Source organism: Acinetobacter amyesii (assembly GCF_023499985.1).
In the GTDB taxonomy this organism is placed as follows: domain Bacteria; phylum Pseudomonadota; class Gammaproteobacteria; order Pseudomonadales; family Moraxellaceae; genus Acinetobacter; species Acinetobacter amyesii.
The window spans coordinates 115,344-169,841 of sequence record NZ_JAMCOU010000035.1 but is presented as its reverse complement, the minus strand read 5'-3'; the positions used below and the strand labels follow the sequence as shown (position 1 = coordinate 169,841).

General features: G+C 39.4%; 59 protein-coding genes and 2 pseudogenes (1 of these 61 cut by a window edge). 26 read left to right on the top strand and 35 right to left on the bottom strand.

From position 1 onward, the window contains the following. Positions 1-461: 461 nt before the first annotated feature. The 4 genes from M5F03_RS13515 to ftsY form a co-directional block, all read right to left on the bottom strand. Entirely contained in the window at positions 462-1,139 is a 678-nt protein-coding gene (locus M5F03_RS13515; RefSeq protein WP_249708599.1) for a DUF2057 domain-containing protein, read from the bottom strand. 182 nt (positions 1,140-1,321) lie between these two features. Further along, positions 1,322-1,915, bottom strand: coding sequence for a nitroreductase family protein (locus M5F03_RS13510; RefSeq protein WP_249708594.1), 594 nt, complete (start codon positions 1,913-1,915; stop codon positions 1,322-1,324). A 216-nt stretch (positions 1,916-2,131) separates the two neighbouring features. Then, entirely contained in the window at positions 2,132-2,818 is a 687-nt protein-coding gene (locus M5F03_RS13505; protein ID WP_249708592.1) for a nitroreductase family protein, read from the bottom strand. A gap of 174 nt (positions 2,819-2,992) precedes the next feature. After that, on the bottom strand, positions 2,993-4,099 hold the full coding sequence (ftsY, locus tag M5F03_RS13500) for a signal recognition particle-docking protein FtsY (RefSeq protein WP_180007272.1): 1,107 nt from the start codon (positions 4,097-4,099) through the stop codon (positions 2,993-2,995). Positions 4,100-4,340: 241 nt separating this feature from the next. Here ftsY and M5F03_RS13495 point away from each other — a divergent pair. Continuing rightward, positions 4,341-5,663, top strand: a pseudogene (locus M5F03_RS13495) (M16 family metallopeptidase); the annotation flags it as partial. 123 nt (positions 5,664-5,786) lie between these two features. Next, the gene (locus M5F03_RS13490) at positions 5,787-7,358 is read left to right on the top strand and encodes a M16 family metallopeptidase (RefSeq protein ID WP_372491146.1); all 1,572 of its coding nucleotides are present in this window, start codon (positions 5,787-5,789) and stop codon (positions 7,356-7,358) included. On the opposite strand, the gene M5F03_RS13485 is transcribed toward M5F03_RS13490, so the two are convergent. Further along, positions 7,282-7,605 carry a hypothetical protein gene (locus M5F03_RS13485; RefSeq protein ID WP_078193898.1) on the bottom strand — a complete coding sequence of 108 codons (324 nt, stop codon included), beginning with the start codon at positions 7,603-7,605 and terminating at the stop codon, positions 7,282-7,284. The two genes, M5F03_RS13490 and M5F03_RS13485, sit on opposite strands and share 77 nt — an antisense overlap. Positions 7,606-7,714: 109 nt before the next feature. Beyond that, a complete protein-coding gene (locus M5F03_RS13480; RefSeq protein WP_111884936.1) occupies positions 7,715-8,074 on the bottom strand; it encodes a hypothetical protein in 360 nt (119 codons plus the stop codon). Between the two features lie 222 nt (positions 8,075-8,296). Between M5F03_RS13480 and M5F03_RS13475 the strand changes: the two genes are divergently transcribed. From M5F03_RS13475 to M5F03_RS13460, 4 genes are all read left to right on the top strand, one after another. After that, positions 8,297-8,530 carry an SEL1-like repeat protein gene (locus M5F03_RS13475; protein ID WP_078188494.1) on the top strand — a complete coding sequence of 78 codons (234 nt, stop codon included), beginning with the start codon at positions 8,297-8,299 and terminating at the stop codon, positions 8,528-8,530. Between the two features lie 139 nt (positions 8,531-8,669). Then, a complete protein-coding gene (locus M5F03_RS13470; protein WP_078193900.1) occupies positions 8,670-9,047 on the top strand; it encodes a DUF2750 domain-containing protein in 378 nt (125 codons plus the stop codon). 106 nt (positions 9,048-9,153) lie between these two features. Beyond that, positions 9,154-9,585, top strand: coding sequence for a CBS domain-containing protein (locus M5F03_RS13465; RefSeq protein ID WP_078193901.1), 432 nt, complete (start codon positions 9,154-9,156; stop codon positions 9,583-9,585). Between the two features lie 121 nt (positions 9,586-9,706). Then, entirely contained in the window at positions 9,707-9,988 is a 282-nt protein-coding gene (locus tag M5F03_RS13460; RefSeq protein ID WP_249708590.1) for a hypothetical protein, read from the top strand. A gap of 77 nt (positions 9,989-10,065) precedes the next feature. On the opposite strand, the gene trpB is transcribed toward M5F03_RS13460, so the two are convergent. From trpB to M5F03_RS13410, 10 genes are all read right to left on the bottom strand, one after another. Next, positions 10,066-11,274 (bottom strand): tryptophan synthase subunit beta, encoded by a 1,209-nt coding sequence (gene trpB / locus M5F03_RS13455; protein ID WP_249708598.1) that lies wholly within the window; start codon positions 11,272-11,274, stop codon positions 10,066-10,068. 131 nt (positions 11,275-11,405) lie between these two features. After that, a complete protein-coding gene (locus tag M5F03_RS13450) occupies positions 11,406-12,593 on the bottom strand; it encodes a vWA domain-containing protein (RefSeq protein ID WP_249708588.1) in 1,188 nt (395 codons plus the stop codon). Between the two features lie 202 nt (positions 12,594-12,795). Further along, on the bottom strand, positions 12,796-13,248 hold the full coding sequence (locus tag M5F03_RS13445) for a hypothetical protein (protein WP_078193905.1): 453 nt from the start codon (positions 13,246-13,248) through the stop codon (positions 12,796-12,798). A 79-nt stretch (positions 13,249-13,327) separates the two neighbouring features. Then, entirely contained in the window at positions 13,328-14,179 is an 852-nt protein-coding gene (locus M5F03_RS13440; RefSeq protein ID WP_078193906.1) for an AAA family ATPase, read from the bottom strand. A 21-nt stretch (positions 14,180-14,200) separates the two neighbouring features. After that, entirely contained in the window at positions 14,201-14,584 is a 384-nt protein-coding gene (locus M5F03_RS13435; RefSeq protein ID WP_078193907.1) for a hypothetical protein, read from the bottom strand. Positions 14,585-14,605: 21 nt separating this feature from the next. Further along, positions 14,606-14,914: a YcgL domain-containing protein gene (locus M5F03_RS13430; protein WP_180011296.1), complete on the bottom strand. Its 309-nt coding sequence runs from the start codon at positions 14,912-14,914 to the stop codon at positions 14,606-14,608. A 124-nt stretch (positions 14,915-15,038) separates the two neighbouring features. Continuing rightward, a complete protein-coding gene (locus tag M5F03_RS13425) occupies positions 15,039-16,181 on the bottom strand; it encodes a ribonuclease D (protein WP_249708586.1) in 1,143 nt (380 codons plus the stop codon). Positions 16,182-16,382: 201 nt separating this feature from the next. Further along, positions 16,383-16,979 carry a recombination mediator RecR gene (gene recR / locus M5F03_RS13420; RefSeq protein ID WP_078188505.1) on the bottom strand — a complete coding sequence of 199 codons (597 nt, stop codon included), beginning with the start codon at positions 16,977-16,979 and terminating at the stop codon, positions 16,383-16,385. A 12-nt stretch (positions 16,980-16,991) separates the two neighbouring features. Continuing rightward, the gene (locus M5F03_RS13415) at positions 16,992-17,321 is read right to left on the bottom strand and encodes a YbaB/EbfC family nucleoid-associated protein (protein ID WP_180074039.1); all 330 of its coding nucleotides are present in this window, start codon (positions 17,319-17,321) and stop codon (positions 16,992-16,994) included. A gap of 32 nt (positions 17,322-17,353) precedes the next feature. Further along, positions 17,354-18,541, bottom strand: coding sequence for an O-succinylhomoserine sulfhydrylase (locus M5F03_RS13410; protein WP_249708584.1), 1,188 nt, complete (start codon positions 18,539-18,541; stop codon positions 17,354-17,356). A gap of 144 nt (positions 18,542-18,685) precedes the next feature. Here M5F03_RS13410 and M5F03_RS13405 point away from each other — a divergent pair, with 144 nt between their 5' ends. The 10 genes from M5F03_RS13405 to M5F03_RS13360 all read left to right on the top strand — a co-directional run bounded on the left by M5F03_RS13405 (position 18,686) and on the right by M5F03_RS13360 (position 26,738). After that, a complete protein-coding gene (locus M5F03_RS13405) occupies positions 18,686-19,780 on the top strand; it encodes an alpha/beta fold hydrolase (protein WP_249708582.1) in 1,095 nt (364 codons plus the stop codon). A 17-nt stretch (positions 19,781-19,797) separates the two neighbouring features. Further along, a complete protein-coding gene (locus tag M5F03_RS13400) occupies positions 19,798-20,670 on the top strand; it encodes an NAD(P)-dependent oxidoreductase (RefSeq protein ID WP_249708580.1) in 873 nt (290 codons plus the stop codon). An 88-nt stretch (positions 20,671-20,758) separates the two neighbouring features. Continuing rightward, positions 20,759-21,028 carry a YARHG domain-containing protein gene (locus tag M5F03_RS13395; protein ID WP_078188510.1) on the top strand — a complete coding sequence of 90 codons (270 nt, stop codon included), beginning with the start codon at positions 20,759-20,761 and terminating at the stop codon, positions 21,026-21,028. Positions 21,029-21,059: 31 nt separating this feature from the next. After that, positions 21,060-21,473 (top strand): HIT family protein, encoded by a 414-nt coding sequence (locus M5F03_RS13390; protein WP_078188511.1) that lies wholly within the window; start codon positions 21,060-21,062, stop codon positions 21,471-21,473. A 311-nt stretch (positions 21,474-21,784) separates the two neighbouring features. Then, a complete protein-coding gene (locus M5F03_RS13385; RefSeq protein WP_249708578.1) occupies positions 21,785-22,864 on the top strand; it encodes a porin in 1,080 nt (359 codons plus the stop codon). Positions 22,865-23,386: 522 nt separating this feature from the next. Further along, positions 23,387-23,578 carry a cytochrome oxidase putative small subunit CydP gene (gene cydP, locus M5F03_RS13380; protein WP_078188513.1) on the top strand — a complete coding sequence of 64 codons (192 nt, stop codon included), beginning with the start codon at positions 23,387-23,389 and terminating at the stop codon, positions 23,576-23,578. Then, positions 23,578-25,164, top strand: a complete 1,587-nt coding sequence (locus M5F03_RS13375; RefSeq protein ID WP_078188514.1) for a cytochrome ubiquinol oxidase subunit I — start codon at positions 23,578-23,580, stop codon at positions 25,162-25,164. Before cydP ends, M5F03_RS13375 begins: the two co-directional genes overlap by 1 nt. After that, entirely contained in the window at positions 25,161-26,306 is a 1,146-nt protein-coding gene (cydB, locus tag M5F03_RS13370; RefSeq protein ID WP_078188515.1) for a cytochrome d ubiquinol oxidase subunit II, read from the top strand. The genes M5F03_RS13375 and cydB overlap by 4 nt, the downstream gene beginning before the upstream one ends. A 24-nt stretch (positions 26,307-26,330) precedes the next feature. After that, positions 26,331-26,432: a cytochrome bd-I oxidase subunit CydX gene (cydX, locus tag M5F03_RS13365; RefSeq protein WP_002120988.1), complete on the top strand. Its 102-nt coding sequence runs from the start codon at positions 26,331-26,333 to the stop codon at positions 26,430-26,432. A 3-nt stretch (positions 26,433-26,435) separates the two neighbouring features. Continuing rightward, positions 26,436-26,738 (top strand): cyd operon YbgE family protein, encoded by a 303-nt coding sequence (locus M5F03_RS13360; protein ID WP_078188516.1) that lies wholly within the window; start codon positions 26,436-26,438, stop codon positions 26,736-26,738. Between the two features lie 20 nt (positions 26,739-26,758). Here M5F03_RS13360 and M5F03_RS13355 read toward each other — a convergent pair whose 3' ends face one another. The 7 genes from M5F03_RS13355 to pyrG form a co-directional block, all read right to left on the bottom strand. Continuing rightward, a complete protein-coding gene (locus tag M5F03_RS13355; RefSeq protein WP_249708576.1) occupies positions 26,759-27,430 on the bottom strand; it encodes a DUF6988 family protein in 672 nt (223 codons plus the stop codon). Positions 27,431-27,498: 68 nt separating this feature from the next. Beyond that, entirely contained in the window at positions 27,499-28,635 is a 1,137-nt protein-coding gene (gene rodA, locus M5F03_RS13350; RefSeq protein ID WP_078193916.1) for a rod shape-determining protein RodA, read from the bottom strand. Positions 28,636-28,720: 85 nt separating this feature from the next. After that, a complete protein-coding gene (gene ispD, locus M5F03_RS13345; RefSeq protein ID WP_249708575.1) occupies positions 28,721-29,446 on the bottom strand; it encodes a 2-C-methyl-D-erythritol 4-phosphate cytidylyltransferase in 726 nt (241 codons plus the stop codon). Next, positions 29,409-29,801, bottom strand: a complete 393-nt coding sequence (locus tag M5F03_RS13340; protein WP_078193918.1) for a septum formation initiator family protein — start codon at positions 29,799-29,801, stop codon at positions 29,409-29,411. Before M5F03_RS13340 ends, ispD begins: the two co-directional genes overlap by 38 nt. Positions 29,802-29,817: 16 nt before the next feature. Beyond that, positions 29,818-31,107, bottom strand: a complete 1,290-nt coding sequence (gene eno / locus M5F03_RS13335) for a phosphopyruvate hydratase (RefSeq protein WP_180172113.1) — start codon at positions 31,105-31,107, stop codon at positions 29,818-29,820. 64 nt (positions 31,108-31,171) lie between these two features. Beyond that, positions 31,172-32,029: a 3-deoxy-8-phosphooctulonate synthase gene (gene kdsA, locus M5F03_RS13330; RefSeq protein WP_249708574.1), complete on the bottom strand. Its 858-nt coding sequence runs from the start codon at positions 32,027-32,029 to the stop codon at positions 31,172-31,174. Between the two features lie 31 nt (positions 32,030-32,060). After that, a complete protein-coding gene (gene pyrG, locus M5F03_RS13325) occupies positions 32,061-33,701 on the bottom strand; it encodes a CTP synthase (protein WP_180077028.1) in 1,641 nt (546 codons plus the stop codon). 229 nt (positions 33,702-33,930) lie between these two features. On the opposite strand from pyrG, the gene M5F03_RS13320 reads away from it, so the two are divergent. Further along, entirely contained in the window at positions 33,931-34,344 is a 414-nt protein-coding gene (locus M5F03_RS13320) for an internalin (protein ID WP_249708573.1), read from the top strand. Between the two features lie 111 nt (positions 34,345-34,455). Here M5F03_RS13320 and M5F03_RS13315 read toward each other — a convergent pair whose 3' ends face one another. After that, positions 34,456-35,340 (bottom strand): LysR family transcriptional regulator, encoded by an 885-nt coding sequence (locus tag M5F03_RS13315; RefSeq protein WP_249708597.1) that lies wholly within the window; start codon positions 35,338-35,340, stop codon positions 34,456-34,458. 110 nt (positions 35,341-35,450) lie between these two features. Here M5F03_RS13315 and dkgB point away from each other — a divergent pair, with 110 nt between their 5' ends. Then, positions 35,451-36,257 carry a 2,5-didehydrogluconate reductase DkgB gene (gene dkgB / locus M5F03_RS13310; RefSeq protein ID WP_249708572.1) on the top strand — a complete coding sequence of 269 codons (807 nt, stop codon included), beginning with the start codon at positions 35,451-35,453 and terminating at the stop codon, positions 36,255-36,257. A gap of 1 nt (position 36,258) precedes the next feature. After that, complete coding sequence (locus tag M5F03_RS13305) at positions 36,259-37,434, top strand: MFS transporter (RefSeq protein ID WP_249708571.1); 1,176 nt, start codon at positions 36,259-36,261, stop codon at positions 37,432-37,434. A gap of 39 nt (positions 37,435-37,473) precedes the next feature. Here the strand turns inward: M5F03_RS13305 and M5F03_RS13300 are convergent, their stop codons facing one another. The 3 genes from M5F03_RS13300 to M5F03_RS13290 all read right to left on the bottom strand — a co-directional run bounded on the left by M5F03_RS13300 (position 37,474) and on the right by M5F03_RS13290 (position 41,321). After that, positions 37,474-38,565, bottom strand: a complete 1,092-nt coding sequence (locus M5F03_RS13300; protein WP_249708570.1) for a YheT family hydrolase — start codon at positions 38,563-38,565, stop codon at positions 37,474-37,476. A 204-nt stretch (positions 38,566-38,769) separates the two neighbouring features. Beyond that, positions 38,770-39,174, bottom strand: a complete 405-nt coding sequence (locus tag M5F03_RS13295; protein ID WP_078193923.1) for a nuclear transport factor 2 family protein — start codon at positions 39,172-39,174, stop codon at positions 38,770-38,772. A gap of 122 nt (positions 39,175-39,296) precedes the next feature. Next, positions 39,297-41,321: an NADPH-dependent 2,4-dienoyl-CoA reductase gene (locus M5F03_RS13290; RefSeq protein WP_180023536.1), complete on the bottom strand. Its 2,025-nt coding sequence runs from the start codon at positions 41,319-41,321 to the stop codon at positions 39,297-39,299. 181 nt (positions 41,322-41,502) lie between these two features. On the opposite strand from M5F03_RS13290, the gene M5F03_RS13285 reads away from it, so the two are divergent. Together M5F03_RS13285 and M5F03_RS13280 are read left to right on the top strand one after the other, a co-directional pair. Then, a complete protein-coding gene (locus M5F03_RS13285; RefSeq protein WP_180022122.1) occupies positions 41,503-42,042 on the top strand; it encodes a PadR family transcriptional regulator in 540 nt (179 codons plus the stop codon). Between the two features lie 24 nt (positions 42,043-42,066). After that, positions 42,067-42,975 (top strand): alpha/beta fold hydrolase, encoded by a 909-nt coding sequence (locus M5F03_RS13280; protein WP_249708569.1) that lies wholly within the window; start codon positions 42,067-42,069, stop codon positions 42,973-42,975. A gap of 132 nt (positions 42,976-43,107) precedes the next feature. Here the strand turns inward: M5F03_RS13280 and M5F03_RS13275 are convergent, their stop codons facing one another. Then, the gene (locus M5F03_RS13275; protein WP_078188530.1) at positions 43,108-44,019 is read right to left on the bottom strand and encodes a LysR family transcriptional regulator; all 912 of its coding nucleotides are present in this window, start codon (positions 44,017-44,019) and stop codon (positions 43,108-43,110) included. Between the two features lie 279 nt (positions 44,020-44,298). Here M5F03_RS13275 and M5F03_RS13270 point away from each other — a divergent pair, with 279 nt between their 5' ends. After that, positions 44,299-45,213: a LysR substrate-binding domain-containing protein gene (locus M5F03_RS13270; RefSeq protein WP_249708568.1), complete on the top strand. Its 915-nt coding sequence runs from the start codon at positions 44,299-44,301 to the stop codon at positions 45,211-45,213. A gap of 322 nt (positions 45,214-45,535) precedes the next feature. Here the strand turns inward: M5F03_RS13270 and map are convergent, their stop codons facing one another. Beyond that, positions 45,536-46,330 (bottom strand): type I methionyl aminopeptidase, encoded by a 795-nt coding sequence (map, locus tag M5F03_RS13265; RefSeq protein ID WP_078193926.1) that lies wholly within the window; start codon positions 46,328-46,330, stop codon positions 45,536-45,538. A gap of 348 nt (positions 46,331-46,678) precedes the next feature. Between map and brnQ the strand changes: the two genes are divergently transcribed. Next, positions 46,679-47,971 carry a branched-chain amino acid transport system II carrier protein gene (gene brnQ / locus M5F03_RS13260; RefSeq protein ID WP_249708567.1) on the top strand — a complete coding sequence of 431 codons (1,293 nt, stop codon included), beginning with the start codon at positions 46,679-46,681 and terminating at the stop codon, positions 47,969-47,971. 558 nt (positions 47,972-48,529) lie between these two features. Next, positions 48,530-48,766, top strand: coding sequence for a hypothetical protein (locus tag M5F03_RS13255; RefSeq protein ID WP_078188534.1), 237 nt, complete (start codon positions 48,530-48,532; stop codon positions 48,764-48,766). Positions 48,767-49,056: 290 nt separating this feature from the next. Here M5F03_RS13255 and M5F03_RS13250 read toward each other — a convergent pair whose 3' ends face one another. After that, complete coding sequence (locus M5F03_RS13250; RefSeq protein WP_180102484.1) at positions 49,057-49,518, bottom strand: hypothetical protein; 462 nt, start codon at positions 49,516-49,518, stop codon at positions 49,057-49,059. 174 nt (positions 49,519-49,692) lie between these two features. On the opposite strand from M5F03_RS13250, the gene M5F03_RS13245 reads away from it, so the two are divergent. After that, positions 49,693-50,553: an alpha/beta hydrolase family protein gene (locus tag M5F03_RS13245; protein WP_249708565.1), complete on the top strand. Its 861-nt coding sequence runs from the start codon at positions 49,693-49,695 to the stop codon at positions 50,551-50,553. 215 nt (positions 50,554-50,768) lie between these two features. Further along, entirely contained in the window at positions 50,769-51,254 is a 486-nt protein-coding gene (locus M5F03_RS13240; RefSeq protein WP_078188537.1) for an Lrp/AsnC family transcriptional regulator, read from the top strand. Between the two features lie 85 nt (positions 51,255-51,339). Here the strand turns inward: M5F03_RS13240 and M5F03_RS13235 are convergent, their stop codons facing one another. The 5 genes and pseudogenes from M5F03_RS13235 to M5F03_RS13215 all read right to left on the bottom strand — a co-directional run. Continuing rightward, on the bottom strand, positions 51,340-51,552 hold the full coding sequence (locus M5F03_RS13235) for a hypothetical protein (RefSeq protein WP_249708564.1): 213 nt from the start codon (positions 51,550-51,552) through the stop codon (positions 51,340-51,342). Then, the gene (locus M5F03_RS13230; RefSeq protein WP_249708563.1) at positions 51,549-51,725 is read right to left on the bottom strand and encodes a DUF4177 domain-containing protein; all 177 of its coding nucleotides are present in this window, start codon (positions 51,723-51,725) and stop codon (positions 51,549-51,551) included. Before M5F03_RS13230 ends, M5F03_RS13235 begins: the two co-directional genes overlap by 4 nt. Positions 51,726-51,963: 238 nt before the next feature. Further along, positions 51,964-52,821 (bottom strand): tetratricopeptide repeat protein, encoded by an 858-nt coding sequence (locus M5F03_RS13225; protein ID WP_249708562.1) that lies wholly within the window; start codon positions 52,819-52,821, stop codon positions 51,964-51,966. Positions 52,822-52,915: 94 nt separating this feature from the next. Then, a pseudogene (gltS, locus tag M5F03_RS13220) lies at positions 52,916-54,140 on the bottom strand (sodium/glutamate symporter). Positions 54,141-54,422: 282 nt separating this feature from the next. Next, positions 54,423-54,498: the 3' end of a hypothetical protein gene (locus M5F03_RS13215; RefSeq protein ID WP_078193934.1), read on the bottom strand. Its footprint extends 140 nt past the window's final position; the window shows 76 of its 216 coding nt (coding positions 141-216); its start codon lies beyond the right edge, outside the window; the stop codon is at positions 54,423-54,425.

Below are 54,498 nucleotides of genomic sequence, written 5' to 3'. Positions count from 1 at the left end.
ACAAAAATTTGCTCAAATAAACTTCGAGTAATTTCTACCATTAATCAATGAAAATAATTTCGATCAATCAATCAGTAAAAATCCACACAAGTTGTTCTTCATAATCTCTTAATGATCTTCTTAATGCTTCGTCAGCAAGTAAGAAACAACATCAAACAACTAAAAAACTTAAGTTTATCGCTGTCTGCGTTGGTATGCAGCGTATTCTATAGGGTTTCAAAACAAACACAAGCCCCTATCATAGAAATTTCTATAATATTTTGCTTGAGTGTTTATTTTTTAAACTAAAAGCAATTTATTGCTTATTTAAAGATCAATATATCTGTATATTTTGCTTTATGAAAGACGAATTTTATTATTATTGGTGATTTTTATATTCTTCAATCTAAAAAGCCCGTAATTCAACGGACTTTTCAAATAACACGGATTTTAAGAAAACTAATGAAATTACAAAAGTGACTTTAGTTTGCTTGCTCAGCCAACCAACTCATGAATTTTTGTCGTTCAGCTTTATTGGCCTTTTGCCAAATCTGAATTAATTGTTGATCTGCCCCATTTTCATTAATAGTCACATTTTTTGGAGTAGTTATATGAGATGCTACGTTCGTTGATTTTACAGTTACGGATTGTGCATAAACAGGTGACGGTTGATTTTCTGGCACAGCTTCTTTCTTCGTAAAATCTACGGCATTACCCAATACACCATTGGAGAAAATCGATTTTTGTTCTTTCTTCGCCCCAGCTTGCTGAACTAGTAATTGATTAGATTTGTCATACAATCCAAATATCGGTTGGTCTTTATATTTTTGTGCGGCATCAAAATCTTTTGGCGCATTGATTAGACCCAAACGATACTCTTGCCCATCAATCAGAGCTGGAGTACGAATGGCGGCAACACCTGACTTTAAAATATCGTGAGAATTATCAGCATGTTGAAAAAATTCACTATAACGTACCGTTAATAGGTTTTCACCTGCATCTAGCTTATACTTCTCCGTAGATCGAAATAAACCACCAGTAACTTCTTGATCATTAACTGCAACTATTTTAATTTCTTCCGGAACAGTCAAAGTTACAGCTGCAAATCCGGCACTACTTAACATCAGCGCTGCAGCAGCAACAGTTAATCTTAAAGTCATCATTATCACTCTTTATCAATTATTTAGTTTCGAATGCACTATGCAATGCATATGTGACAATCTTATGACATCTAACAATCACTGTATATTTAGTTTCAAGATATTATTTTGATATTCATTCAAGAATTTTGCATATAAAAAAAGGATGCTAAATGCATCCTTTTTAATTCATCACACCATCATTACTTGAATGTTTTGAATCGTTCTTCATCTGCAATAAAGGTTTTTTCGCCTGCAGGCGCTTCAATCGAACCGAAAACAAGTTGTGCACGTAGTTTCCATTGATCTGGCACATCAAATGCCGCAGCTGTTTCAGCATCAACAATTGGATTGTAATGTTGTAATGACGCACCAATATTTTTTTCAGCCAAAGCCGTCCAAGTAGCAAATTGAGCAATTGCCGTTGAATGTTCAGACCATACTGGGAAATTATCTGCATAAAGTGCAAATTGTTCTTGGAGAGCTTTTACTACAGCCTGATCTTCATAAAATAATGCTGTACCATAACCTGCTGCAAAACTATTAATCTTGCCATTGGTTCCTTCAAATGCATCTGCAGGTACAATTTTACGTAAAGTTTCACGTACGATATTCCAGAATTTTTGATGTGCATCACCAAACAGAATTACAACACGAGACGTTTGAGAGTTAAATGATGATGGACTTAAACGTACTGCATTTTTAATGGTTTGCTCAATTTCATCTTGCGATAAAGTAACGTTATTACCAATAGAATAGATTGTGCGACGTTGTTCGATTTGATTCAAGAATGACATTACAAGACCTCTTTTTATTTTCAATTAGCTGACTAAGTTGAGATTTATAATAGGTGATGTTTTTAACAGTTGCATGACTATATTTACAACATTGTGTCTTATTTCTAGAACAATCAGTTGTAAGCATCTAAATACCTACAACCCGTCTTACATTCAGATTTTGGTTTCACTGTCTTTAGTACAGCAGAAATCAAAGCAACTTACAGAACATAGAAATTACTCATAAATTCTAAACTGATCTTGATCTTCTGGTTCTAAACGTTCAGGCGCTTGACCTTCAATTGAACCAAAGACCAACTGCGCACGTAGCAGCCATTGTTTTGAAATATCAAAGTATTCGGCAACGGCATAATCAATGTGTGGATTATAGTGTTGTAAACATGCGCCTAAACCTGCATCTGCGATCGAAGTCCATACTGCGAATTGGGCCATGCCAGACGTTTGCTCCGACCACACTGGAAAATCTTCTGCACTTAATGGCACTTTCTTTTGTAATTGTTGAATCACAGCTTGATCTTCATAGAAAAGCACAGTTCCCAGGCCAGCTGCACACTGATCTATTTTGAGCGCCACACCTTCAAAAATATAACTCGCAACATTCTTGCGTTGTACGTCTTTTACAATGTCCCAAAATTTTTGATGAGATTCGCCAAATAAAACCACAATACGTGTGCTTTGCGAATTATATGCAGATGGACAGCTTCTTACGGATTCTTGAATCAGTTCTGCCAAATAAGCCTGACTGTAATGCACCTTCTTTCCAAGCTCGTAGATACTACGACGTTTCTTTAGTTGGTCGACAAATGACGCTTCTACTTCTTGTTCGGTAGTTTTCATTTTTAATTTAAAATCTTTAGTGATATCCGCAGTCAATACATGACCAATTTTATCGAGTAACGCCACCCTAAACACCCCAAAGCAATTTTTATATATAACAATAATTCCTTACTTATTCTAAGGGTATATCAAGCTGAATTTTGACTATGATTTATTCACATGTTGCTTTTTAAATCAATCAGTAATCTCAAAAACAAAAAACTCCGCATTTTGCGGAGTTTATGTGACATTTAACGCATTTTATTTATCAGTTTCAAATAATGCTGCGACAAATGATTTAGCTGAGAATGGACGCAAGTCATCAATTTTCTCACCTACACCAATAAAACGAATTGGCACATGGGTACGGCTTGCAATATTAAATAACACACCACCTTTCGCAGTACCATCCAGTTTAGTAATGGTTAGACCTGTAAGCCCTACTGCCTCATCAAACATTTCAACTTGGTTAATGGCATTTTGACCTGTACCTGCATCAACCACCAACATCACTTCATGTGGAGCTGTAGCGTCAATTTTTTGCATTACACGTTTTACTTTAGACAACTCTTGCATGAGGTGTCCTTTGTTATGTAAACGACCTGCGGTGTCTGCAATCAGCACGTCTACGCCTTTTGCACGAGCACTTTCAAATGCATCAAAAATAACTGAAGCAGAATCTGCACCATGACCTTGAGCCACAACGGCAATATTATTGCGTTCGCCCCAAATTTGTAATTGTTCTGTGGCTGCTGCACGGAATGTATCACCAGCAGCCAACATTACTTTTTTACCTTCACCTTGTAAGCGTTTCGCTAATTTACCAATCGTGGTGGTTTTACCCACACCATTCACACCAACAACCAAAATCACATACGGATTTTTATTGCTGTCGATATGTAGCGGTTTAACACGTGGTGCAAGTAATGCCACCAGTTCTTCTTGAAGCGCTTTATATAAAGAGTGCGAGTAAATTAAATCGCCACGTTCAGTACGTTCAGTTAAGTTCGCAATAATCGTTTTGGTTGCATCGACACCAATGTCAGCAACCAAAAGTTGCTCTTCAACTTCCTCTAAAAGTTCATCGTCAATTTCCTTCCCACCGATCAGGATATTCACCATGCCGTCTGCCAAGTTCTTACGTGACTTTGCTAGACCTTCTTTCATACGACTAAAGAAGCCGCCTTTCACCTTCGAGTCTTCAGTTTCTGACTCTGTTTCTTGTAATGGTGCAGCAACTTCTTGCTGTACTTTCGGTGTCTCGATAATCGGCACATTTACCGCAGGTAAACTCGGTAGCGTGACATCGTCATCACCGATATCAGCATCAATCAAAAATTTATTCTGCCCATGAGATTGCTGTTGCATGCCGAATCCTTGAAAAGCACTGCGTTAAAAAAACCGATTCTATCATAAGTTATCTTAAATTGAGTCGCTACACGCCTGTCAGTGCTAAGCACACTAAAAAACAACATGTTGAACTTGCAATCAAAATTAACTTTAGGAAAACTAGATAACTATAAAATGCATTTTAATGGATTCCTTTGTGTCCTATAAAAACAGATTTTCTCCTTGTTTTTTTAAAACTTTATTTCGCTCAGTGCTTCCTATCTGTGTCATCACTATTTGCCTTTGGTGTACACCCAATCTACATGCAGACACACGTACCCAATTAACGCGAAGCACCTTTGAAACCACGCTTAAAAATGGTTTAAAGGTCATTATCCGTGAAGACCACCGTGCGCCGATGGTAATGACCCATATTTGGTATCGTGTTGGCAGTAGTGATGAGTCGGGCAATCTATTAGGGATCTCCCACGCACTCGAACATATGATGTTTAAAGGAACCACTAAAGTTCCTAATGATGAATTTACACGTCTCAGCCGTATCTATGGCGGCAGCATCAACGCCGCAACCTTTACCAATTACACCAATTATTATCAGTTGTATCCTAAAGCCTACTTCCCTATGGCGCTGGAGCTCGAAGCGGATCGTATGAGTAATTTACGATTGCAACAACAAGATTTCGAGCCTGAAATTAAAGTGGTTATGGAAGAACGCAGACAGCGTACAGATGATAACCCTCGTTCTTTGGCTTATGAACGTTTCAAATGGATCTCTTATCCAACCAGTCACTATCGTCAACCCGTCATTGGACACATGAAAAATCTGCAAAACATCAAATTAGCAGATTTAAAACAGTGGTATAAAGATTGGTATACCCCAAACAACGCCATTTTGGTGATTGTCGGTGATGTCGATGCCGAAGCAGCAATACGTCAAGTTCAAAAATACTTTGGTGATATTCCATCACGTAAAACACCTGATCGTAACGATGTGATGGAATTCGAGCGTGTGGGCTATCGTCATATGGAACTAAATTTACCCGTACAAGTGCCCAATTTGTATATGGCATGGAATGTACGCTCACTAGCTACCGCAAAAAACCCACAAGATGCTTATGCTCTCAATATTATTCGCAATATTTTAGACAGTGGTATTTCATCTCGCCTACAAGACAAACTGGTACGCGATAGAAAATTACTTACGGCTGTAAGTGTTTCTTATGATCCATACAATCGTGGAGACAGCTTGTTTACCATTTCAGCACTCCCTACCGATGGCGTCAAAATGGAACAAGCGCAAAAAGCGATACAAGATGAAATCGACACTTTAAAAACAGAATTAGTCAAAACACCAGAAGTTGAACGTATCACCACACGTTTTGTCTCCAATTTAGTCTATAACCAAGATGACATCAGCAGCCAAGCCAAGACGATCGGTAACTTAGAAGTCAATGGGCTCAGTTTCAGGCTAATGGACGAATTACCAAAACTATATGAAAACGTCAGCGCACAGGATATTCAACGTGTCGCCAATGCGTATTTTGTCCGAGAAAATTTAAGCACCATGTATCTACTTCCAGAACAGACGGAGGTTCCAACAACCTCAAATAAAGCAGATCAAACTACAAAACCAGCTCAAACGGAAGTTGTTACTCAGGAGCAACAGACTAACTCAACCCAAAACACAGAAAGCGTCTTGTAAGGATTAGTGATGACTATTACGAAAATTTTATCTCTAAGCTTACTCACTGCGTTTGGCTCACTCCTCCATGCAGAAACTTATACGGAAAATGTTCCTGACCTCAACGATAACCCGAGCCAATTACAATCTGTCCCCGTGCTGCAAAGTTTAAAGAATTTACAGATTGATAAAGACTACCGTGCTCCGCTTGTTCAAGTGCTGAAAAACCGAAATGGCGTAAATAGCCTGTTTGTTGAATCACAAGATCTACCTATGGTGGATATTCAACTGACCTTTAATGCAGGTTCTGCTCGTGATGAAGAAGTCGGAAAAGGCTTGTATGGTGTTGCCAACATGGCTGCACGTTTAATCGATGAAGGCACAGAAAAATACAATGCAACGCAAATTGCCTCGGTTTTTGACCAAACAGGCGCTCAATTTAGCGTACAAGCACATCGAGATATGTTTGTCGTTCGGCTACGCGTATTGTCAGACCCTAAAAAATTAGAACCTGCTTTAAGTATGATGATGGATGTGATTAAAAATGCGACTTTTAAAAACTCCAGTCTCAACTTAGCACTCAGCAATAACCAAGCTGGTCAGAAACAACTCCAAGAAAGCCCAAGTCGCTTAATGAATATTCGTTTCTATCGGGCTGTATACGGCACACACCCATATGCAGAACCGATTACTGGAACCAATGGCAGTATCAAAAAAATCACCCCTGACATTTTAAAGAAGTTTCGTAATCAATTTTTAGTTGCTCAAAACATGAATATTGCGATTACAGGCAAACTCAGCAAAAAAGAAGCACAAAACCTTGCAGAACGTATTTCCGGAAACTTAAACCAAGGTGAAAAAGCTAAGGCACTTACACAACCAGAAGAAAAACAAGGGTTTGATATCATCCATCTTCCTTACAATTCCACCCAAGCCAACGTCATGTTTGGACATTTAGGAACGACACGTGATAACAAAGATCGATTAGCCCTAGAAGTAGCTAATCGAATGTTTGGTGGTGGAGGTTTTAACTCGGTCCTCATGCAAGAGCTTCGCGTTAAACGTGGCTATACTTATGGTGCCTATAGTGCATTTAGCTTTAGCCAAGCACCTGGTATCTTTAGTTTTAGCTATGGAACACGTCAAGATCAGCTGATAGATAGTATCCGAGTGGCACATAAGGCTTTTAATGATTTTGTCAAAATGCCTATTGATCAAAGACAAATGGAAGAAACCAAAGCAGGCATGCTGCGTGCTTTTCCAAATAATTACAGCAGTAATGCAACGATCAATGCACAGCTTGGTCTATTGGGCTTTTATCATCAAGATCCAGATTATTTGACCCAGTACCCAAAATTATTGGAAAAAATAACTGTAGCTGATGTACAAAATGCGGTTCGTACTTACATGAACCCTGAAAATATGACTGTGATTGTGGTGAGCAAAACCTTAGATAAAAATGAAGTACAGCAGATATTGGAGAAGAATGTACATGCAGCTCCAACCAAGATAATCCCTGCAACTAAAGCTGTTCCTCTGCCAAAGCCGGAAGTTGATGTGCCCGCACAGACTCCATCTGATAAGCATGCATCAATTTAAGATAAGCACCCACACGAATGCGATCTTGCTGTCTCAGCAGCATCGCCATTTCCTGTGTTTCAGGATAACTTTGCTGCAACGCAAGTCGTGACACGTTTTGGTATTGCTGTACAGAAATAGGACGATATAAGGCAATTACAGCCAATACCAAAATCACCACGATCATGACTGAAACAAAGATATTATAAATTTGCTCTAGCTGTATTTTAGATTTGAATTGAATAATTTTTTCTAAATCAATAGTCATACACTACCTCAGGTTCAAAGTAGTGTATGGCTGACGTTCAAGAAGTTCAAGTCACAGCGCTTAAAACTGCATCAGTCCACCGTTTCAGTCTGTGAGTTAGCTAAACAATTTAATGAATAATGGTACGTATCACCGCAAAATAAAGAATCAATGCAATAATCGCCAAAACGATAAATACTGCAAAAATACTCATTCCACCTTCTGCATGCGCTGGATGTAAATCATCATCATCGGCGATTTTGAGTAATTCGCCATTATATGCATTGTAAAATTCTAAACGCTGTGCCTTATCTAAATCCCGTGTGAAATCATATACACGTTTGCGCTGTGCCAAACCAAAATCCCCTAAATGAATTTCTTGATGAAAAATTGCTTCATCAAGATTGCGACGATGTAGATGTGCCAACTCCACAATTTGCGCTAATGTCGGAGGATAATCTAAAGTTAAACCGTCTAAAACTCTTGTCATTTTACTTCTCCTTATTATCTACAACTTCTTGTGATAGTATTTTACTCACGAAAACAATTGTCCATTGTTTAATCATGTAAACTATAGCAAATTAGAAATATTTACGTGAATAGTTGACAATTCAAGATAATTGTAATATTAGTTTAATAATACTTAGTTAAATTAGTTAATAGGGCTAAAGAATGGGCCCTTAATGATCATAATTAGAATAAGGAGTTAAATATGATTCAACAATTCTCTCAACATGAACTCGAACATGTATACGCAAATGCAGTAAACACAATTCAATCTCAAATGAACTTCAGCGATGCAGTTCATGAATTGGAAGATGCAGCTCGTGCTGGACATGGTAAAGCAGCGTTATTTTTGGCTGAACTTTATTATCAAGGCTTCCGCGTAGAACGTGACTCACTCAAAGCGCAATATTGGCAGAACATGGCCACTTTGCAAGCATAACAAAACGTCACTAAGGTGGCGTTTTTTACACCCTTCAACTTTTAACTACATAAATTCTTACAATCAAGTTCAAAGCTTACACAGCTTTTTCATAAGAATTTTCTACAATAGGAGCAACATCAACAACACGCTGCATATGATGTCTAAATTAAAGCAATATAAACCTATTCCAAAAGATTTATTTTATAAAATTAGTATTTTAAAAACCATGATGTACTGTGGAGTCCTTTGGGGGCTCTACCACCAACAAGGTTGGGCAATGACCAGCGATCAAGATCATATTATCTTCCCGTTTTGGCTAAATGGCATTCAAGCGCATAAATATGCCAAAAAACATTGGCCCAACTACACTCCACGACGCATTACACCACAAGATTTTGAGGCATCGCTATTACCGACATTAACACGTCTTAAAGTTATCCCTGCGTTGCATAGCTCTAGCCACATCCGTCTCAAGCTCACAACCTCGCAAATGCGTTTATTCTTTTTTAACCAAAATAAGATTCAAATGGCATAAAACCCTCAGTGCATGTTTGACCCCAACATGCACTGAAAAGTATTTGCTTTTTTCAAATTTCGCGCTAATTTAAATTAAACAAAAACTACTATAAAGGAATGAAAATATGACTACAGTTGCCCAAGTACTTAAAGACAAAGCTTATCAAGAAATCTACACCATCACTCCAGATGCGACTGTACTCGAAGCCATTTCCCTGATGGCACAAAAAGGCATTGGTGCCCTCGTTGTGACCCATGAAGGCACAGTTGTTGGGATTTTGTCTGAGCGTGATTACACACGTAAAATCGCCCTGATGGAAAGAACATCTTTCGATACCTCTGTCAGCGAAATTATGACTGGGAGCGTAATCACCGTGACAAGTGCAGCGACTGTCGAAGAATGTTTAGAACTCATGACAGATCGCCATTTACGTCATTTACCTGTCGTTGAGGAACAGAAATTAACTGGCTTAATCTCCATCGGCGACCTTGTAAAAGCAGCAATGGATGATCAACGCAAACTGATCGAACAACTTCAACAATATATTTCTGGCTAAACTCAAAAATCCCCCTTGATAAGCTTTAAGGGGGAATTCCAAATATCAATAATTTATATAACTCACATTTTGTAATGACTTACACATTACAAATTAATTACTTTTCTCAATTTCCTTTCTTATGTTGAAACCTGCTTTAGATAAATTAGCCCACCTTGATGCCATCATTTTAGAATTGGAACGCTTGATGGTTTCTATGAAAGACGATGAACTGCTGCAATACCACCGACGTACGATCAATTTAGAGATTGCTTCTGCTGTCGCTGAAATTTTAGATGCAAAGGCAATTATTTATGCGCTACATCCTGAGTTAATTCCAATTACATCAAGCGTTAAGCACACTTTATATAAAAATTATGTCAAAAAAATATCCCAGTTAAAAACTGGGATATTTCGAATATAGATCGGGCTAAACACCTGCAAAAGATTTTTGCACCATCAACAGATGATGAGCAACTTAGTCTTTTTTAATGGCAGTAATTAATTTAAATCTAATTTTTCAGCCACATAGTCTGAGTCTTTATCGCCACGGCCTGAAACGTTAACGACAATCTTCACATCTTTGGCAAGTTTTGGCGCTTCACGAATTGCCCAAGCAACCGCATGTGAACTTTCTAGTGCAGGAACAATACCTTCCACACGTGAAAGCGTCATGAATGCATCTAAACACTCTTGGTCTGTCGCTGTTGTATATTCAACACGGCCTAGGTCTTTTAACAAACTATGTTGTGGCCCCACTCCTGGATAGTCCAGACCTGATGCAATTGAATGCACTGGCAAAGGCTCACCCTGTTCATCTTCAAGGACATAACATGCCATGCCATGAATTTGACTTGGCTTACCCAATGTCAACGTCGCAGAATGCATATTGGTATCTAAACCATGGCCTGCAGGCTCAACGCCTACGAGTTTGACATCGGAGTCATTCAGGAATGCTGTAAATGCACCAACAGCATTGGATCCACCACCCACGCATGCAACGACATAGTCAGGATTTGCACCAAATCGATCATTGGCTTGAATTTTAATTTCATCACCAATAATGGACTGGAAGTCACGAACCATTTTCGGGAATGGATGTGGGCCAACCACTGAGCCAATCGCATAAATAAAATTGGTTGGATCTTTTAAATATTCTTCAAAAGCGCTATCTACTGCATCTTTAAGCGTAGCTGTACCACGAGTGACAGAGATTAGGTTGGCACCTAAAATCTTCATTTTCACTACGTTTGGATGTTCTTTTTCAATATCCACTTGCCCCATGTGAATTTCACATGGAATGCCCACCAAGGCACAAGCCGTTGCCAATGCTACACCATGCTGACCTGCGCCAGTTTCTGCAATCACTTTGGTTTTACCCATGTATTTTGCTAACAAAGCTTCGCCAAGGCAGTGGTTAATTTTATGTGCGCCAGTATGGTTAAGATCTTCACGCTTGAGGTAGATTTGTGCCCCACCTAATTTGTTAGACAAGCGCTTCGCATAAAACAATGGGCTTGGACGTCCAACATAGTGTGCAAACAAATCCTTCAATTCATTTTGAAATTCCTCTGTATGACGAATTTGCTCATAAGCAACATTAATGTCATCCATTGCCTGTTTTAAATCTGGTGGAATGAACTGCCCACCGTATTTACCGAAGAAACCTTCTTCATTAGGTAATGCGATACCATTAATTTGATGATCCATCATATTTCCTTCATGTTGTATGCAGAACAAAGACTTTTAAATACTATCCAATTTTGAAAATAAGAAACAATGCAAAATTGGAGTATGTAATATAAACATCATTGATAAGAAAAAGTATCGTTTTTAACGCTTTAGCGCGCTAAATATTTCGTCATATCTTCCACGCCTTTTAGGGTCATTGGGAACATATGATCTTCAAAGATTTGTTTAATCGCAGCTATGGTTTGGGTGTAGTGCCAATAACTTTCTTCTTCGGGGTTTAACCATGCTGTTTTATCAAAGTGATTGCGTAAGCGCTGTAACCACACCTGACCCGCTTCATCATTCATATACTCCACAGAACCACCTACAGAGTTCAACTCATACGGTGCCATACTTGCATCACCGACCACGATGACGCGGTAATCACGCCCATAGGTATTGAATAGATCCCAAGTATTCATACGCGTGCTTGAACGGCGAATATTATCTTTCCACACATAGTCATATAAACAGTTATGGAAATAGAAATAATCTAAGGTTTTAAATTCAGTTTTAGCCGCGGTAAAGAGCCTCTCACATTGGGCAATATGTGAATCCATCGAGCCCCCAACATCAAACAGCATCAAGACTTTAATGCGGTTACGTCGTTCAGGAACCAACTGCACATCCAAAATTCCTTGTTTGGCTGTTTCACGAATGGTTCCGTCGATATCTAGCTCTTCTGCTGCACCTTGGCGGGCAAATTTACGCAAACGACGCAAAGCCATCTGCATCTGACGACTACCGAGAATCTGCTCATCATCTAGATTTCGGTATTGACGTTGTTCCCAAACTTTCACCGCAGATCGTTTACGACCAGGCCCACCGATACGCACACCTTCAGGATGGTCACCATAGGCACCAAAGGGCGAGGTACCGCCCGTACCGATCATCCGATTACCACCTTGATGCTTTTTATGCTGTTCGCGTAAACGCTCTTCAAGCATTTTCATCAATTCTTCTAATGATCCGGCTTTTTTTAATTCTTCTCGTTGTTCAGGTGTTAGATGTTTTTCGATAAGTTCAAGATCAAACCAATCCTTTGGCAATTTATGCACCTGATTTAATAGTTCATCCAAATCAAAGGTGGCAATACCATCAAAATAGTCTTTCATTGCACGGTCGAACTTATCAAAATAACGCTCATCTTTGACCATAACGGTTTTTGCAAGCTGATAAAATTCATTTTGATCTGCAAAGACCAGCCCTGCTGCCACTGCTTGGTTCAAGTCAATCAATTCACGAGTTGAAACAGGAACACCGTATTTTCGAAGGGTATAAAACAATCGCACAAACATAGGCGAATAAAATCCAATAAAAATTAAATATCAGGAGGTCAAATCCAGTGTGAATGCATGTGATCTTGTTATTTCATCTGCAACTGAGTCTTGCCTTACATCCACCATTATGAAAAATTGATCCCTACAAGTAAAGCCAAAAGCTTTTACTGCGTGTTCATATACGTTGCCCTACTACCCAAAGAAACACATACAGCATGATTTATTCGCAAATCGCATTTCTATTGTTAAGCGATTGTTTAAGAGTTTCATATTTGTGCTGAACATTGAGGCGATCTTGCTGCAACTGTTCAATAGATACTATTTTATGAAAACCTTGATGGTTTCTATAGCGGTTAAAATCGCTTAGGTTCAAGATCACAAAATCATAGTATTTCAGCTCAAGTACAGTTGCAGCACAAGCCTTTTGCTGAATGGCCGTTTGAGCTGCGAGATGATCTGATTGATCGAGGAGTTTTTCTTTAAGTTGATGTTCTGCAAGTTGCGCCCAATACGCATCTTGGAGTAGCTGTTGATGCTGCTGTTCAAACTGAGCATCATCCATTGCATAACTAAAAACAGGGAGATAAAAGCTCGCAGCCAACAAAAGCACAGTTGGCTTTAATCTCTTAGGTACAGCTATGTGTACTTGAGATAAGTATGCGCTTGTCTGCATAATTCACCCTTATATTTTTTAATACTCAAAATAAAAGCCGGATAACCGGCTTTTAAATCTTTTAAAGAATTGATATCAATTAACGACGTGACATAAATGCTAGACGCTCAAGCAATTGAACATCTTGTTCGTTCTTAATCAAGGCACCATAAAGCGGTGGAATTGATTTTGATTTATCTGTGTTGCGTAAAATATCTTCTGGCATATCATCCGCCATCAGCAAACTCAACCAATCAATCAACTCAGAGGTTGAAGGCGGTTTCTTTAAACCCGGAATTTGACGTAATTTAAAGAAGATTTGTAGTGCTTCAGAGACCAAGGTATTTGAAATATTTTCAAAATGTACATCGATGATTTCACGCATGGTTGCTTCGTCAGGGAATTCAATATAATGAAAGAAACAGCGACGCAAGAAGGCATCTGGAAGTTCTTTTTCATTATTTGAAGTAATGATCACGATTGGACGTTGTGTAGCCGTAATTGTCTCACCCGTCTCATACACAAAGAAGGACATTTTATCGAGTTCATGCAGCAAATCATTAGGGAATTCGATATCTGCTTTATCAATTTCATCGATTAAAAGTACACAACGTTCTTCACTAGTGAATGCTTCCCAAAGCTTACCCGGCTTAATATAGTTTTTGATGTCATAAACACGGTCATCGCCCAACTGACTATCACGCAGACGAGATACGGCGTCGTACTCGTACAAACCTTGTTGAGCCTTGGTCGTCGATTTGATATGCCAAGTAATGAGCTTAAGCCCTAAGCTTTCAGCGACTTGTTCGGCTAAAAGAGTTTTACCTGTCCCCGGCTCACCTTTAACCAAAAGTGGCTTTTGCAATGAACGTGCAGCTTTTACTGCAAGTTTTAAGCTATCGGTCGCAATATATTGATCTGTACCAGTAAATTGTTGATTTTCAACAGACATGACATAACCTTATTTTTTTATTTAAAGCGGTGAAATTTTCTTGTTAACAACGTGCTGTGGTTTCGCTGCATTGTATTTGGTCCAAAAATAACCAAGGACTAAACCAATACCCACCACAAAGAGAATCAGCGATAGATTCAACCAAACCAATGGCTGATCTTTTGTTAATACACCAAAAATCAAACCAAAAATCGCAGGTGCGATCGCTGCATTTGAACCTTCAGAAACGGTTGGTGTTAATAAAATAGCAAATACGATAAGCCAACCAATGGCACCGATCGTTTTGGGTAAGCGCTTCATCAGCCCATACCAACACAACAAAGCAATTACAGCCCCACCTAGGTAAACCGTAATTGCAATACTGCTTTCAGGAATTGAGTCCAATACCGATACTACACCATTCATTTTCACAACTCCTGAATTAACTTAAGCGCCGCGCAAGCCTTCTGGCTCAACTGCATTTGGGTCAATTAAACCTTCTGGAGGCATCTGAATAAAGAATCCTTTTGTTTCAATAGAATCTATGACATGCAATACGTTCACACGTGCAAGTTTGCGTGATTCACTGAGTTCTAGATCCATGACAAATGTGGCACGACCAAATGCTGTACGTAAAGCATCAGGCATTACTGCAAGCGGATCTGTCGCTTCAGTTTCGTTTTCATTAACTTCAGGACGAGCAATATAAAGATACATTTCATCTTTTTTGCTCGATTTGTAGATAGAACAGTACATAATTGAATCAATACTCATTAAACGCAAGGCAAAGGATACATCAAAAAAAAGACTGATACATTAGTGTTTATTAACGCATCAGTCGTGAATTTGTATAAGTGATAGTTCTTTAATCAATCAGAACTTATTCCATCACTTTCATTTGACTAGAAAGATAGCTTTCATCGGCATGCAGTACTTCAATTAAAGGCTTCGTCAGCAAATCATAGCGCCAGCCCAACAAATAGCTCGGTAAACCTTGTTCATCATTATGAAAAACCACATGCTGATACAAAGCATTTAACCATTTTTTACGCATTAAAACTTCTTTAGGCACAGAGGTTTCTTGTACTGCACGCTGAATGACTGTATCGACGCGCGAACCAATATCCTGAGACGAATGACGAATTGGACGTGCCATACGCAGCGGCCATTCAGCTTGTTCTGGTAAAAACTTCAACAAATCTAAAATAATTTTACCATGCTCACGCACAATGTTCGGACGAATGTCTTTCACTGCACTCAATTGAAAATTATTTTTTGGATTTTTTTCTACCATATCAATGATGGTTGAGTTTTTAAGAATAAAGCTACGTGGCTGATTTAAGGCTTTCACCATTTGCTCACGCCAAACGGCCAATTGCTGAATTTGCATGAGCTGACGACGTGAATGTCGATAATTACCAATATCGTGATACAGCATATGGATCGGCGTTTCAGTGCCAATTTCATAAGTTAAATTTTTGCAGTCCTCAAGCACACAATTTAATAAACTTTTCACAGCCAATTCGTTCTGAATCGTATGGCTTAAATTCATTAAATAATGTACATCATTCGCTGCATAGTTCAATTGCTCGGCACTGAGTGGACGAGCCAACCAATCTGAACGTGTCTGATCTTTATCTATATCTACATTGAGCATAGTTTTTAAGGCATTTTGATAGCTGACTTGTAAGCCATGCCCTAAAAATGACATCCCAACTTGGGTATCAAAGACATTTTCTAAAGACTTATGCTGTGCATAGTGATAAATCAGGTCGATATCTTCACTACAAGCATGAAAAATGTTTTGCTGAGCCGCAAATAATTTTTGCCAGAATTGGCTTAAATCGAGGGTTGTACCATCAAGTAAATACACCTGATTTTGTACATTAATTTGGAAAAGTCCAAGTTTGGGCCACAGGGTATCTACTTTTATAAACTCGGTGTCGAGTCCGTAAATCGAGCTTTGGTCCATAAGATTTAAAACAGAATTTAAATCTGGCTGATTTTGAATGAATTGATACATAAGTTGCTGAGTCTAATTTTAGATGCTCTATGAGCTTATATTAACTGATATATATTATTTATCTATAAGGAAAAACGTTATTTGAGTGACTTATTTCCTTTATTTAGCTTTTTTATTCATTGTAAACAAAAACTTTAATCGTTATTAAGTATAAATAATTAGATGAAAATTATACAAAGCGAAACGAGTTTCGCTCTATATTTACTTCATTCGCATTCGGTTATGCACGGCCTGACTTAAGGTATGACTATCCACATATTCAAGCTCACCACCCTGTGGTACACCCTGTGCAATACGGGTCATTTGTATTGGTAAATGTTTAGTCGCTTCAACCAAATAATGTGCTGTCGCTTGACCTTCAACTGTTGCATTGGTCGCCAAGATCACTTCCTGCACTTTACCATCACTTAGTCGTTGAATTAAATATGGGATACCAATTTCGTCGGGGCCAATACCGTCGAGTGGCGACAAATGCCCACCCAATACATGATATTTCCCTCTAAAACTACCACTTTGCTCGATTGCCATGACATCTGCAGGAGATTCAACCACACAAAGCAGTTGATCATCACGCTCTGAAGAGACGCAAATGTTGCATACTTCATCTTCAGTCAATGAATGGCAAATGGAACATTCATGAATATAGTTGGTTGCTTCAGTCAAGGCATGTGCCAGACCGACAGCGCCTTCCCTGTTTTTCATGATTAAGTGCAGTGCCATACGTTGAGCCGACTTTGGCCCAACGCTTGGTAAAATACGCAATGCCTGTACAAGTTGATCAAAACGATCACTAAACATTTAACGTATTCCTTAGAATAAACCTGAAAGACCTGGTGGAAGACCCATACCAGAGTTTGCAGATTTCAGTTTTTCTTCTGAAATCGCTTCAGCTTGACGTGAAGCATCATTCATTGCTGCTGCAATTAAGTCTTCAATCATATCTGCATCATCTTGAAGTAGTTCAGGATTGATTTCAATACGTTTCACCACATGACGCGCAGTCATAGTAACTTTAACCAGACCACCACCTGCTTCAGCGTGAACTTCAACTTGTGCAAGCTCTTCCTTGGCTTTTTTTATGTTGCTCTCAACTTCTTTTTGCATGCGTTGAGCTTGCTGCATGAGCATATTAATGTTCATAAAAATCTCCGAACAAAACTGATGAATTCACTTTAGATAAGATCTAATCCGCGTGAAAGATCGCGAATAATATCATTAATATCTTCTAAACCAACAGATACGCGAATTAAACCTTCGCTAATCCCTGCTGCTTTTTTTGCTTCTGCAGACATTCTGCCATGAGAAGTCGTTGCAGGATGGGTAATTGTTGATTTTACATCACCCAAGTTACTTGTAATAGAAAGGAACTTGGTATTATCAATCACGGTCCAAGCGCCTTCACGTTCGCCTTTCACAACAAACGACACAACTCCGCCAAAGCCTTTTTGTTGCTTTTTCGCCAACTCATGACCTTCGTGATTTGGAAGTCCCGCATAGTACACTTTTTCAACTTTCGGGTGTGCATCTAACCATTCAGCTAAAGTTTGAGCACTTGCACAGTGGGCTTTCATACGTAAACTTAAAGTTTCTAGGCCTTTCAGGAAGATCCATGCATTGAATGGACTCATCGAGTTACCCAGTGTACGAATAACACCTGTAATCTCTTCCATCAATTTTGCACTACCTACAACAGCACCACCGAGCGCACGACCTTGACCATCAATATATTTTGTTGATGAGTAGATCACGAGGTCCGCACCGAATTTAATCGGTTGCTGTAACACCGGTGTACAGAAAGTATTATCGACTGCAAATAATGCCCCATGCGCATGTGCAATATCGGCAATGGCTTGTAAATCCCCTACTTGAGCCAATGGGTTTGACGGTGTTTCAATAAACAAGAGGCGTGTAGTTGGGCGAATCGCTTGTTTCCAAGCATCTAAATCTTCCAAATCAACAAAAGTAACGTCAACACCAAATTTGATGACATATTTTTCAAATAGAGAAATGATCGAACCAAAGACAGCACGTGAACACACCACATGATCGCCAGCTTTCAAATATGCCAAAGTGATCGCGTGTACGCCCGCCATACCTGAACTTGTCGCAACCGCGGATTCAGCACCATCTAAAACAGCTAAACGTTTTTCGAAAGCTTGTACAGTTGGGTTGGTATAACGTGAATAGGTATTGCCTTCAATTTGACCTGAAAATTTTGCTGCGGCATCTGCTGCACTTTCACAAACAAATGATGAAGTCAGGAAAATTGGCTCGCTATGTTCACCCTCAAAAGTACGAGTATGACCTGTACGAATCGCTAAAGTCTCTAATTGGTATTCGATGTCGTCTTGTTGGCTCATATCTGTATTACTCAGTCGCGAAGAACTGCCTTTGTGAAGAATTGCCAATATTTTGAGCGTCTAAGCTATTTAAGGTCAAGGTAAAATACGAAATTATCGCTTAGACTTCAACCAATCCTACAAGGACTTAGGCAATTGACAGTTATGCATCCTTTCAAACAGAAATTTCTGGCGCAGCAAAAGAAAATTAAACACCTGTCTACACGTGTGTTTAATGCAAAATCGCTGGTCCTTTCTCAATCGACACCCTATGAAGTAATTACTGAATATAAACATGCAAAAGTTCGGTATTACGCTTCGCCTGATCGTAAATACAAAGAACCCTTAGTGTTTGTTGCTCCACTGGCCATCAATATGGCGATTTATGATTTGTATCCATATCGCTCATTGGTGAAACATTTTCAACACAGTGGCTTTGATGTCTATTTGTTGGAATGGGGAAAATTAAACTATCAAGATCGTTTCTTAAATTTTCTATCGTTTATTGATGATGTGATTCCACATTGTATTGATCAAATTTGTGAGCATGCAGATAGTCGATACATCTCGCTACACGGTTGGAGTATGGCTGGAGTCTTTGTCACGCTGTATACCGCATTACATCAACCTGAACATGTTAAAAATCTAATGGTGATGGGCGCACCGATTGATAGCTATGCCTCAGGTCGTATCGGAAAGTTATTTCAAAAAACCAATCGCTTGCTTTCACGTAGTAAGAATTTACAAGATACGGTCTACACTGGGAAAATTCCTAAACATTTTATCCATACACCGGGCGTACTCAATGCGATTGGATTTAAAATCGTTGATCCAATGGGGTGGTTCAAAAGCCAAAAACAATTTTTATCTAACTTAGACAATCTACATGACCTGTATGAACATGCAACCATGGGCGATTTTCTCAATCACATGATTGACTATCCGGGTGGGATTAACCAAGACATGGTGTTCAATGTTTGGCTACAAAATCCACTTAAAAACGGCATTATTCAATTGAAAGATAAAGTTATTAAATTAAAAAATATCCACTGCTCTTTGTTGATTGGCGCGGGTTCTACCGATCAAATCGTTACTGCTGATGCAGCAAGTCCTTTAGGCGAATTGACAAGTAGTCAAGATGTCACGTTTACTCTCATTCCCGGTGGTCACCTCGGCCTAATGTCGAGTCAAAAAAGTGCCAATCAATTTTGGCCAACTTTGACCCAGTGGCTTACACAAAGATCCAGTTTATTGAAATAAAAATTTAGAGGGTAAAGATGATTCAGTCAGTTGCATTTATCGGATTGGGCGCAATGGGTTACCGTATGGCAGCGCACCTACCAAAAAAGTTCGACACGGTTTATGTCTGGAATCGAAACTTTACCAAGGCAGAGCAACATGCTGCTGAATTTGGTACGCAAGCGGTTGCATTAGAACAAGCAGTACAAGCGGACATTATTTTTTCCTGCCTACCCATCAGCCAAGATGTTGAAAATTTAATTGCGAGTGTGACGCTGAAATCAGGCTCGATTTGGGTCGACTGTACCAGCGGTGTGCCAGAATCTGCAAAAAAACTCGCTTCAGCCTTAAAGCAACAAAACGTTTCATTCTTAGACGCCCCTGTGAGTGGACAAACCATTGGCGCTGAAACGGGAACATTAACCGTCATGATTGGTGGTGACGCAGCAGCCTTTGAACGTGCATTACCTGCGATCCAAACATTTGGCAAACTGATTAAACATGTGGGTGAACCGGGTGCGGGTTTTGCCGTTAAAGCTGTAAACAACATGTTAATGGCTGTAAATCTTTGTGCAGTTGCTGAAGGATTCACCACCTTAAAAGCGCATGGCGTGGACTTACATGAAGCACTCGATTGTATTAATGCGTCGAGCGGTAAAAGTAATGTGACTGAAACAGTTTTACCGCAGCGCGTACTGAATCGTAGCTTCCCATTAACCTTTGCACTTCCATTACTTGCAAAAGATACGGGAATTGCTGTTGATCTTGTGCGACAAGCAAAACTTTCAGCTCCTGTGCTCTCTTTGACGCAAAATTTAATCCAAGCAGCAAGCGATCAAGCTGAAGAAAACAGTGATTTTTCAAGCGCTATGATTATGTATGAAAAATGGAGTAAAATTACAATTGAGTAATAACTCGCCATTGAATAACGATAAATAACCATCATATTGTACTCTAGTGTCATAACACACATTGTTACAAATGACAGAGGAAACTCGCATGAACAAATTTACCCTCGCAACTTTGCTAGGTGCTGTAACTTTAATCGGGGCTTCTACTGCTGTTTTAGCATCTGAGCAAGAATGCCAAAAGTTGAAAAATGACCATGACGTGATTTATGCATCGAAAGGTTTTTGCTTTAAAGATCCTGATGCTAAAGCGAAGTTCGGCAATGACAATTGCTACACAACTAAGCCTAAATTTTCAGAAAAAGAGCAACAACGACTTGACGCGATCAAAGATCGTCAGAAAGAATTGAACTGTAAATAATTACGATTCAATTCGCACAAGGAATTTAGCAATGACTTATGATGATCAAAATATTTTTGCTCGGATTTTACGTGGAGAACTTCCTGCGTTTAAAGTCTATGAAGATGATCAAGTACTCGCTTTTATGGATGTCATGCCACAGGCCGAAGGTCATACGCTCGTAATTCCTAAAACCCCTGCTATTACGCTGCTTGATTTAGATCCAGAAGCGGCTGCTTATACCATTCAGGTCGCTCAAAAAGTTGCGAAAGCAATGGAAAAAGCCTTAGACGTGAAAGGTATCGTATTGATGCAGTTGTCTGGCGCTGCTGCGGGTCAAACTGTTCCGCATGTGCATTTCCACCTAATTCCGACTTCAGTGCATGAATTAGGTAAACATGCCGCACAAATGGGCGATATGGAAAAAATTAAAGCCATTGGCGAAAAAATCAAAGCAGCACTTTAAGTTCAATTGAGTTTAAAGTGATGATCAATGGAGCTTCGGCTCCATTTTTTTATGTCTCGAATATTATCCCAAGAACTTTTAACTGCAAAATTTAATCTTCAATATAACTCTAAGTATTTAATAAATATTAAATTTTATAAATATAAAAGCAATTTAAACCAAAAATCACCTTTCACCGTTTTGAAATATTTCCTTAATAGAACTGTCTTATTTGTAATGAATACTTAGCGCCATTAGATAGCGAAATTACTTCTAGCCAAGCTACTGATAAAACATATTGATATGACTGGAAAAGTCTTCTGGAGCTTCAAATGAAAAAAACTCTATGTGCATTAGCAATCGGGGCAACAATTCTTACACCAATGATGGCGTCTGCTGCAGATGTAAAAATTTATGGCCGTGCACATGTCTCTCTTGACTATCTAGATGATGGTAAAGATTACAACGAAGTTGGTCTTTCTTCTAACGCTTCACGCTTAGGCTTCAAAGTAGATCAAAAAATTAATGATGACCTCAACGTATTCGCTCAAATTGAGCAAGAAGTAAACTTTGCAAGCGGTAGCCAAGACAGCAAAGGGGTAGATTTTTCAACACGTGACACATTCGTGGGTTTAAAAAGTTCAACTTATGGTCAAGCACGTGTAGGTCGTTTTGACAGCCCATTTAAAGTCGCACGAAGCCCTGTGAATTTCTTCGGTGACATGGTTGGTGACGTTCGTAACGTAACACGTGTAGGCAACTTAAAATTTGATGAACGTAATGAAAACACCATTGAATATAAATCTCCAAAATTTGGCGGTGGTTTCAATGTATTAGCTGCAATGTCGATGCATTCAGGTACACAAATTGACCGTGATGCAGATGGCGAAGGCAAAGATGATAACAAAGCCTATGACCTTGCTCTAACCTATAAAGAAGGCCCAATTGATTTTGCAGCAGCATACGAAAAATATGATGAAAATGCAGCAAACGCAGCAGGTGGCGCAAGTCGAGATGCATTCCGCATTGCCGGTGCATATAAGTTAACTGAAGAATTTAACTTGGGTGCTCTATACCAAATTGCCAAGCACGACAACGATACATCCAACCCAGATGCTCAAGTTTTTGGTGTAGCTGGCGAATATAAAGTAACGCCTAAAACCTCAGTACGCGGTGAATATTTCTACCGTGACGTAGATGCTGATGATGCTAATGCAAGCTTGATCGGTGTGGGTGTAGAACATAAGTTGGATAGCACTTTACGCGTATACGGCAACCTAGCAACTGTGCTTAACGACAAAAACTCTAAACTCAACCCTTGGAAAGAAGGTCGTAGCTTCGGTAACGGTATCTCAGGGATCGGTGATGAAAATGCAACTGCACTTTCTCTTGGTCTACGTTACGACTTCTAAGCTGCAATATCTCCCCCAAAAGACATACTCCGGTATGTCTTTTTTTACTCAAAAGAAATGTTTCAGGACTAAAATAAGCTAAGTTCATCATGTATCAAATATTTAAAAAGTATTTAAAAAACTTAGTCCAGCCTCTTTAACATTAACCATATAGAGATCGTTTAACAGCACTACATCAATAGCCCTTTTTTTTAGCAAAACTTAAACATAACAAATAAAAATCTTATTCACTCAATAAGTATTCTCATTATTAATAATGTAACTTTTAGTAAATATAGTAAATTAGTCAGAATTTAAAATATAAATATAAGCGTTTTAGTCGGATTTAAGATAATTAAACACAAGTGTTTTAGTCAAGTATTTAAAATAAAAAAATTAGTTTATTTTTTAACTAATAAGTACTATAAGTAATTGTATTTAAATTACTTAATAATATATTTTTATTTTAACTGTTCAACCTATTTGCTTTTTGTATATATTTGTTAATAATATAGTACAAGTTTAAAGAATAGGCTTATCTCCATGAGCTTAAAATTCAAAGATTTAAATCGTCGTGTGGTCAGAGAAATAACCGCAATACTAATAATTAAAGTGATTATTTTAATGATCATTAAGAACATCTGGTTTGACGCCCCTACTATCCCTAAAAACTTTGACAATCAAGTTGCCGAGCATATTGCTGGCAGTCCTTCCCAAATCAAGGAGACACGTTGATGATTTCTGAAAGCGTGGTCGATCTTTCGCGGTTCCAATTTGCAATGACCGCGATGTATCACTTTATTTTTGTTCCACTGACTTTAGGTCTGGCTTTTATTCTTGCCATTATGGAAACCACCTATGTGATTTCTGGCAAAGAAATTTATAAAGACATGACTAAATTCTGGGGAAAACTCTTCGGTATTAACTTCGCATTAGGTGTTACTACTGGTTTGACCATGGAGTTTCAGTTCGGTACTAACTGGGCGTATTACTCACACTACGTCGGTGATATTTTCGGTGCACCATTAGCCATTGAAGGTCTGATGGCATTCTTCCTTGAATCAACATTTATTGGTTTATTCTTTTTCGGCTGGGATCGCCTATCTAAAGTTCAGCATTTGGCAGTCACTTGGTTAGTTGCACTTGGCTCGAACATGTCTGCACTATGGATTTTAGTGGCCAATGGTTGGATGCAAAACCCTGTTGGTTCCGCGTTTAACTATGAAACTATGCGTATGGAAATGGTGGACTTCGGCGCACTGATTTTCAACCCTGTAGCTCAGGTTAAATTCGTACATACCGTATCTGCAGGCTATGTGACTGGTGCTATTTTCGTACTGGCAATTTCAAGTTACTACTTATTGAAAAAACGTGACTTGCCATTTGCTCGTCGTTCATTCGCTATCGCTGCAATCTTTGGTTTAGCGTCTACACTTTCAGTGATCTTACTGGGTGATGAATCTGGTTATGAAATTGGTGACGTACAAAAAACTAAACTTGCTGCGATTGAAGCTGAATGGGACACTCACCCAGCTCCAGCGCCATTTACTTTGTTTGGTATTCCAAATAAAGAAACCATGTCTACTGACTACGCGATCAAAATTCCTTATGTCATGGGGATTATCGCAACACGTTCAACTGATAAAGAAGTAACAGGTATTAAAGATCTGATCGTTCAACACGAAGCACGTATTCGTAACGGTATGGTGGCTTACTCACAGTTAGAACAACTTCGTGCAGGCGATACTTCTCCTGAACTTAAAGCAGCATTTGCTGAGTCTCAAAAAGACTTGGGTTATGGTTTGCTTCTGAAAAAATACACAGACAAAGTTGTCGATGCTTCTGACGAACAAATCAAAGCAGCTGCAAAAGACACTATTCCACATGTTCCAAGCTTGTTCTGGGCATTCCGTGCAATGGTTGCTTCTGGCTTCTTAATGCTCCTTCTGTTCGTACTTGCTACCTTTGCTGTCGGTAAACGTAATGCAGAAAACAAACCTTGGTTATTAAAGTTTGCTTTGTTTGCTCTACCATTACCTTGGATTGCTGCACAAACAGGTTGGTATGTTGCCGAAGTTGGTCGTCAACCATGGACCATTGGTGAAGTTCTACCTACACATCTTTCAGCTTCTAGCTTAAGTACAGGTGATGTATGGGGTTCTATCCTTGCATTAGCAGCGTTCTACACTGTACTGCTGATCATTGAAATGTACTTAATGATTAAATTCTCACGCCTTGGCCCAAGTTCTCTACATACTGGTAAATACCACTTCGAGAAACTTGAAGCTGCAAAAAAGGCAAATGAGGAGGCTCAAGCATGATCGAATATGAATTACTCAAAATCATTTGGTGGGTATTAGTCGGTGTCCTACTGATCGGCTTCGCCCTCACCGATGGCTTCGATATGGGCTCAATGGCGATCATGCCATTCGTAGGTAAAAAAGACGAAGAACGTCGTGCGGCAATCAATACGATTGCCCCACACTGGGACGGTAACCAAGTGTGGTTTATTACTGCCGGTGGTGCGCTGTTTGCAGCATGGCCAATGGTATATGCGACTGCATTCTCAGGCATGTACTGGGCACTGTTACTGGTACTCTTCGCCCTTTTCTTACGTCCAGTCGGTTTTGACTACCGTTCTAAACTCGAAAATACCAAGTGGCGTAATTCTTGGGACTGGGGTTTAGCAATTGGTGGTGCCGTTCCTGCCCTCGTATTTGGTGTTGCGTTTGGTAATATGTTCCTTGGTGTTCCATTCACTATGGACGAAACTGTTCGCTCAACTTATACAGGTAGCTTCTTTGCGCTGCTTAACCCATTCGCTTTAGTTTGCGGTATCGTGAGTTTATCTATGCTTTGCGCACACGGTGGTGCATGGCTCATGCTTCGTACAGACGGCGACCTACGTGCACGCTCAGCAAAAGCGACTCAGCTTATGGGTATCGTATTCTTGGTTTGCTTCTTACTTGCAGGCGCATGGTTATACTTCGGTAATATCCAAGGATACACATTAGCGCAACCGTTTGACACGAATGGCGTTGCAAACCCGTTAGCTAAAGAAGTGATCACCAATGCCAACCCAGGTTGGATGAACAATTACAGTACTTATCCGATTACTATGATTGCGCCAATCATGGCAATTTTAGGCGCTTTGATCATCATCCTTGCCGCAGGTAAAGGCAAAGCTGGTTTCAGCTTCCTTGGTTCAAGCTTGGCAGTCATTGGTGCAATCTTAACCGCTGGTTTTGCATTGTTCCCTTTCCTTATGCCATCGAGCATCAACCCAACTGTAAGCTTGACTATGTGGGATGCGGTATCAAGTAAAAATACCCTGACTGTGATGACAGTTGCCGCGTGTATTTTTGTCCCAATTATCCTGTGCTACACAACTTGGTGTTACTACAAGATGTGGGGCGTGGTCACTAACAAACATATTGAAGAGAATTCACACAGCCTATACTAAGGCTGTGTTTAAGGAGATAAAACAATGTGGTATTTTGCTTGGATTCTCGGTATTTTGATGGCTTGTTTTGCAGGTGTACTTAGTGCGCTTTACATCGAACATCATCAAGATCTAGATGAGGAATAACAAATGACTGATGCTGCTGTAGAAAAATCACTTGTAGAAAAGAAGCCAAATAAATTTGCAATGGTCATTTCCTGCCTGTTAGCTTTTCCTTTGGCAGCCGTGTTACTTGTACATCCTGCTGCCATGCTGGATGACAATGGTGGATATAGCCATCGAGCGCTGATGTTCATCATGATAGGTATTTCAGGTGGTTTTGTGCATGGTGTGGGTTTTACGCCACACCATTGGTTCTGGAAATGGCTTTTTAGCCCCTTCCTCGCTTGGCCACTCATGTTATGGGGCTACTACACATGGTTCCTACATTAATTGATATCTAAATAAAGCCCTCACTTGAGGGCTTTATTATATTTGCGATCAATTTCGGCTTTTTTTTCTGCTGTAATATCGTCTTGCATTTGAAAACAGTTTCTAAATTTTTCATGGATATGATGAATATATTTTTCTTTAGCGGCATGCTTTAGCAAAATTTGAGCTGCCATTATGATAAATCCATTGACTTGCTTCACTATTATTATGCGCTGAGCATCCGCCAACCCAGCTTTTCGCTGAATTAATGAGTTTCGACCAGTACGCACAATCGAATGCAAATGCTTTAACGAATAGAACTTAAACTCTTTAAACATTTCAACAATATGCTTAATTTCTACAACATTTTCTAACTTTGTAATCATTTCAGCTGCGGTAGGAATTTTCACATTCTGAAGTAACTCTTCTTCTCGTTGAATTTCAAATTTCTGAATTTCTATATTAGAGGCGACCATTAGTAACCAATATGCCCTCACCACAGCTTCAAATTGAATTCGAAATAATGCGAGTGCAGATATATCTTGGCATGATTCTAAAAGTTGTAAAATGGCTTCACCATGCTCCATGGATAATTCACAACATTCATAGACCAAATCAAGTCGCTGCACGCCACCAATAAATGCTGAATGATTTAACTCATTATATAGCTCATCCAACATCGATTCAGAATCACGAAAAATATCTATCAACATCAGCTTCCATTTTTTAAATGCCAAAATTTAAAATATAAAAAAAGCCGGATTAATTCCAGCTTTAAAATTTAACGATGCGTATGAATCGACATCACAATCCCCATCCCTGCGAGCATCGCAATTACGGCTGTACCACCATAACTCATCAACGGTAGTGGATCACCTGTTACCGGTAAAATTCCACTGACCATACCCGAGTTTAAAAATACAAAAAAGAAGAAAGTTAATCCTATCGCTCCTGCATAGAGTCGTCCAAAATTATGGAAGCAATTTAGTCCAATAATCAAACAGCGAACAATAATTGCTGTAAACAAACTAAATAAAAGAAATACACCAATAAAGCCAAACTCTTCAGCATAGGTCGACATAATAAAGTCAGTATGATGCTCTGGCAGATAGCCCAAGTGCGACTGCGTCCCTTCGGTATAACCCTTACCCATTAAACCACCTGATCCAATGGCAATTTTAGATTGAATAATGTTCCAACCTGCACCAAGCGCGTCAGATTCAGGGTCAAATAACGTCAGTACACGTTTTTTCTGATATTCCTGTAAAAAAAACATCCAAAGTACAGGTGCTGCAATTGCAAAGGCGGTTAAAGCACCTGCAATTAAACGCCAAGACATACCACTTAAAAATAAAACAAAAATACCCGGAATAATCAAACCGATATTCAAGTCAGGCTGTAAAGCGACCAATGCAAATGGAATCAATAATAAAATTAATGCCCCGACAATTTGTAAAAATTTCGGTGGAAAAGGTTTTCGCGCAAAATACCACGCCATCATGAGTGGCATGGCAAATTTCATAAACTCACTCGGCTGCATACTGCCGATACCCGGCAAGCTAATCCAGCGTTTCGCCCCCATCCTTTTTTCACCAATGACCAGAACCAACAACAGTAAAAATATACCGATGGCATATAAGTACGGACTCATAGATTGGTAAACTTTGGGGGGAATTTGCGCACAGATCAACATCACAATAAAGCCCACACCAAAACTTGTGGCTTGGCGTAGTACCATTCCCGAATCTTCCGCGGTCGCACTATAGACAACCATCAGCCCCAATATTGCATTGAGTACCAAGAAGCAAAGTAACCACGGGTCTAAATGAAGTTTAGCCCATCGAGAAGAATCGTGTTTTATACTGCGGCCATCACGTAATGACTGACGTAAAAAACGATACTGTTGAGAAGGGATCATTGCGAAACAGATCTAAAAAGGATGCGGGAATTATAGATTAAAGCGACAGTAAAAATCACTGTCCCTTAAATATTCCTTGAAATAATCATCTATTCACTTGAGACGCTAAAATTAAACGTGCCAATTCCAAGTCATCCGGATAGGTAATTTTAATATTGTCCGAACGACCCTGCACGACATTGACATGCTCACCGACAAATTCTAAGGCACTTGCTTCATCTGTGATGGTCGCACCAGCGGCAAGCGCTTGTTCAATGGCATTTTTAAGCACACCCAATTTGGCAATTTGTGGTGTCTGCGCTTGCCATAAAGTTGAACGATCTACCGTTGTTGATATAAGTGGTGCCGTTTCAACTCGTTTTAAGGTATCGCGTACGGGAATTGCGAGAATCGCACTTTGCTCAGTTTCTACTGCCGATTGAACTAAATTTTCTAAACTCAACTGCAAGACACATGGTCGTGCTGCATCATGAACAAATACCCAATCATCATCATTGGCAATCTTAGATAGATATTGCAATGCATTGAGTACAGAATGCACACGCTCTGAACCACCTAAACAAAAATGTACTTTCTCTTGATTAGCTAATGCCAAAGTCTGAGCAATATTATCTTGCTCGCCTATAGCCAATACATAGCCTGTTAAAGGTAATTGGTTAAGACGCGCAACTGTGTGTTCAAGCACAGTTAGACCCGCAATGTTTTGATATTGTTTTAGTTCAGTTTTAGAAAATCGACTTCCTGAACCAGCAGCAGGAATAATAGCCCACAATTTAAGGTTCGGGTGGAAGTTCGGCTGGTTCTGACTCATTGGTACGTAGGTCTACTTTTGCGTTTGGATCAATATAAATTGGTTTGTATTGAGTACTAATCGTACTCATCTGTACGAAAGTTTCATGCGGTTTAATTAAACCTAAATCTAAACGAGCATGCTCTTCAATAGCTTCAACGCCATTTTTTAAATCGTATACTTCAGCTGCAAGTACGCGATTTCGTTCTTTTAATTCGTTATTGAGTTCGACTTGTTGTTGTATTTTCTGACTCAGTTGTTGATGTTGATGGTAACCACCTTCACCGAACCAGTATAAATATTGAAACCCTGCGATCAAAAAGATCGCAAGGCCCAACAATGCTTTACTCGCTTTGGAGTCAAATACATTTAACATAGATAGCATGATCTGCTTAGTTCAAACCTTTGAACTCAGCTTTACCGCGATATGCAGCATTAGTCAATTCTTCAATACGAAGTAATTGGTTATATTTCGCTACACGGTCAGAACGGCAAAGTGAACCAGTTTTGATTTGACCCGCTGCTGTACCCACTGCAAGATCCGCAATAGTTGAATCTTCAGTTTCACCAGAACGGTGTGAAATAACAGTAGAGTAACCATTTGCTTTTGCAAGGTAGATTGCATCTAGAGTTTCAGTCAATGTACCGATTTGGTTGTACTTGATCAGAATAGAGTTACCCACTTTTTCGTTGATACCACGTTGAAGAATCTTAGGATTCGTCACGAATAGGTCATCACCAACCAATTGGATTTTGTCGCCAAGGATTGAAGTTAGGTAAGACCAACCTTCCCAATCAGACTCGTCTAAACCATCTTCAATTGAGATGATTGGGTATTGTTTCACAAAACCAGCAAGGTAGTCAGCAAATTGGTTGCTTGTAAATGCTTTATTGCCTTCACCTGCAAGGATGTATTGACCATCTTTGTAGAATTCTGAAGATGCACAGTCAAGCGCAAGCATAATGTCAGAACCTGCTTTGTAGCCAGTTTTTTCAATTGCTTCAAGAATTACTGTGATTGCTTCTTCGTTAGAACGAAGGTTCGGTGCAAAACCACCTTCATCACCAACTGCAGTATTTAGACCTTGTTTCTTTAAAACTGATTTTAAAGAATGGAAAATTTCAGCACCAGCGCGTAAAGCTTCAGAGAATGAAGTGAAGCCAACTGGCTCAATCATAAATTCTTGAATGTCTACGTTGTTGTCTGCATGTGAACCACCATTTAGGATGTTCATCATTGGAACAGGCATAGTCAAAATGCTGTTATTACGAAGGTCTGCGATGTATTGGAAAAGTGGAATTTTCTTTTCATCAGCAGCAGCGCGCGCAGCAGCTAGCGATACCGCTAAAGTTGCATTCGCACCTAATTTTTCTTTGTTTTCAGTACCGTCAAGCGCGATCATTGTGTTGTCAATGTCTTTTTGTTCGAATACTGATTTACCCAACAATGCATCACGAATTACTGTGTTAACGTTGTTAACCGCAGTTTTAACGCCTTTACCTAAGTAACGAGCTTTGTCGCCGTCACGAAGTTCTAAAGCTTCACGAGAACCAGTTGAAGCACCAGATGGTGCACATGCACGGCCTACAACGCCAGAGGCTAAGATTACGTCTGCTTCGATGGTAGGGTTACCACGAGAGTCCAAAATTTCACGTGCACGAATGTCAACGATTTGGCTCATGAACAATTCCTCAGTTGATTAATAAAAATGATGCGTCAAAAGTGACGCATCAATGTGTATCGAATTAGTGTGTCTCTAACTTTGCGAAACCTTTAACTAAGGTATCGAGCTCTTTTAACTGTGCCAAGAAAGGTTCCAACTGTGACATGCGTAGCGCACATGGACCATCACATTTGGCATTTTCTGGATCTGGATGAGCTTCTAAGAACAAACCTGCTAAACCAGTCGCCATACCTGCACGTGCCAGTGTCGTGATTTGCGCACGACGACCACCTGCAGAATCCGCACGACCACCCGGCGTTTGAAGCGCATGCGTAACATCAAAGAACACAGGGACATTCATTTCTTTCATGATGTCAAAGCCCAACATGTCTACAACTAAATTGTTGTAACCAAATGCTGAACCACGTTCACAAAGAATCAGTTTGTCATTTCCTGCTTCCAAACACTTATGCAAAATATGACGCATTTCGTGTGGTGCGAGGAACTGTGCTTTTTTAATGTTGATGATGGCATCAGTTTTCGCCATCGCTTCAACAAGGTCTGTCTGACGGCTTAAAAATGCAGGAAGCTGGATAATATCCGCAACTTCAGCAACAGGCGCAGCTTGATATGGTTCATGTACGTCAGTAATAATCGGCACATTAAAGTGTTTTTTAATGTCAGCTAACCACTCAATTCCTTTTTCCAGGCCTGGGCCACGGAAAGAGTTCAAGCTTGAACGATTGGCTTTATCAAAACTTGCTTTAAACACATAAGGAATATCCAAGCGTTTGCAGATATCCACATAGGTTTCAGCAATTTCAAAAGCAAGGTCTTTTGACTCAAGTACGTTCATGCCGCCGAATAGTACAAATGGCAAATGATTTGCCATTTGTATATCGCCTAAACGTACAATTTCCTGTGGTTTTAATTGTGACATTTAAACTCTTCCTGGTTTAGTCAAAAACACATTATTTCGCTTTTTGGTACTGCTTTTTAGCAGCATCAATAAAGCCTGCGAATAATGGGTGTCCATCACGTGGTGAACTTGTAAATTCCGGATGAAATTGTACAGCAATAAACCAAGGATGTTCAGGAATTTCAACAGTTTCAACAAGACGCTGTACTGGAGAATAACCTGAAATCTTCATGCCTTTTTCTTCAAGCACTGGGATATAACGGTTGTTCATTTCATAACGGTGACGATGACGTTCAACGATCTCTTCAGAACCGTAAACTTGTGCAGTTTTTGTTCCTGCAACCAATTCAGATTTTTGAGCACCAAGACGCATTGTGCCGCCTAAGTCAGAATCTGCATTACGTTGTTGAACTTCGCCGCGCTCATCTAACCATTCAGTGATTAGACCAATCAATGGTGATTTTGTAGAACGGTTAAATTCAGTTGAAGTTGCATCGCTAATACCCGCAACGTTGCGCGCATATTCGATCACAGCCAACTGCATACCTAAACAGATGCCAAGGAATGGCACACCGTTTTCACGTGCAAAACGAATCGCTTTCATTTTGCCTTCTGTACCACGTTCACCGAAGCCACCCGGCACTAAGATTGCATCCGCGTCTTTTAATACGTCGTTTACAACTTGGCTTTCAAGTTCTTCTGCATTGACGTAGTCGATTTGAACTTTCACACGGTTTTGAATACCCGCATGTAAAAGTGCTTCGTTTACAGATTTGTATGCATCTGGAAGTTCAACGTATTTACCAACCATCGCTACACGAACTGTGTATTCAGGGTTCAGTAATGCATCTACAACGTTATCCCAGTCTGTAAGATCAGCTTCTGGAAGATCGTTATAACCAAAACGTTCACAGATTAAATCATCAACGTTTTGCTCATAGAAAGTACGTGGAATTTGGTAAATTGAACGCGCATCTTTACATACCACAACTGCACGTGCTTCAACGTTCGTAAATAACGCGATTTTACGTGTAGTGTCAGCATCAACATCATGCTCTGTACGGCAGATCAGGATGTCTGGTTGAATACCAATCGACAAAAGCTCTTTTACAGAGTGTTGAGTTGGTTTAGTTTTTAATTCAGCAGCTGACTTAATGTATGGGAGTAAAGTTAAGTGCATTAACATTGTGCGCTTATGACCTAGTTCGACCATAAGTTGACGTACAGATTCCATGAATGGGAGAGATTCAATGTCACCTACTGTACCGCCGATCTCAACGATCGCAACGTCATAGCCTTCACCTGCGCGAAGAACACGTTCTTTAATATTATCAGTAATATGTGGAATAACTTGAACTGTACCACCGAGGTAGTCACCACGACGTTCTTTATTCAAGACATCTTGGTACACTCGTCCTGAAGTAAAGTTGTTCAGTTTGGTCATTTTCGCACGACGCAAGAAACGTTCGTAATAACCCAAGTCTAAGTCAGTTTCAGCACCATCCTCTGTGACAAAAACTTCACCGTGTTGGAATGGACTCATAGTCCCTGGATCGACATTAATGTATGGATCCATTTTTACCATGGTTACTTTTAAACCACGGGCTTCTAAAAGCGCAGCCACTGATGCAGCTGAAATACCTTTACCTAGTGATGATACAACACCACCAGTAACGAAAATAAAATGGGTCATTAAGTTTCTCGTACAATGGAGCCTAAATTGGCCTACAATGTTGTGCGATTTTACTTTACTCTGTACCAAGAAAGCAAAGTCATTACGCATCAATTCATAGAACAATTAACAATTGGCTATTGTAACAGCAATTATCATAAAAATTTAGAGTAAGTTCTTATCATTTCTATATTCTTATTTGCTGTTATAATGCATTTATCCAATCCACACTTTTTTGTTTTGTGTAATTATGAATAAGAAACTTTTAATCTGCGGTGCAATCGCAACAGGTCTACTTCTTACAGCATGTGTAAAAAAAGAAGCACCAAAAGAAGAAGAACAGGAACAGGTTGAAGTTGCAGCATCTGAACCAACAGTATCTGTACCTACACAATTAGAACCAGTTGAAGAACAACCAGTTGTTGAAGAACCGACTCAGCAGCAAGTTGAAGTGATTCGTGAAGAGACACCGAATACAACAACTGAAATTCGTCGTGAACCTGCCACACCTGCAGAAGCTCCCGCTCCAAAAGTAGAAGCGCCTAAAGTGGCAGAAAAACCTGCACAAGCTGCTCAACCTAAACAAAACTCAGGTTCTGCACAGTCTGAAGATGACGCCGTGGCTGCTGCCATTGCTGCTGCAACGCCAGCTTTAGAGAACTAAGATCGAAGTTTTATCAAACAAATGATCAAAAAAACCCGGCAATTGTCGGGTTTTTTATTGTTTCTATGTAAATAAAAAGCTGCACAAAACGATGCACAGTTTTTCTCACAACTATTCTTGAAATTTTTCAGCTAAATATTCAATAAATAAACGAACACGTTTCGGTAAATGCTCTTGTTGATAATAGACAGCATGAATAAGCTGTTCATGTGGCTCAATTTGATCGTCTAAAAGTTGTACCAATCGCCCTTCTGCAATATCTTTTTCTAACATAAAAATCGAAAGACAAGCGATGCCCATCCCATGAATCGCAAGCTCACGAATGGTTTCACCATTTGATGCCTTAATATTTGGTCGGATCGTCAAAGGTTTCCCTGCGACTTGGATCGGCCAAGTATTCATATGGGTAATTTGACTAAATCCAAGTAAAGCATGTGCGATTAGCTCTTCAGCATTTTGCGGACGTCCATGCTGCTGAAGGTATTCAGGACTCGCCACCAAACACAGTCGACTCTTGTAAATAAGTTTTGCATGCAAACTGGAGTCGTTTAATTTCCCAAAGCGAATTGCGACATCCGCTTTATGCTCTAATAAGTCAATCACTTGATCATGATTCACCAATTCAATCTGTATATGCGGATAACGCGCATTAAATTCTGGAATCAAGGGAACAATCATATGCAGAATAAACGAAATCGCAGAATCGACTCGCACCAAACCCGAAGTATCTGCATCTAATTTCAGCAAAGAATCTTCCGCTTCGCTTAAATCATTCAATATCCGCCGTGTTTTAGCTAAAAACAATTGCCCCTCTTGCGTGAGCTTAATTTTGCGGGTAGTTCGTTCCAACAAGGTTACATTTAATTTAGATTCCAGACGCTGTAATGCGCGGCTGACACCAGATGCTGTTTGATCTAATCTTTCTGCTGCTTTGATAATAGAGCCACTATCTACAATAACAGTAAAAGCCTGCAGCTCCTCAATGGTCGATTTCATTGCATATTCGAATTCGTGATTTTTAATCAATAATATATTCCAAACTCATGCATTTTTCTTCAATAAAATTAGCAGCACAATAGCATCAACTCAAAAAAAGAGAATTCCTGATGATTGTTCCTCAATTTGGTGTCGGCACCTTCCGTTTGACAGGTGACACTGTCATTCATTCTGTTAAAACTGCCATAGAAGTTGGATATCGTGCTGTAGACACCGCACAAATCTACGGTAATGAAGCAGAAGTAGGCCAAGCAATCGATGAAAGTCAGGTCAATCGAGCTGATATTTTCTTAACCACGAAAATTTGGACTGAAAATTATGCTGCCGACAAACTGATACCCAGCCTAAAGGACAGCTTAATTAAATTAAGGACGGATGCAGTTAACCTCACACTTATTCATTGGCCTGCACCTGCACTTGGAGTCAATATTCCAGAATTAATGGGACATTTACTTGAGGCAAAAAAACAAGGTTTGACTGAACATATTGGTGTATCTAATTTTAATATTGAGCTCACTCAACAAGCCATTGATCACATCGGGCTGGAAAATATTGCAACCAATCAAATTGAACTGAGTCCATATTTACAAAATCAAAACTTGGCCAATTATCTACAAGCGAACAAGATAGATGTCACATCCTATATGACTTTGGCCTATGGCAAAGTTTTGCAAGACCCAACGCTGTTAAACATTGCAGCAGAACACCAAGCTACTTCAGCTCAAATTGCTCTCGCATGGGCACTGCAAAAAGGTTATGCCGTGATTCCATCATCAACCCAACGTGAACATTTAATCAGTAATTTAAAAGCTCAAGAGATTCATTTAACACCAGAACAGATGCAGGCCATTGCCACACTGGACAGAAATGCGCGTGAAGTGAATCCACCTGACCTTGCTCCAGTGTGGGATCTATAACATGAAAATTAATTTTACCCTGCTCGCTCTCGCAATTGGTGCATTTGCTATTGGTACCACTGAATTTTCACCCATGGGCTTCTTACCTGAAATTGCAGAAGATCTATCGGTATCAATACCGCAAGCCGGTTTGTTGATTAGTGCCTATGCTATCGGTGTCATGATTGGCGCACCCGTTATGACTTTATGGCTTGCACGTTTTTCAAAACGTACATCACTCATGTTATTAATGACAATTTTCACCCTTGGCAATCTGTTTGCCACAGTTGCGCCAGATTATTTAGGTTTAATGGCTGCGCGTTTAGTGACGAGTTTGAACCACGGCGCCTTTTTTGGCTTAGGCTCTGTCGTCGCAGCAAGTGTTGTTCCAAAAGATAAACAAGCCAGTGCCGTTGCTATGATGTTTATGGGCTTGACCATTGCCAATATTGGCGGCGTGCCACTCGCAACATGGGTGGGGCAAAATATCGGTTGGCGTATGTCTTTTGCGGCCATCACCTTACTTGGTATCATCACCATGTTGGCATTATGGAAAGCACTACCCCATCAGCAACAGACCGAAAAACCTGATGTACGAGCAGAGTTAAAAGTATTAACACGCATGCCTGTTGTTTTAGCACTGCTCACCACGGTCATGAGTGCTGGAGCTATGTTCGCGCTCTACACCTATATCGCACCAAGTTTAAAAGTCTTTACTCATGCAAGCCCTGAGCTTATCACTTTCATGTTGGTCTTAATCGGGATCGGATTTTCAATCGGTAACCATTTCGGTGGTAAGTTTGCAGATCAGTCTTTAGATAAAACCTTGATTGGCTTTTTAGTCTTACTCATGCTGATGATGCTGTTATTTCCAATTTTAGCAACAACCACCATTGGCGCGGCGATTGCATTAATCATCTGGGGAGCAGCAGCCTTTGCCGTCGTACCACCTTTACAAATGCGTGTTATGACAGTCGCTCACGATGCACCAGGCCTCGCTTCTTCAGTGAATATTGGTGCATTTAATCTTGGAAATGCTTTGGGTGCTGTTGCAGGTGCCGCAGTGCTAAATCTCAACCTAAGCTATGCAGCAGTGTCTTATGCAGGCGCCACCCTAAGTGCTATATCGTTGATTTTAGTATTGATACAGATGAAGCTTAAACCTCAAACAACCGCATGTTGCGCACAAGCTGAGTAACACACACTTAAAAATAGCCTACCCAAAGTAGGCTATTTTTTAGTTCGCATATAACTTTAAAAAATCTGCCATTAATTTGGTTGCCCATGAATGGGTTTCCACTAAACCTTCATAATAACCACAGTGACTGCCTTTTTTGGTGGTTACCACCACAACATTCGGCAAAGAACGGATTAATTCTTTATAGGGTTCAAAGTTTTGAATGTGGCAAACAGGATCGTCTTCGGCATTTAAAATCATCAAAGGAATTTTAAGATTTTCAAATACATAAATTGGGTTGGTAGATTTGGCATAACTTTCATAATCAGCAAAACCCGCCATTTGAAAATATGCACGTTCAAACTGTGCCAGATTTTTACTTTTCAATACATCAATTAAAGAGGGTGTTGCTGACCATGTTGCAGAATAGGGTTCTACAAATTTCTGAAAGAGCTTCTTAGTCATCATTTTACTGTAAAAAGGGTGGACATTTTTAAAGCCAAGCTCGGTGTCATAGCCCGGACATAAAGCAAAAGCCGCTTTAAGTGGTGTTTCCTCACCTTGTTCGCCTAAATAGCGGACCAATAGCCCCGTTCCGGCAGATGAACCGACGCCATACAAACTCGATGCGGGAAATTTCTGCTGAATAAAGGCAATCTGTTCACGTAAGTCATCGGTTGAACCAAATAAGTTTATTTTGGCAACTGGCATAGGCAAATTGGCATGACCACGTCTTAAACACAGTGCAATGCGCCAACCAGTATATAGGTGAAGATCCCGAACCACTTCCCGCATACTTTCAGGCGTTCCCGTAATCGTATGCATGAGCACCACAGTTGGCACATCCGCAGGTAAATCCAAACCCAACCATGCAATGGCTGTTACCCCTCCATCAGCCATGGTCAGCTGCTCTATAGCATCATATTTAAGCTTCACTTGACGCTTTTTAATGACATCAAAATATAGTAAATGTGCGTGGGTATTCGACAGCCAAGGCGTAGGGCGATATTTTTCATGTAGTTGCTTTAACTTCGGCAGCACATGTTTCATTTGCCCTTCAGGATGATAATAAAGCTGTGGTAATTCTGCACCGATTGCATGATCTACAAAATTTAAAAGAGCCTGACGCCCTTTATGCATCACATTATTCATTGATCCTACCTTCACCTCGCTTCGCACCACAGCAAATTATTCCAATCTTTTCACTTTGACTAACAATGCCCATTAAAAAAAACGTATCTACAAAACCATATCTAGCTAGCAATATTTGTTTGCTTAAGCCTCATAAGCAAAAAGCATGACAATATCCATCATGCTTTTTATCATTCTGTGATGAGCATTTAAAAATCAGCAGATTTAAGGCTGATATTGCATAATGCGCTCACCCATTTTCGCAGCCAATGCTTCCAACCCACTTTTCGGACGGAGCATGACTTCAAAATCTATCATCTGTCCTTGTTCATTAAACTGAATCATGTCGATCCCTTTTAACTTTTTCTCTCCAACATTGGCAGAAAACTCAAGTACAACATTGAGGCCATCCTCACTATAAAACTCACGGTGATAGGTAAAATTTTCAAAAATTTGAATCACATTGGTCAAAATAAAAGTTACTACAGGCTTACCTGGATATGGGTTAAACGCGACGGGTGAACGAAACACCACATCCTCTGCCAAGAGTTCATTTAAAATATTCATATCCCGTGTGTTAAGCATTTCGTGCCAACGTGCAACAGATTTTTTTGTTGTTTCAATAGTCATGTTTATGTCCTTTTTTTTGATGAATCATTTCCCTTTCCTCAAACTCCTCTCCCAAATGGAGAGGAAGCACGACAACTGCATATTAAATTGAATGAAGTTGTCGTGGTTTAGTATGAGGCTGATTAAATCACCGCAGCCAAATCTGCACCTTGACGAATGGCACGTTTAGCATCTAACTCACCTGCTTCTTTCGCACCACCAATCAAATGCACATTTTTCCCATCTGCTTGTAGCTGTTCATACATCGCGGTATAGGATTCCTGACCTGCACAAATCACCACATGATCAACATCTAAAATACGGGATTGACCATCAACGGTAATATGCAAACCTTGATCATCAATTTTGTCGTAGCTTGCACCCGCAATCATTTTCACATCGCGGTGTTTCAAACCTGTACGGTGAATCCAACCCGTGGTTTTACCTAAGCCAGCACCAACCGATTTAGCCTTACGTTGCAATAAATACACTTCACGCGGCGATTCTTCGACGTCTGGATGTTTCAAGCCACCGACTTGCGCATAAGTGGTATCAATACCCCATTCATCATAAAATTTCTCAGGATTGAGGCTACCGCTTTCACCTTCATGCGTTAAATATTCAGCCGTATCGAAACCAATACCGCCCGCACCAATGATTGCTACACGTTTGCCAACAGGTTGACGTTCACGTAATACCTGTAAATAGCTCAATACTTTTGGATGATCAATACCATCTATATCTAACTGACGCGGTGTTACACCCGTCGCCACCACGATGTCATCAAAATCAGACTGAGCTAATTCTTCATACGTTGCTGTATGGTTCAATACCAATTTAATCTGAGGCAATAGTTCTATTTTACGTTTGAAATAACGCAGCGTTTCATAAAACTCTTCTTTACCAGGAATCGTTTTCGCAATATTAAACTGTCCACCAATTTGGCTCGATGCTTCAAAAATAGTTATGTTATGACCACGCTCTGCAGCATAAGTTGCAAAGCTTAAACCTGCAGGTCCCGCACCAATCACAGCAATATTTTTCACCTGTGCAGATTCTTTAAAAATCAGTTCAGTTTCATAGCAAGCTTGAGGGTTAACCAAACATGTTGCAATTTTCATTGAGAAAATATGATCTAGGCAGGCTTGGTTACAACCGATACAGGTATTAATTTCATCACTACGACCTTGTTCTGCTTTTTCCACAAAACGTGGGTCAGCCAGCATTGGACGTGCCATGGACACCATATCTGCATCACCCGAAGCAAGTACGTGCTCAGCCATTTCAGGAGTATTGATACGGTTTGAGGTGATTAAAGGAACATTCACAAGACCTTTTAATTTCTTGGTCACCCATGTAAATGCAGCACGTGGCACTTTGGTTGCAATGGTCGGAATACGCGCTTCATGCCAACCAATACCGGTATTGATAATAGTTGCACCGGCTTTTTCAATGGCTTTTGCAAGTTGCACAACTTCTTCGAAAGTCGAACCACCTTCAACCAGATCCAGCATAGAAAGACGGTAAATAATAATAAAATTTTCACCGACTAATTCACGCGTACGACGCACGATCTCAATTGGAAAACGAATCCGGTTTTCATAACTGCCACCCCATTCATCATCACGGTGGTTGGTACGTGCAGCAATAAACTCATTAATTAAATAACCTTCTGACCCCATGACTTCTACACCGTCATAACCCGCTGTCTGTGCTAACTGAGCACATCGAGCAAAATCATTGATCGTGCGTTCGACGTCTGCTGTGCTTAAAGCTTGCGGTTTTACTGGGTTAATTGGTGCTTGAATAGATGAAGGTGCAACATTATTGGCTTGATACGAGTAGCGACCTGTATGCAAAATCTGCATCGCAATTTTACCGCCAGCATCATGTACCGCCTGCGTAATCACTTTATGTTTTTCTGCTTCTTCTAAAGAGTCTAATTTTGAACCACCAGCAAATGTCACACCATCATCATTGGGAGAAATACCACCGGTTACAATCAGACCTACACCGCCTTTAGCACGTTCTGCATAAAAAGCAGCCATGCGTTCATAGCCACCCGGTGCTTCTTCAAGGCCGATATGCATAGAACCCATCAATACACGGTTCTTTAACGTTGTAAAACCTAAATCTAGTGGTGCCAATAAATTTGGATAATTTGACATTTTTTCTCCTTAGCGTGCTGAAAAGCTGGCTATTTTTATCTTCGCTTGTATACGAGCTTTCTATTTCCATCTACGCATACAAGATTTTTGCAACTTGTTGCACTAATTTATATGCGAGATTTGATTTTTATGCAACATGTTGCATAATAAAAAGTACAAAACTATTTTGACTGAGCCATATATGTCTTTAGCCCATGTTTTACTCACGAGCTTACTTGAAAAACCGAGTACAGGAATTGACCTTGCACGCCGTTTTGACCGCTCTATGGGCTTTTTTTGGAATGCAACACATCAGCAAATCTACCGTGAACTCAGTGGCATGCAGCAAAAAGGCTGGATCAGCACCATTGAAGATGAGCACAGTACAACTCGTAAAAAAACCTACCAAGTTGAACAGCTTGGACGTGTTGAATTAGCCAATTGGATGGTTGAGCAAAGCCCTCCGGCTCAGTTACGTGAAGAGTTAATGGTCCGTTTACGTGCAGAAGCTCAGCTGGGTACAAATGGCGTATTACCCGAATTAGAACGTCATCTAGAAATTCACAAAGAAAAACTAAAAGTGTACCAGTCTATTTTTGCAAAAGACTTTGCACATGCGCATGATGAAGACCGTACTTTGTACATTCATAAAATGATTTTACAGCTTGGGATTGATTTGGAAATCGGTTGGATCAAATGGCTCGAAACCATCATTCCACAGTTGCATAAATTTAATCGCTAAAACAAAAAATAAATAGGAAGCCGCATGCCACACTATACAATGCCCGATCAGCAACAACTGTATGTTCGTGAATATGGTCAAGGAGAACCCATTCTGGTTTTATCTGGACTCGGCATGCAAAGTTGGCAATGGCACCCTTTTCTATATCAACACCGAAAACACTTTAAATTTATCATTCCAGACTGGCGTGGATTTGGCGGCTCTAAACATTGTCAAATTCCAAATATGGATACCATTTCAAGCCATTGGCGAGATATTGACAGCTTAGTTTCCCAACTTGGTTACGATAAAATCACGGTCATTGCCTACTCCATGGGGGCAACGACCACCATGCACGGTTTAAAATACGGTCAGTTTGCTGAAAAAATTAAACGTTATTTGCACATCGATCAAACGCCTAAAATTAGAGTAGATGAAGATTGGCAATATGGTTTATATGGCAAACGCTACACTGAGTTTTTGAGTATTTTAGAAGACATATCGAAGGTACTTGCAACTAACCTTTCCGTGCCATTTGCACACCAGATGAATAAACATGACCGTCAAGGTCTGGTCGACGCTTGGTTAAGATTCATAGACTTACAAAATAGCAATCCTTATGCTTTATCCGCTTTCCGTTTTGCATACCAACAACCAACTTTACAGAAGCTGATGTTACCATCACAAAGTGTGGCCTATTTATATTGGTATATTCAAAATTATTTGAACCATACTGAAGATTATCGTGAAGCCATTGCAGCACTCACCGCACCGACGACTTTTTTCACAGGGGCAAAATCGATCCTCTATCCTGCTCAAGGTCAAAAAATTATTGCTGATAGCCTAGCCAATGCAGAGCAAATCATTTTTAAAAAATCGGGACACACGCCATTGCTCAGTGAACCGGTCAAATTTAGCCGTGAAATCACCAAGTTCTTAAAACAAGCGATCTAATAAGACTGAATAAAAAAATAGGCTCAAAACTTTCAAGATTGAGCCTATGTTTTATGCAGAAAGGTGTTACTTAAACGTTTGCTTCTAAATTGAATTTCGAAATTAACATCAATATTAATTTTAAAACAAATGTTAGAAAACTCGACGATCGTATTCAATTGCTTCCAAATCATACACTTGGTAAACGCAGTCAAATAAAGGACGTGCCAATTCCCCTTCATCATCATTCCGCACAATCAAATAAATTTGGCTAATGGCCGCACTATCCGATAATTTCACATAATTCACATGCCTAAACTGCATAATTTGTACAGATTCAGGAACAATACAAATGCCTTCACCTGCGGCAACCATGCCTAGTGATTGCTGCAAATCAGCTTGAGTGTTAAAGCGTTTCGGCTCCATACCGTATTCTAAAAACAAAGACTTGATCAGCGTTGCATAACTTTGACCATCCGTTGCTGGATAGATAAAAATCTGCTCATCTTTGAGATTATTTAATGCAATCTGTTGTTGTGAAGATAAAGGATGGCTTGAATGCACCGCAACAATCAGAGGCTCTTCACGCAATAGCACACGTTTAACCGCCTGATCCGACACACGAACTCGGCTAAAACATGCATCAACCCGACCTTCTTTTAATGCCTGAATCTGATCGACTGCACTCAGTTCAATTAAATTTACATTTAAGTGTGGATATTGCTGACGGAACAAATAAACAATTCGAGGTAATAAACCACAGAGTAGCGAACCGCCATAACCGATATTAATCGTGCGTTCAGTAGCACTGGCCCGCTGCGTAATGAGCTTAATTTCTTCTGCATTGGAAAGTAATTTCACGGCTTGCTGATAAAAGAAACGGCCAATGGTGGTAGTTCTTAAAGGACGGCTGCCACGCTCAAAAAGCTGTGCACCCAACTCTTCTTCTAAATTTTGAATTTGACGACTTAAAGGAGGTTGAGCAATAAATAGCTTTTCAGCAGCCTTCGTAAAACTCTGTTCTTCTACAACGGCGACAAAGTAACGTAAATGTCTTAGTTCCATGACATTGTCCTTTAATGTCGAATTTCTTTCATAATGGTCTTTTATTTGAATATATCAGGACGACACTCAAATCACATCCTTCAAATTCGGTTATTTAAAAGATGTATACACCACATTTATTGTTTGGTCATGCTAATGTGAAACGATTATAAGGTTAACCCGACTTTAGTCTTGGCAATTTTGCTCAACCTTTTCACATGAAAAACTACAAAACGTGATTGACTTCATGAAACAATTCAAGTTAATTAGCTAAATCGTTGCAAATATGGAATAAGAACAGTGCTGAGTGATCTAGATGATTTTTATTGTTTTGCCCAAGTGGTCGAACATGGTGGTTTTAGTGCAGCCGAACGTGCAACAGATATTCCAAAATCAAAACTGAGTCGTCGGGTCTATAACTTAGAAGAACGTTTAGGTGTCCGCCTGATTCAACGTAGTTCACGACATTTTGCTGTTACAGATATTGGTATGAATATCTACCGCCATGCACAAGTTATGATGAATGCCGCTCAAGCCGCACATGATTTGGTTGATCATCTCAGTACGCAGCCGCGCGGCTTAATTAAAGTCAGCTTACCTGTTTCCATCGCGCAAAATGAAATGACCAAAATATTGCCTGAATTTTTAAAGCAATATCCAGAAATCAAAGTGCAAATGATGGTGACCAATCGACGCGTAGATATCATTAATGAAGGCTTCGATCTTGCGCTACGTGTACGTTCAAATCTAGACGACGACCCTAATTTAGTCATTCGTAAATTTGAAACGATTGAGCAGCACTTATTTGCCAGTCAGGCGTATCTAAATAAATTTGGTGAACTCAAACAGCCCGAAGACTTATCACAGCATCAAATATTAAGTATGGCGGATGAGCATCTCGATCAACATATTATTGTGAACGATGCACAGCATCATCAGAAAAAAATCAAAGTTAACCCAACGGTAATGGGCTCTGACCTATCGATGTTAGCTGCACTGGCCTGCCAAGATTGTGGCGTGGTGTTATTACCCGACAGTATTGTGTCCGATCACGTGAAATCAGGTGCTTTAGTTCGTGTACTACCTGAATGGAAAGCTGCACATGGTATTTTCCATGCAGTTTATCCATCTCGTCGTGGCTTACTACCTGCTGTGCGTGTATTCATTGATTACTTAGTTGAAAAACTCAGCCAACATGAACACGCTAAATTTTAAGCAAAAAAAAAAGCTTACCCATGTGATGGGTAAGCGAAAACTTAAAAACTAAGTAAAATCAGAAACTACAGCAGAATCTGTAGGGCTATTGTATAAATAAAATACATCTTTATTAAATCGTTAATAGCTCTAACTGATTTTTTGAGCTATAAGCAAAGCCTTACAAATTAAGACTTAGAGAAATGTAGTTAGTCTTAAAAACGATAACGCCCATAACCACCACGAACTCCTAGACTAAAGTCAAAAAATATACAACTGTATAATTTTACTTAACTTCAATCATTTAGACACAGCAGATATGGCATTAACAACACTACAGAGCTTAGATCGCGGGATATTCGCCTGTACCCTCTGGCCATGGAGATAACAACTCAAAACCAGTATCGGTTACAACAACCATATGTTCCCACTGTGCCGATAAAGAACGGTCTGCAGTAATTACTGTCCAGCCGTCTTTTAACTCTTTAGTACGCGCTTTACCGCTATTAATCATCGGTTCAATGGTAAAGACCATGCCTTTTTTCAGAATGACACCTTGACCCGGTTGACCATAGTGTAAAACGCTTGGTTGCTCATGATAAACTTTACCAATCCCGTGACCACAGTATTCACGTACAATACTGTAGCCTTCACGATGAGCAACTTGTTGAATGGCATAGCCTACATCCCCCAAAGTTGCTCCCGGTTTAACTGCATGAATCCCTGCAACCATGGCTTCGTAGGTAGTTTCGACTAACTTTTTAGCCGCAGGCGAAACCTCACCCACATAGTACATACGACTGGTATCACCAAAATAACCATCTTTAATGATGGCAACATCAATATTGATAATGTCACCATCTTTCAATACGGTTTCTTTCGAAGGAATACCATGACAAACCACTTCATTCGGTGAAATACAGGTAGTTTTGGTATAGCCATAGTAGCCAACGTTGGCAGGAATCACTTTAAGTGTGTTGACGATAAAATCATTACAGATATCGTCTAGATATTCAGTGGTCACGCCCGGCTTGACATACTCCCCGATCATCTCTAAAACCTGAGCAGCTAAACGACCTGAAATGCGTAATTTTTCAATATCTTGCTCGGTTTTAATCGTGATTTTGGAAGCTTTCATCTGAATATCCTCAAATTTGAATACACCGAATTATAGACCTTTTAGATTTTTTTTGTTTTATTCAGCCAATATTTCTGCATTTATTCGGCTTATAGCATCCTATTTAGTGCTGAAAATTAGAACAATTGATTTATATCTGATAAATCTTAATAGCTAAACTTATTCCTATAAAAATTTTATATACAATAAATTTCTTTTATTTATCATAAATATAAATAAAACATTATTTTATCTGTCAATATATTCATGATTCGTATTATAAAAACTATCTATACGATTTATAAATTTTGCTCCAAAAACGAGCTTAATTGCACTAAAATTGCCTTTTTCACAGTTCATCTCCCCTTTATGACAAGTCTTCGTACACGGGATATTGTTGCCTTAGGTTTTATGACCTTCGCACTGTTTATTGGTGCAGGCAACATTATTTTCCCACCAATTGTCGCACAGCAAGCGGGTGAACATGTTTGGTTAGCTGCATTTGGTTTTTTGATCACTGCAGTTGGCCTACCTGTCATCACGATTATTGCTTTGTCGCGTGTTGAAGGTTCTATTCAAGTTTTAAGTTCGCCTTTGGGTAAAGCAGCCAGCATTATCCTTACTGTCGCGTGTTACTTAGCTGTTGGACCTTTATTTGCAACACCTCGTACAGCTACCGTTTCTTATGAAATTGGTTTCTCTTCTTATTTTGGTAACAGCGCAAACAGTCTGCTGATTTATAGCGTGATTTATTTTGCATTGGTGACGATTGTTTCACTTTACCCAAATAAAATTTTAGATACCGTAGGTTATTTCCTTTCACCACTCAAGATTTTAGGCCTCGTTATACTGGGTATCTCTGCGTTCTTTATCCCTGCCGGTGTGATTCCACCTGCAATTGATAACTACGTAACTGCACCAGTTTCTGAAGGTGTAGTAAATGGTTATTTAACCATGGATACCTTAGGCGCTTTAGTTTTTGGTATTGTGATCGTCAAAGCCATTACTTCACGCGGCGTAACGGATAGTAAGCTCGTCACCAAGTATGCTGTTATTGCCAGTATTATTTCAGGTATTGGTCTTACCCTGGTTTATATCAGTTTATTCAAACTCGGTATGGGCAGCCATGATATTGCTCCAAACGCAACAAATGGTGCAGTGATCCTGCATGCATATGTACAACATGCTTTTGGTGATATGGGCGCTTATTTCCTATCTGCAATGATCTTTGTTGCATGTATGGTGACCGCGATTGGCTTAACCTGCGCATGTGCTGAATATTTCTCAGAATTGACTAAAATTCCATACAAAGTTTTTGTGTTCATTTTAGTTGGTTTCTCACTACTGATTTCAAACTTAGGTTTAACCAAACTCATTGCTGTTTCAGTACCTGTTTTAAGTGCGATTTATCCACCTGCGATTGCCGTTATCCTACTGAGCTTCTGCTCTAAATGGTTTGTTTCACCATCAAGAGTTATTGCGCCTGTTACCGCATGTTCGTTTATTTTCGGTATTTTTGATGGTTTAAAAGTGGCTGGTTTCGAAGATGCACTTCCAAGCTTTATTGCCAATCTACCGCTTGCTCAACAAAATTTAGCATGGCTGATCCCTTCTGTGATTGTGCTGATTATTGCTGCTGTAATTGACAAAGTTAAAAAATAACCTTTTTTGACCTGTCTAAAATCGGAGTTTTACCCGAATGACGATTTTACCTGTGACCAATAATTGTCGAGTTTTACCCAAACTGACATTTATTTGTCCTACTACAGCGCAATAATCCTAAGTCATTGAACTTTTAAATAAAGTTTTATTTTCATGATGAGAAAAAAAGCCAGCCCTTTGGCTACAAAATATAATAATAGTTAAAATACAAATACTTTCTGCAAAATACACCGTACACAAACTCCATGATTAAGCCCGATTCAGACTGTAAGCTAGGCGGTTTCTTGTCATAAAGCCGATATACCCGTGTTGGTATATATATTGCTTATTCATACATAGATATTATGCATCGACCATTTTACTCACCAGTCAACACCTTTAGATTCATAATATTTAGTATATGAATAAAATGATTATTCTTATATGATGATCTAACATAGTTTTATGACAAAATAATGACATTTACTATTGAAATACTTCTAGTTTCGAAGTACAACAGTAGTTCAAACCTGACCAAAATCATGGGTTTTGGCTAAACAACAACACGGAGGGGTGGAGATGTTATCAGTACATTTCAAAAAGCAATTCTTCATTAACGCTCTGAAGGCAAATAAGAACATGGTGACCTATACAAGCACCACTATTGCTCTCATGCTGACACTACTTATTCAAGGCTTAATACAAGGAAATTTAAGACCTGAATACTTTGCTTATGCGCTTATTGTCTCGGTGGCCTTTTATTTATGGGCAGTCATTGACCACAAATATCGAAAGCAAAAATCAACAGAATTTTAAGTTAGAAGATGGATGAGGCATCATCCATCTTGAAAAAAGAAAAGATGCCAATCCCTACCTTCTCGATCATTTAATCCTTTTTAAATAACAATACAAATAATCCCTAAAATAACCAGAAAATCATCAGCCTTTTCTCATAAATTTTCAATTCTGCAGAACTTCAAATTTTGTTTTATAAATTCTTCTACATAGCCATCGTCTGCACTTTAAAAGCTTTTATCTCCTGATTAGCCTCCAATCTAATTGGTACTATTTCTAATTGGTACTATTTATGATTGATACTACTTTGCTTAAAACCAAAATTTAATGATGACTCCAAAGAGCAATCCGAGTGTTGCAATTAACTCACCAATCACCAATCCAAGCATTGCCATACTCATCATCCATTTAGGTAAATGCCATTTACCCAAGACGTGAGGGACTTTAAATTGATTGGTGGTATCAGCTAAAAAGCCATGCAGTATATAGCTTAAAATCGAAAAGCTAAAAAAGAACAGATTGATGATTACAAACAGTAAATTGAGTGTATGTGGAAGTGCTGAAAAATAGGCCAATACCGCCAAAATGAGTGTCGCTGGGGCGTATAACAAACTGCTCCGATGTGCAATATCGACATAATAATGCGCACGTGCCAGTTCAGACTGCCTTATTTGTGTATATTTCCACACACCCGTGAGCATACCTACCCATAAATAAATCCCACTAAAGACTATCGCAATTTGTACTGCACTCGAAAGTTGAAGCATGTCCATTTTTAATTTACATCCATTGTTCAATTACACGCATTATTTTTATCTGTATTTCTACTGCAATAGTACTTGCTTCAAACCTGTTATGACATGACTTTAGAGTCATACTCTTTTCAGGTTTCTTTTTGGAACTTGTGTAAATTAGAGTCATCGGAACACACCCATGAAGTTTGAATCATGTCATCATCTGAAAAACTCACGATTCATTGCCAAGACGGCTATTCGCTGAGTGCGCGCTTTTATCCGCACCAGACAGAGCTCAAACAGGTTTTACCTGTGTTGATTTGTCCAGCCACAGGCATTACCAAGCAATTTTATAATAGCTATGCAACATGGTTGAGCCAACAAGGCTATGACGTTTTAGTTTTTGATTTTCGTGGTATTGGTGAGTCGCTACATAGCCCTTTAAAACAATCGACAGCAAGTATTGTGCAATGGGGGCAGCTCGATATCCCTGCGGCAATCGACGCTTTAATCAGTAAAACGCAAGCGCCTAAAGTCATATTACTCGGTCATAGTGCAGGCGGGCAATTATTAGGTATCGTTCCAAATTATGACAAAGTTGCCAAAGTGGTTGCTGTTTCTGGCTCTACAGGACATGTTAAAGAACTTAAAGGTCGCACCAAGCTTTTAGCTCCGGTGATGTTTAATGTGATCTTCCCGATTGCACGCTATACCATTGGCTATGGGCCGACCAATGCAATTGGCATGGGTGAAAATTTGCCAAAAGATGTAGCTCGTGAATGGGCTGAATTTTGTAGCAAACCTGGTTATGTCATCAATGCCTTAGGCAAAACTGTTCAGCATGATTTTCATCAAAAAGTGAGCTGCCCGATCACCGCCGTATGGAGCTCCGATGACGAAATTGCCACGGAAGCCAATGTCAAAGACTTGCTGCGCTTATACCCGAATGCTTCGACTCAAATGATTGAGTTAAAACCGAAAGAAACAGGTCATAAAGCCATCGGACATATGTTGATGTTTAAATCATCACATCAAAACCTATGGCCGATCATTGAACAACAGTTGCACGCTTAAGTTTTTACCACTCAGTCAGTAATCCGGCTGAGTGGTCTTTTTATGGACTGCACAATAATTTCTACTTTTAGATTCATTCAAACTGCCTGACAGCTTACATATTCTATTTTCTATCTTTAAAATCTGCACTGAACGTCCAAGTGTACTTATTTTCATCAGCCGACTATTGCAAAAAATGATATAACTATTTTTTCTCAATTATATTCTATTTTGGCATGAGTGAAGCACGACACAACCTCGACAGAATTGATCGTTTAATATTATCCGCATTAAGAGAAGATGGACGACTCACCATAGCCCAGCTTTCTGAACGTGTTGGTCTCTCCTCTTCGCCGTGTTGGACACGCTTAAAGCGTCTAGAAAATTTAAAAATTATTGACGGCTATACAGCCAACATCAACCCAAAATCGATTGGGATCAATGAATTATTCTTTATTGAAATCACATTAGAACGTCACGACGATGAAATTTTAGATCAATTTAGTGAAACTTTAGCCAATATGCCAGAAGTAGTAGAAGCACATTTAGTCACTGGCGATTATGATTATTTGGTGAAAGTTGCAGTTAAAAATGCTGAACACTATGAGCGTTTTTTACGTAAAAATTTATATTCTATGAAAGGTATACGCCATACCCGCTCTATTTTTGCGCTACGACAATTAAAATCTGCCAGCAGTGCTGACCTTATGATGATTGAGTAATGAGCCAATATAGATCTAATCTATAAGATGACTTTAAAATTTAAGGGCAATTGAGTTCAGCACTCAATTGCCCTATTTATGTGTTCTAATCTATATAGCCATCTTTTTTCAATTTTTTATCTGTCAAATACTCACGTATGACCAATGTTGCAATAATAATGATGGCTTCTAAGATCGCTACTGTGACGGTTAGTTTGGTAAATACTTCAACACTGAGCAACTCAAACCATAATTGAGAGATGGCTAATAAACCCCATAAAACTGAAATAATAAGTGCACTAAAGACACCGTATTTCATTTTTCTCTCTCCAAAACAACTACATAAGCTTCGCGCTTCCAAAAAAGCAGCATACGACGAATATCCTTTTCCATTGTAATCACCGCCCAGCCTTGCTGTGCATTTTGATTTAAAAAATTGGTGAATTTAACAGGATCAACTTTTGAAGAGCCAAGCAGCAAAGATCCCAGCATACCTTATTGATAGATAACAACTTTATATTCTTTCATCAATATAGTTCTTTATGGTTATAGTGAATTGAACAAATGTTCATGGCAAAGTATAGCGATCGCTTTTTCCTAAAACAACAAAGTTTTAAATGTCAATTTACTCAGCATTTTTTTCAATTTTATGCTTTAATACACGCAGTATGAGATGAGCCTTATATGAGTATCACGCGAGTGATACGACTAGCCCCAACCATGGGGCTTTTTATTGTTTTCTACTCAGCTCACATTGTTGTGTTTCATTGTTCAATTCTGACAGAACGAGACTGTGAATTTCACATGTTTTCACAGGGTCCTGCTCATAAGCCGAATTAAACCATGCAGCAGCTTTTTCAAAATCTTGCTGTACGCCTAGCCCACCTAAATAAAAACTTGCTACGCTAATTTTTCCGTTCAAATCATTTGCTTCCGCAGCCTTTAAAATCCATGGATAAGCTTTTTTATAATTCGGCTTTCCATCTGTACCTGTATAGTAAATCATGCCTAACCGGTGCTGATACTTTGCCAATCCTTTTTCTGCTAAAAGTACTGTAGGTTTTTCTGCAAGTAGTAGATCATTCTTCGTATAGTAATAATAGTCGGCCAATTGTTCGATATCTTCTTGCTTGCCTTTATTTGCAAATTCAATTAAAAGACTTTCCAATTTTTTCTCATTCCTTGGAATGAGTTCATATTTATTCATAATCAAAAGCATACGCTTTGAATCATCTAAGTTTCTTTCAGCACCAATCTCAAACCATTTTGCAGCTTCCACATAATCTACTTTTACACCGACACCTTTGTAATATATCAATCCCAAATTTTGATTTGCAGAGCGGTGCCCTAAGGCAGAAGCACGTTTATACAACGCTATGGCTTCGGGCAGATTAATCTCCACACCTTCTAGCCCCATATGTTTCAGTACAGCCAAATCATACAGCGCCTGTTTATCGTTATTTTTCGCTTGAATGATGATCTTTTGGACATCAATTTCGGCTGAAAAGGTTATAGAAAATGGAAGTACTGTTAATACAAATAGCATGCACAATTTGATGTAAGGCAAATGATATTTTAAAGCTTTCATTGTTAATTATTCTTGATCAATAAGATGGTGAAAAATGAAATGCTGAAGCACCCTCTCTAGATGCTTTAGCATTTTTTAAGCAGTATATACAGCTTTAACCGAAGAACCCTATCGTTATCTGAATGACCACAGCATTGACAATGTCTACAAAAAACGCCCCTGTCAAAGGTATAATCAAAAAGGCTTTATGTGAAGGTCCATAGGTATTGGTCACTGCCTGAATATTGGCAATCGCTGTCGGTGTTGCACCGAGGTTTACGGCCGCACTGCCCTGCACAAAGTACGGCTGCGTCATAGCTTTTTCCCATGATCCTAAAAGTTACAAAGTACAGATACAGTGCTAAAACGAGGGTTTGTACCAGTAAAATAATCACCAGTGGGCCTGCAAGATTTGCCAATAACCAGAGTTGCAATGACATCAGCGCCATGGATAAAAATAATGCCAAGGATGCGTTACCAAATACATCGATACAGCGATCAAACATTTCAATTTTAAAGCCAAGTTCAAGGGTGTTTCTTAAAAATACACCACACTCTAAAGCCCAAACGAAGGTAGGTAATTCAAACCACTGTCCACGAGCAAACTCTGTCATGAAATAAGCAAAGCTGATACAGATGGCAAACATCCCCATCGTTTTGACGGCATCATATGCGGTAATTAAACGAGTTTTTTCAGGATATTCGAATGGTGCCGTTTCAGATGCAGGCGGTGCTTCATTACGCCCTGATGTCGGTACAAGTTCTTCTGCCAACTGAAAACGGCGGATGAGGAATTTCGCCACTGGCCCGCCCATCATGCCGCCAATGACTAAGCCGAAGGTTGCACTTGCCATACCGAGTACGACTGCGCCTTGTATACCATGGTCTTGTTCAAAGACTGTGCCCCATGCACCTGCTGTACCGTGACCGCCCGTAAGCGTAACGGAACCTGTAATTAAGCCGATGAGTGGATCTAGTCCCAAAACTTTGGCCAAGCTGATACCGACGATGTTTTGCAGCATGACAAATACAATGACACAGCCTAAAAATAGTACCAGCGCCTTTCCGCCTTCTTTGAGTTTTCCAAGACTTGCGCTCAAACCTACAGAGGTAAAGAACATCAACATGAATATTTGCTGAATTTTGGCATCAAAATTTACGGTGATATTAAAGTTTTTAAATAATATAAATGTGATAACCGCAGCGACCAAACCGCCTGCTACAGGTTCAGGAATGTTGTATTTTTTCAGGATGGAAATTTTGTGTACGAAGAAATACCCGATAAATAAAACCAAAACCGCCACGACAATTGTCAAAAAAGCATCTAGCTCATAATTCATAATTCATAATTCATAATTCATAATTCATAATTCATAATTCATAATTCATAATTCATAATTCATAATTCATAATTCATAATTTAATCTTAAGTGCTCAATTTTATTTATTTTTTTACATAATTATTTGATTTTTTCAGCTAGAAAAATGTAAATAAGCTATTTACCCCCCTTCTTCTACTACACATTTTTGAAGCCTAATAAGTGAAATAAATAAAAATACTCAGCGTATGTGATGTGCTGAGCATTGGTCGTTTATGACTGAAAAACAGGAATTTTGAGACATTATTTGATATCGAATACCCAGTTATGCGCTTCTTTATCACTGGTGGTTTCACAGACATAGTAATCTTGATCCCAA

Excerpts from the sequence above, each read along its gene's own strand:
- M5F03_RS13515 (WP_249708599.1), bottom strand. The coding sequence starts at position 1,139 with ATGACTTTAAGATTAACTGTTGCTGCTGCAGCGCTGATGTTAAGTAGT.
- M5F03_RS13510 (WP_249708594.1), bottom strand. The coding sequence starts at position 1,915 with ATGTCATTCTTGAATCAAATCGAACAACGTCGCACAATCTATTCTATT.
- ftsY (WP_180007272.1), bottom strand. The coding sequence starts at position 4,099 with ATGCAACAGCAATCTCATGGGCAGAATAAATTTTTGATTGATGCTGAT.
- M5F03_RS13485 (WP_078193898.1), bottom strand. The coding sequence starts at position 7,605 with ATGACTATTGATTTAGAAAAAATTATTCAATTCAAATCTAAAATACAG.
- M5F03_RS13480 (WP_111884936.1), bottom strand. The coding sequence starts at position 8,074 with ATGACAAGAGTTTTAGACGGTTTAACTTTAGATTATCCTCCGACATTA.
- M5F03_RS13475 (WP_078188494.1), top strand. The coding sequence starts at position 8,297 with ATGATTCAACAATTCTCTCAACATGAACTCGAACATGTATACGCAAAT.
- M5F03_RS13470 (WP_078193900.1), top strand. The coding sequence starts at position 8,670 with ATGTCTAAATTAAAGCAATATAAACCTATTCCAAAAGATTTATTTTAT.
- M5F03_RS13465 (WP_078193901.1), top strand. The coding sequence starts at position 9,154 with ATGACTACAGTTGCCCAAGTACTTAAAGACAAAGCTTATCAAGAAATC.
- M5F03_RS13460 (WP_249708590.1), top strand. The coding sequence starts at position 9,707 with ATGTTGAAACCTGCTTTAGATAAATTAGCCCACCTTGATGCCATCATT.
- trpB (WP_249708598.1), bottom strand. The coding sequence starts at position 11,274 with ATGGATCATCAAATTAATGGTATCGCATTACCTAATGAAGAAGGTTTC.
- M5F03_RS13450 (WP_249708588.1), bottom strand. The coding sequence starts at position 12,593 with ATGTTTGTGCGATTGTTTTATACCCTTCGAAAATACGGTGTTCCTGTT.
- M5F03_RS13445 (WP_078193905.1), bottom strand. The coding sequence starts at position 13,248 with ATGCAGACAAGCGCATACTTATCTCAAGTACACATAGCTGTACCTAAG.
- M5F03_RS13440 (WP_078193906.1), bottom strand. The coding sequence starts at position 14,179 with ATGTCTGTTGAAAATCAACAATTTACTGGTACAGATCAATATATTGCG.
- M5F03_RS13435 (WP_078193907.1), bottom strand. The coding sequence starts at position 14,584 with ATGAATGGTGTAGTATCGGTATTGGACTCAATTCCTGAAAGCAGTATT.
- M5F03_RS13430 (WP_180011296.1), bottom strand. The coding sequence starts at position 14,914 with ATGTACTGTTCTATCTACAAATCGAGCAAAAAAGATGAAATGTATCTT.
- M5F03_RS13425 (WP_249708586.1), bottom strand. The coding sequence starts at position 16,181 with ATGTATCAATTCATTCAAAATCAGCCAGATTTAAATTCTGTTTTAAAT.
- recR (WP_078188505.1), bottom strand. The coding sequence starts at position 16,979 with ATGTTTAGTGATCGTTTTGATCAACTTGTACAGGCATTGCGTATTTTA.
- M5F03_RS13415 (WP_180074039.1), bottom strand. The coding sequence starts at position 17,321 with ATGAACATTAATATGCTCATGCAGCAAGCTCAACGCATGCAAAAAGAA.
- M5F03_RS13410 (WP_249708584.1), bottom strand. The coding sequence starts at position 18,541 with ATGAGCCAACAAGACGACATCGAATACCAATTAGAGACTTTAGCGATT.
- M5F03_RS13405 (WP_249708582.1), top strand. The coding sequence starts at position 18,686 with ATGCATCCTTTCAAACAGAAATTTCTGGCGCAGCAAAAGAAAATTAAA.
- M5F03_RS13400 (WP_249708580.1), top strand. The coding sequence starts at position 19,798 with ATGATTCAGTCAGTTGCATTTATCGGATTGGGCGCAATGGGTTACCGT.
- M5F03_RS13395 (WP_078188510.1), top strand. The coding sequence starts at position 20,759 with ATGAACAAATTTACCCTCGCAACTTTGCTAGGTGCTGTAACTTTAATC.
- M5F03_RS13390 (WP_078188511.1), top strand. The coding sequence starts at position 21,060 with ATGACTTATGATGATCAAAATATTTTTGCTCGGATTTTACGTGGAGAA.
- M5F03_RS13385 (WP_249708578.1), top strand. The coding sequence starts at position 21,785 with ATGAAAAAAACTCTATGTGCATTAGCAATCGGGGCAACAATTCTTACA.
- cydP (WP_078188513.1), top strand. The coding sequence starts at position 23,387 with ATGAGCTTAAAATTCAAAGATTTAAATCGTCGTGTGGTCAGAGAAATA.
- M5F03_RS13375 (WP_078188514.1), top strand. The coding sequence starts at position 23,578 with ATGATTTCTGAAAGCGTGGTCGATCTTTCGCGGTTCCAATTTGCAATG.
- cydB (WP_078188515.1), top strand. The coding sequence starts at position 25,161 with ATGATCGAATATGAATTACTCAAAATCATTTGGTGGGTATTAGTCGGT.
- cydX (WP_002120988.1), top strand. The coding sequence starts at position 26,331 with ATGTGGTATTTTGCTTGGATTCTCGGTATTTTGATGGCTTGTTTTGCA.
- M5F03_RS13360 (WP_078188516.1), top strand. The coding sequence starts at position 26,436 with ATGACTGATGCTGCTGTAGAAAAATCACTTGTAGAAAAGAAGCCAAAT.
- M5F03_RS13355 (WP_249708576.1), bottom strand. The coding sequence starts at position 27,430 with ATGTTGATAGATATTTTTCGTGATTCTGAATCGATGTTGGATGAGCTA.
- rodA (WP_078193916.1), bottom strand. The coding sequence starts at position 28,635 with ATGATCCCTTCTCAACAGTATCGTTTTTTACGTCAGTCATTACGTGAT.
- ispD (WP_249708575.1), bottom strand. The coding sequence starts at position 29,446 with ATGAGTCAGAACCAGCCGAACTTCCACCCGAACCTTAAATTGTGGGCT.
- M5F03_RS13340 (WP_078193918.1), bottom strand. The coding sequence starts at position 29,801 with ATGTTAAATGTATTTGACTCCAAAGCGAGTAAAGCATTGTTGGGCCTT.
- eno (WP_180172113.1), bottom strand. The coding sequence starts at position 31,107 with ATGAGCCAAATCGTTGACATTCGTGCACGTGAAATTTTGGACTCTCGT.
- kdsA (WP_249708574.1), bottom strand. The coding sequence starts at position 32,029 with ATGTCACAATTAAAACCACAGGAAATTGTACGTTTAGGCGATATACAA.
- pyrG (WP_180077028.1), bottom strand. The coding sequence starts at position 33,701 with ATGACCCATTTTATTTTCGTTACTGGTGGTGTTGTATCATCACTAGGT.
- M5F03_RS13320 (WP_249708573.1), top strand. The coding sequence starts at position 33,931 with ATGAATAAGAAACTTTTAATCTGCGGTGCAATCGCAACAGGTCTACTT.
- M5F03_RS13315 (WP_249708597.1), bottom strand. The coding sequence starts at position 35,340 with ATGAAATCGACCATTGAGGAGCTGCAGGCTTTTACTGTTATTGTAGAT.
- dkgB (WP_249708572.1), top strand. The coding sequence starts at position 35,451 with ATGATTGTTCCTCAATTTGGTGTCGGCACCTTCCGTTTGACAGGTGAC.
- M5F03_RS13305 (WP_249708571.1), top strand. The coding sequence starts at position 36,259 with ATGAAAATTAATTTTACCCTGCTCGCTCTCGCAATTGGTGCATTTGCT.
- M5F03_RS13300 (WP_249708570.1), bottom strand. The coding sequence starts at position 38,565 with ATGAATAATGTGATGCATAAAGGGCGTCAGGCTCTTTTAAATTTTGTA.
- M5F03_RS13295 (WP_078193923.1), bottom strand. The coding sequence starts at position 39,174 with ATGACTATTGAAACAACAAAAAAATCTGTTGCACGTTGGCACGAAATG.
- M5F03_RS13290 (WP_180023536.1), bottom strand. The coding sequence starts at position 41,321 with ATGTCAAATTATCCAAATTTATTGGCACCACTAGATTTAGGTTTTACA.
- M5F03_RS13285 (WP_180022122.1), top strand. The coding sequence starts at position 41,503 with ATGTCTTTAGCCCATGTTTTACTCACGAGCTTACTTGAAAAACCGAGT.
- M5F03_RS13280 (WP_249708569.1), top strand. The coding sequence starts at position 42,067 with ATGCCACACTATACAATGCCCGATCAGCAACAACTGTATGTTCGTGAA.
- M5F03_RS13275 (WP_078188530.1), bottom strand. The coding sequence starts at position 44,019 with ATGGAACTAAGACATTTACGTTACTTTGTCGCCGTTGTAGAAGAACAG.
- map (WP_078193926.1), bottom strand. The coding sequence starts at position 46,330 with ATGAAAGCTTCCAAAATCACGATTAAAACCGAGCAAGATATTGAAAAA.
- brnQ (WP_249708567.1), top strand. The coding sequence starts at position 46,679 with ATGACAAGTCTTCGTACACGGGATATTGTTGCCTTAGGTTTTATGACC.
- M5F03_RS13255 (WP_078188534.1), top strand. The coding sequence starts at position 48,530 with ATGTTATCAGTACATTTCAAAAAGCAATTCTTCATTAACGCTCTGAAG.
- M5F03_RS13250 (WP_180102484.1), bottom strand. The coding sequence starts at position 49,518 with ATGGACATGCTTCAACTTTCGAGTGCAGTACAAATTGCGATAGTCTTT.
- M5F03_RS13245 (WP_249708565.1), top strand. The coding sequence starts at position 49,693 with ATGTCATCATCTGAAAAACTCACGATTCATTGCCAAGACGGCTATTCG.
- M5F03_RS13240 (WP_078188537.1), top strand. The coding sequence starts at position 50,769 with ATGAGTGAAGCACGACACAACCTCGACAGAATTGATCGTTTAATATTA.
- M5F03_RS13235 (WP_249708564.1), bottom strand. The coding sequence starts at position 51,552 with ATGAAATACGGTGTCTTTAGTGCACTTATTATTTCAGTTTTATGGGGT.
- M5F03_RS13230 (WP_249708563.1), bottom strand. The coding sequence starts at position 51,725 with ATGCTGGGATCTTTGCTGCTTGGCTCTTCAAAAGTTGATCCTGTTAAA.
- M5F03_RS13225 (WP_249708562.1), bottom strand. The coding sequence starts at position 52,821 with ATGAAAGCTTTAAAATATCATTTGCCTTACATCAAATTGTGCATGCTA.